We start from the raw sequence: 51,415 nt of genomic DNA on the forward strand, positions 1-51,415 counted from the left end.
AACGGCGCCGGGGCAGAACGCGGAAAGTTGGGATCGCGATGGCCGCTCAGCCCCCTCCCTGCCCTCCCCCGCAAGCGGGAGAGGGTTCACCGGCGGGCGCGGTCGCAACGGCAGGGTTTCAAACTGAGGCGTCCTTGGCTCCGCGCCGGAGCCGGTAGAGCACCTGTCGTCTGAGCGGATGGCCCACGGGCACCGCCGGGTGGTCGAAATCCCCATCTTCGTCCCGCGCCATGCCGAGCCGCTCCATCACCGCCCGCGAGCGGCCGTTGGCCGGCACGGTGATGGCGACGATCTCCGTCAGCCCCAGCGTGTCGAAGCCGAAGCGAAGGGCCTCCCGCGCCGCCTCGGTGGCGAAGCCGTGGCCCGAGAAGGCGGGATCGAACCGCCAGCCGATCTCCACCGCCGGGGTAAAGTGTTCATTGTAGGGCACATGCACGAGGCCGGTATAGCCGGCGAAGTCCGTGATCCCCGGCGCCTCCACCACCCACAGGCCGAAGCCGTGGCGGGCGAAATGGGCTTCCGCCCGGTCCGCCACCGCGTCGCTGGCGGCGCGGTCGGGCACCGGCATCAGGAATTCCATGGTGGCGGGGTTGGACTGCATGCGCCACAGGCCGTCGCGGTCTTGCGGCCGCCACGGGCGCAGCACCAGCCGCTCGGTGGTCAGGACCGGCGCCATCTATGCCCCCGCGATGCGGGCGCGCAGCCGTTCGGCGACCGCGCGGCCGGGCAGGGTCCGTCCTTCCAGCGCCGCGACGGAGCGGATGCCCAGCGCCGAGGTGAGGAAGATTTCCTCGGCCCGGCCCAAATCCTCCGGCGTCAGCGGCCGTTCGCCCGCGCCCTCGGCCAACACCGCCGCGCGCATCACGCCCGGCAGCACGCCTTCGGACAGGGGCGGGGTGACGAGATCGCCGCCGATGACCGCGAACACATTGGCGATGGAGGTCTCCGCCACGCGCTCGCGGGTGTTGAGCAGCACCCCGTCATCCGCGCCGCGCCGGGCCGCCTCCTGCCGGGCGAGGATGTTGTCGAGATAATTCAGCGACTTCACCTGCGCCAGCGGCGAGCGATCATTGCGGCGGGTGCCCTGCGCGATCACGAGGCGCGCGGGCGGTGCCGGAGCGGGCAGGGGGGCGGTGGTGATGACCAGGGTGGGATTGGGCTCCGCCGGCGGCAGCACGCCGCGCGGGCCGGTGCCCCGGCTGAGGGTGAGGCGCAGCGCGCCGTCCGTCAGGCCGTTCGCCTCGGCCGTGGCGGCCAGGGCGGCGGCAAGGTCAAGCGGCGGCAAGGCCATGCCCAGCACCCCGGCCCCGGTGGCAAGGCGGGCGAGGTGGGCGCTAAGCCGCAGCACGGCCCCTTCGCGCACCCGCAGGGTCTCGAACAGGCCGTCGCCGAGGGTGAAGCCGCGGTCGAACGGCGAGAGGCGCGCCGCGTCCTCCTCCTCCAGGCCAGTGCCGAGCCAGAGCTTCACGATGGGTCTCCCGACACGGCCCGCAGCATGGGCGAGAGCTTCACCAGGCTTTCCTCATATTCGTCCACCGGATCGGAATCAGCCACGATGCCGCCCCCCGCCTGGGCGAGCAGCGTCTCCCCGGCCCGGGTGATGGTGCGGATGACGATGGAGGAATCCATGGCCCCGTCGAAGCCGATCCAGCAGACCGAGCCGCAATAGACCCCGCGCGGCACCGGCTCCAGCTCGTGGATGATCTCCATGGCCCGGATCTTCGGCGCGCCGGTGATGGAGCCGCCGGGGAAGCAGGCGGTGAGCAGGTCCACCGGGCCAAGGCCGTCCTTCAGCCGGCCTTCCACCACCGAGACCAGGTGATGCACGCTGGCGAAGGTCTCCAGCGCGCACAGGGCCGGCACCTTCACGCTGCCCACCTGGCAGACCCGGGAGAGGTCGTTGCGCAGCAGGTCCACGATCATCAGGTTTTCCGCCCGGTCCTTCTCCGAGGCCAGCAGGGCGGCGGCGAGCCGTGCGTCTTCCATGGGGTCGGGGCTGCGGCGGCGGGTGCCCTTGATGGGCCGCGTCTCCACCCGTCCGTCCGGATCAAGGGACAGGAAGCGCTCCGGCGAGGCGCTGAGCACGGACAGGTCGGGTCCCGCGCGCAGGAAGGCGGCGAAGGGGGAGGGGGAGAGCGCGCGCAGGCGGGCGTAAAGGGCGAGGTCGGAAAGTCCCTGTGGCCGCGCCGCGCGCATCTGCTGGGTCAGGTTGGCCTGGAAGATGTCGCCGGCGCGGATGTATTCAATCACCCGCGCGATGGAGGCTTCCACCAGCGCGCGCGGCTGCTCCGGCACGAAGCGGCCGGTAAGGCTGAAGTCGGGCGCCGGCGCATGGGCGGGGGCGGTGTCGAGCCGGCGGCGGACCGCCGCGGCCCGCGCCTTCGCCCGATCCTGCGCGGCGGCGCCATGCTCCGGCCGGCCGGTGGAGACGATATAGGCGCGGCGCTCCAGCCGGTCGAAGGCGAGCACCGTGTCGTAGAGGCCGAGCACCAGTTCGGGAACCGCCGGGTTCGCCGGACGGGGGGCAGGCAGGCGCTCCAGATGGCGGCCGAGCTCATAGCCCAGATAGCCCATGGCTCCGCCGCGAAACGGCACCGGTGACGGTTCGTCCGGCACGGCGTTGGCGGCGATGGCATTTTTGGCGAGAGCTTGCGCCAGCACGTCGAACGGGTTGCCGGGCACGATCTTGCCGTCCACGCGCACGCCGTCGGCCGCGCTGGTGATGACCTGGAACGGATCGGCCCCCAGATAGGACCAGCGCGCCCGCGCGTCGCCCTCCGCGGCGCTGTCGAGGAAGGCGCAATAGGGCGCATCGGCGAAGGCGTGGAGGACGGCGAACGGGTCGCGGTACGGAATTTCAACGATAAGCACGGCAGGGCGACCGATTCGAAACGCTGGCCCCAAGATGGCGCCCCCGGCCCCCGGGGGCAATGCGCGCGATGGGCGGGACGGGGCAAGACCGCGCCAAGAGGCACCGGCGGCAGCGCGCAAAAACACCTGTGCTCCCCCCAGCAGCCTGATTGCGACCGTCGGCGGGAGCACCGGGCCAGCATGACGCAAAGCTACCCCACCGCTGCATGGCCGCCGTTCTGCGTCTGCGTGAAGCCGGCTTCCCACGCCACGGGCATGTGCTATGGCAACAATCACCGGCCGGTGCGCCTGCGGCCGGCGCCCGAACCCGTGCCCGAACGAGCCCCGCGTGTCCGCCCCGTCCGCTCCCCATCCCGTGCATCATGCCCCGGCTGTCTGGTTCCTGAAGGGCCTGAAGGCGGGCCTGTCCGTGCCCGCCATCGTGCTGTTCGCCAGCTACCTCGGCTTCGGCGCGGTGCTCCAGAGCGTGGGCTTTCCGCTGGGGGCGGGGCTTGCCTCCACCTTTCTGGTGTGGGCGCTGCCGGCGCAGTTGATCCTCGTCGGCGGCATCGCAGCGGGAACCGCTTTGCCGGCGCTGGCGCTGGCCGTGGCGCTATCCTCCATGCGGCTGCTGCCCATGGTGGTGTCGGTGGCGCCCTATATGCGCGGCCCGCGCCGCAGTCTGTTCTGGGAGCTGGTGTGCGCCCATTACGTGGCCTTGACCGTGTGGCTGGAGGGCCTGCGGATGCTGCCCCATCTGCCCGGTGAAGCGCGGCTGCCCTTCACCCTCGGGCTCGGCAACATGCTGATCTCCATCAGCATGCTTGGCACGCTGGCCGGCTTTCTCGTGGCGGGAGAACTGCCGACGCCGCTGGCGGCTGGCCTGCTGCTGCTCACGCCGCTCTCCTTCACCGTGCTGATGGTGCGCAACGCCGCCGCGCCCACCGACTGGCTGGCGCTGGCGGCGGGGTTCCTCCTGATGCCGGCGACGCTGGGGCTGGATGGCGGCCTCGACCTCATGATCGCCGGCATCGGCGGCGGCACCTTCGCTTATGGGGCTGGCCGGCTGCTGGAGCGGCGGCGCGGGCGGGCGCAGCCATGACGGGCGCAGCTATGACGGGGGCATCCCTGAGCGAGGGTGCGGCGCTGCTCATCGTGCTGCTGGTGGGGTTTCTGCCCACCGAGATCTGGCGCGCTCTGGCGGCGCTCGCCGGGCGGCGGGTGGAGGAGGGCAGCCCGGTCTTCCACTGGGTGAAGGCGGTGGCCACCGCGCTGCTGGCCGCCGTGGTGGCGCGGCTTTTGTTCGCGCCCGCCGGCGCGCTTGCCGCCGTGCCGCTGCTGCTCAGGCTCGGGGCGGTGGCGGGCGGCGTCGCGGGGTTCCTCGCCTTCCGCCGCTCGGTGTTCGTCGGCGTGCTCGTGGGTGAGATCATCCTGATCGCAGGGATCATCCTGTCCCATTGAGGCGCCGGCCGGGGACGAACCGGCCTGCGCCAAAAGAAAGGGCGCCCCGAGAGGCGCCCAAGGCGGTCATGAAGACCGAAAGAAAAAACCGGCCCGGCACAAGGGCCGGGCCGGACGGAGGATCTTGTCAGACCGAGTAGTACATCTCGAACTCGACCGGGTGCGGCGTCATTTCGAAGCGCATCACCTCGGTCATCTTCAGCTCGATGTAGGACTCGATGAAGTCCTTCTGGAACACGTCGCCCTTGAGCAGGTAGTCATGGTCGGCGGCCAGCGAATCCAGGGCCTCGCGCAGGGAACCGCAGACGGTGGGGATCTGCTTCAGCTCGGCGGGGGGCAGGTCGTACAGGTCCTTGTCCATGGCCTGGCCGGGATCGATCCGGTTCAGGATGCCGTCCATGCCGGCCATGAACAGGGCCGCGAAGGCGAGGTAGGGGTTCGCGCCCGGATCGGGGAAGCGGACCTCGACGCGCTTGGCCTTCGGGTTGTTGGTGTAGGGGATGCGGCAGGACGCCGAGCGGTTGCGGGCCGAATAGGCCAGCAGCACCGGAGCCTCATAGCCCGGGACCAGCCGCTTGTAGGAGTTGGTCAGCGGGTTGGTGAAGGCATTCAGCGACTTGGCGTGCTTGATGATGCCGCCGATGTACCACAGGCAGTAGTCGGACAGGTCCGCATACTTGTCGCCGGCGAAGAGCGGCTTGCCGTCCTTCCAGATGGACTGGTGGACATGCATGCCCGAGCCGTTGTCGCCGAAGACCGGCTTCGGCATGAAGGTCGCGGTCTTGCCGTAGATGTTGGCGACCTGGTGGATGCAGTACTTATACACCTGCAGGTGGTCGGCCATGGTCACCAGCGGGCCGAACTTGAGGCCAAGCTCGTGCTGGGCGGAGGCCACCTCGTGGTGGTGCTTCTCCACCTGGGCGCCCATCTTGGCCATGGCGGCCAGCATCTCGGAGCGCATGTCCTGCGCCGAATCGATCGGGGGCACCGGGAAGTAGCCGCCCTTGGTCTTCACCCGGTGGCCGAGGTTGCCGCCCTCATATTCGGTGTCGAAATTGGTCGGCAGCTCGACGGAATCGAGCTTGAAGCCGGTGTTGTACGGGTCCGCCTTGAAGCGCACGTCGTCGAAGATGAAGAACTCGGCCTCAGGGCCGAAATAGACCGCATCGCCGATGCCGGTGGACTTGGCATAGGCCTCGGCCTTGCGGGCGATGGAGCGGGGGTCGCGGCCGTAGGGCTGGTTGGTGGTCGGCTCCAGCACGTCGCAGACGATGGAGAGCGTGGTCTCCGCGAAGAAGGGGTCGATGCAGGTGGTAGCCGGATCCGGCATCAGCAGCATGTCGGATTCGTTGATGGCCTTCCAGCCGGCGATGGACGAGCCGTCGAAGGCGGTGCCTTCGGTCAGGAACTCATCGTCGACCATGGAGATATCGAAGGTAACGTGTTGCCACTTGCCGCGCGGATCGGTGAAGCGCAGGTCGACGTATTTCACGTCCTCGCTCTTGATCAGGTTGAGGACGTCCTTGGCCGTCTTGGTGGTCATGGGGATATTACCTTTCTGCTGGCACGCAGGTTTTTATTGGACGCGTCAAATCGCGTCGAGCCCGGATTCGCCGGTGCGGATGCGGATCGCCTCCTCGATGGACGAAACGAAGATCTTTCCGTCTCCGATCCGTCCGGTCTGGGCCGCGCGGCGAATGGCGTCGACGGCCCGGTCTACCATATCGTCGGAGAGCACGACTTCGATTTTCACCTTGGGCAGGAAATCCACCACATATTCCGCGCCGCGGTACAACTCGGTATGGCCCTTCTGCCGGCCGAAGCCCTTGGCCTCGGTGACGGTGATGCCTTGCAGTCCCACGTCCTGGAGGGCCTCTTTCACTTCATCGAGCTTGAAGGGCTTGATGATAGCCTCAATCTTCTTCATCCGGTCCGTCTCCCCTGGCCCGGCCACCGCCGCTGATCGAGCCGCCAGCTTTTAAGCAGGATGTATGCCATCCATACGCCTAAGTGCCTATGCGGACCAGTGCGCTGGGCGATGGCATCGCCGCCTGTAAAATGGGCTTAATGACTTTAAGTTAGGCGAAGTGCGTCTTCGTCTCATGGATTTGCTGAGTATCAACTGGGCAAAAGGGTGGCAGGGGCATCACGTGTACGCACTTCTCGATCCACAGGAAATGGGTGAGGCAGATCGACTCGCCGTCGAAATGGGCACGCCGTCCTTCACGCTGATGGAGCGGGCGGGTACCGCGGTGGCCGACGTGGTGGCGCGCTTTCCGCTGCCGACTCGCGTCGTCATCCTCTGCGGGCCGGGAAACAATGGCGGCGACGGCTTTGTCGCGGCACGGGTGCTGACGCAGCGGGGCTTTCGGGTCCGCGTCGCCCTGCTGGGCGAGCGCGCGCGCCTGACCGGGGATGCCAAGCGCGCCGCCGAGCGCTGGCGCGGGCCGGTGGAGGAGCCGGCAGTCCTCGATCTCACCGAGGCGGGGGTGATCGTCGACGCCCTGTTCGGCGCCGGCCTTGCCCGCGACCTCGATGGCGCAGCCAGGGCGCTGGTGATGCGCATGGCGGCGTCCGGCCGCCCGATCATCGCCGTGGACCTGCCCTCGGGCCTCGATGGCGCCACCGGCCGGGTGCGCGGCGCGGCGGCGCAGGCGCAGGAGACGGTCACCTTCTTCCGCCGCAAGCCCGGTCACCTGCTGGAGCCGGGGCGCAGCCTGTGCGGCCGGGTGCGCGTGGCGGATATCGGCATTCCCGATGCGGCGCTGGATGTGATCAAGCCCGCCACCTTCGTGAACATGCCTGAGCTGTGGCGTCCCGCCTTCCCGCTGCCGGCGGCGCTGGGCCACAAATATGATCGCGGCCATGCGGTGGTGGTGAGCGGCGGCGCCTGGACCTGCGGTGCCGCCCGGCTGTCCGCGCGCGGGGCGCTCCGGGCCGGGGCCGGGCTGGTGACGGTGGCCCTGCCGGCAGACGCCCTGCCGCTGCATGCCGCCTCCTATGCCGCCATCATGCCCCGTCTTATGGGATGCGACGGCGATCTCGCCGCGCTGCTGGCCGACCGGCGGCTCGGCACCGTGGTGCTGGGGCCGGGCCTCGGCATCGGGGCGGCGACGCGGGCGAAGATCGACCTCGCCGCGCCGGGCCGGCGCCTGGTGCTGGATGCGGACGCCCTCACCTCCTACGCCGGCGTGCCCTGGGCGCTGGCGGACGTGGCGGCGCGCAGCGCGGGCCTCATCATCACGCCCCACGAGGGGGAGTTCGCCCGCCTGTTCGCCGGCGATCGGGCGATGCTGGAGGCGCCGTCCAAGCTGGCGCGGACCCGGGCCGCCGCGGCGCGGCTGGGCGCGGTGGTGGTGCTGAAGGGGGCGGACACGGTGGTGGCGGCCCCCGACGGGCGCGCCGCCATCGCCGAAAATGCGCCGGCCTATCTTGCCACCGCCGGCGCGGGCGATGTGCTGGCCGGCATGGCGGGCGGGCTTCTGGCGCAGGCCATGCCGCCGTTTGAAGCCGCCGCCGCCGCGGTGTGGCTGCACGGGGAAGCCGCCCGCGCCGCCGGGCCGGGCCTCGTGGCCGACGACCTGCCCGAGGCGCTGCGGGAGGTCTACCGTTTGTTGTACGAGCAGTTCGGGGTGCGGTGAGCGGATGGCCCCCAGGCCATCGCTCCGCAGGTTTTCGGCCTCAGGCCGTGACCTCATAGGTCTTGGAGACCACCACTTCGCCGTCGCCGCCGCGCTGGCCGACGATGGACCAGGTGCCCGGTACGGACGCGCGGAACGCCACCCGCACGGTGGCCTTCGAGGGCACCGGCACGGTGTCGTGCCACCACGGCCGCCAGCCGTCATAGACATTGTCGAGCAGGCGCACGGGATGGCCGGCGATATAGACCGACACCGGCGCGTCGAGGCTGTTCACCAGCGTCAACACCACGCTCCGGCCCGCCTTCACCGTGCCGAGGGAGGTTGCCCCCGCGGCCGGCTTTTCCCCGATGGGCAGATCGATGCGCAGGGCATCCTTCAGGGGAACCTCGGCCGGCAGGTCGTTGGGCGGCAGCGGCGCCGGCGGACCCGCAGGCGGCGTCCCGGCGGCGCCCACCGGGGTCACCACCGCCAGCCGGATCGGGTCCTGGGTGGTCTCGATCTCGATGATGGTGGCGTCGGCGTCATCCAGCGTCGCGGCCACGTCCACCCGGCCGCCGGGGGCGATCTGGATGCGGCCTTCCTTCAGTTCGAAGGGTTCGGACACCGGCTGGCCGTCCACCGCGATGGCATAGCCCGCCGGCCCGCGGATCCTGAGGCGCAGGAACAGCGGCGTCGCGTTCACCAGCCGCAGCCGCGCGCGTCCGCTCGCCGGACCCTGGAAGGTGGGCGAGATAGCGCCGTTGACCGGGAAGATGGGCATCCCGCTCTCCGGCGGGAAGGACTGGATGAACAGCAGGTGGTCCGCCGCATAGGCCGGGGCGCCGGCCTCTTCCACCACCAGCGGGCCGGCCAGCGCGCGGCGGGCGAGGCTGGGCGACGTAGAGTGATACCAGAAGGTGCCGGCATCCGTTGGCACCAGGCTCAGGTTGGCGCTCTTGCCGGGGGCAACGGTCGCCAGAGCGGGCGAACCTGCCGGCAGGCGCACGCCCTGCCAGGTGAGCGCGACGCTTTCCTTCAGGTTGTTGGCGAGGGTGACGCCCAGCGTGGCGCCCTTCTTCACCCGCAGCACCGGGCCGGGGAGGGCGCCGTTGAACAAGGCCAGCGGCCCCGGTCCGGCCAGCTCCGGCAGGCTGGCTTCGGCGGCGGTGAGCGTCACCGGGGGGCTCGCCTGCGGAACCGCCTGGGGAACCGCCTGCGGAGCGGCCGCCGGAGATTGGGCGAGCGCCGGGACGAGGGCGCCCGCCGCGCCGGACAGGGAAAGGGCTGCAGCACCCTTGAGGACGGTGCGTCGGGAGGGAATCGGCGTCGTCACGCGGCGTCTCCTGCCAGGGTGCGTGGACCTTCATACGTGGCTGAAAAAAGGGCAAGCGGCTTTCCACCGTTGATTGTCGCGGACCCGCCCGGCGGCGTCCCGCGCAGCCGGCCCGGGCGATGCTTCGCAAAGGCTTGCGGGCCGCCCGCACGAGCGTGGCCAGGACCGTACCGACAGCGCGCGCTGCGGGCGGGAGGGCGCCATTTTCTTGCTGCATGCGCGCGCCGTCATGATATAAGCCGCGACCCGATCCATGCGTGCACAGGCGTGCGCGTGCGGTCGAACCTCTATGGTGCGCGTCCCGGATCGCGCGTCTCCGATTGGGCGTTTCCGTGATGGAGCGTTTCCGTGACGGAGTGCTTCGGGTTCTGCTGTCCGGTGTGCCTGATGGCGCACCCGGCGGCGCGCGCGCCTTGCGGACGTGGCGGATTCGCGGGCGTGGCGGAACTGGTAGACGCGCGGGATTTAGGTTCCCGTGACGCAAGTCGTGGGGGTTCGAAACCCTCCGCCCGCACCACGTTTCCGGTTCGCCGGCCGCAGCGGAGGTTCGTGCGCCGCAAGGTGCGGGACGCGCCGTGCGGCCTTTGGCGGGATGCCGGGGGATATGCGGCGCCGAAACCGGTTTTGAACGTTTTCCGCGCCATGCGCGACAGGATGTGAAGGCAAGACGATGCAGGTGACCGAGACCCAGGCCGATGGCCTCAAGCGCGCGTTCCGTGTGGTGGTGTCTGCCGCCGACCTCGGCGCCAAGGCCGATGCCAAGCTGGCCGAGCTCAAGGGCCAGGTGAAGCTCAACGGCTTCCGCCCCGGCAAGGTGCCCGTGGCGCACCTCAAGCGGGTCTACGGCAAGACCGTCATGTCCGAGGTGATCGAGCAGACGGTCAACGAGACCAACGGCAAGATCGTCGAGGAGCATGGCTTCAAGCTGGCCCTCCAGCCCAAGGTCAAGCTGCCCGAGGAAGACCCCCAGGCGCAGGGCCTGCTCGACGGCGGCAAGGACCTGGCCTACGACCTCGAGATCGAGATCCTGCCCAAGATCGAGCTGGGCAATTTCAAGGACATCTCGGTGGAGAAGCTGGTGGTGGAGGTGTCCGACGCGGAGGTCGACGAGACCATCCAGCGCATCGCCGACGCCAACCGCCCCTTCGTCACCCGCGAAGGCGGCTATGCCGAGAACGGCGACCGCGTCACCATCGACTTCACCGGCTATGTGGACGGCGAGAAGTTCCCCGGCGGCGAGGGCCAGGACATCGACGTCCTGCTCGGCTCCAACGGCTTCATCCCCGGCTTCGAGGAGCAACTCCTCGGCGTCTATGCCGGCGACAACCGCACCCTCAATGTGACCTTCCCGGAAGGTTATGCCGCCCAGGAACTGGCCGGCAAGGCCGCCACCTTCGAGGTGACGGTGAAGTCCGTGGCGGCTCCCGGCCCGCTCGCCCTGGACGACGAATTCGCCAAGACCCTTGGCCAGGACAGCCTGGAGAAGCTCAAGGACATGGTGCGCGCGCGCATCGCCAGCGAGCACACCGGCGCCGCCCGGCAGAAGGTGAAGCGCGCGCTGCTCGATGCCCTCGACGCCACCCACCAGTTCGCGGTGCCGGAAGGCCTCGTGGAGCAGGAATTCTTCGGCGTGTGGAGCCGGGTGCAGGAAGACCTTGCCGCCCAGAAGCGCAGCTTCGCCGACGAGGGCACCACCGAGGAGGAAGCCCGCGCCGACTACCGCAAGATCGCCGAGCGCCGCGTGCGCCTCGGCCTGGTGCTTGCGGAAATCGGTGAGCGCAACAATATCCAGGTTTCTGAAGACGAGGTGACGCGCGCGGTTGTGGAACGGGCCCGCCAGTTCCCCGGCCAGGAGCAGCAGGTGTGGGAATATTACCGCCGCACCCCCGAAGCCCTGGCCTCCGTACGCGCCCCCCTGTTCGAGGAGAAAGTCGTTGATTTCCTCCTGGAGCTCGCCAACGTGACCGAGAAGACGGTGACCAAGGAAGAGCTCTACAAGGAGGAAGAGGACGACGAGAAGGCGGCCTGAGGGCCAAAGGCTGCCTTCGTCCTGCGACGATATTGCGCGGCACGCCCCCCGGGGCGTGCCTTCGCCCGCGCCCCGAGGACTGATGATGCGTGATCCTGTCGATACTTATATGAATTATCTCATTCCCATGGTGGTCGAGCAGACCAACCGCGGGGAGCGCTCCTACGACATCTTTTCCCGCCTCCTGAAGGAGCGCATCATCTTCCTGACCGGCCCGGTCGAGGACGGCATGTCCACCCTCGCGGTGGCGCAGCTGCTGTTCCTGGAAGCGGACAATCCGAAGAAGGAAATCTCGATGTACATCAACTCCCCCGGGGGAGTGGTGACGTCGGGCCTCGCGATCTACGACACCATGCAGTTCATCAAGCCTGCGGTGTCCACGCTCTGCATCGGCCAGGCCGCCTCCATGGGCTCGCTGCTGCTGACCGCCGGCGAGAAGGACATGCGCTTCGCCCTGCCGAACGCCCGAATCATGGTGCACCAGCCGTCGGGCGGCTTCCAGGGCCAGGTCACGGACATCATGCTGCATGCGCAGGAGATCCTGAACCTGAAGCGTCGGCTCAATGAAATCTATGTGAAGCACACCGGCCGCTCGATGGACAAGATCGAGGACGCCCTGGAGCGCGACAACTTCATGACCGCAAAGGCAGCGCTGGACTTCGGTCTCATCGATGCCGTGATCGATCAGCGCCCCACCGACGACACCTCCAAGGCGGCGTGATCGGGGCCCACGCGACGGGGGTTCTCGAAATGCCCCTCTTGCGTGCGGTGCAAGATCGCGCTTGCATGTCGTTAAGCCGGCATCGGATGCCGCGTAACCGGCCCTCGCCCCAAAAGGCGGGGGCCGCTGCGTTCAGGGGTCTTCACATTTGGGCAGGACCCCCGGGATCATGATGCGGTGGACGGCGCGATGAAGGCGCGGCGGGTGGGGATGGTCGTTTTTCCGGCAACCTGTCACCTGGGGAATGTCGCTTCCCCGCCTTGATCGTGTCGCCTCGAGGTGATTGGTTCACATGAACAGATCACCGTTTCGGGATTGGCTAGATTTTTGCTTGGTCCAATCCCCATATGTGACGCTAGCGAGACGGGTGCGTTTAGCGTCCGGTTCGGTAGATGGTAGGAGACGAAGATGAGCAAGACCGGCGGCAGCGACAGCAAGAACACGCTTTATTGCTCGTTCTGCGGCAAGAGCCAGCACGAGGTCAGGAAGCTCATCGCCGGACCGACTGTGTTCATCTGCGACGAATGCGTCGAGTTGTGCATGGACATCATCCGGGAAGAGTCGAAGTCCTCTCTGGTGAAGTCGCGGGATGGCATCCCGACCCCGAAGGAGATCCGCAAGGTCCTCGATGACTATGTCATCGGCCAGGACCACGCGAAGAAGGTCCTGTCGGTGGCGGTGCACAATCACTACAAGCGCCTCAACCACGCCTCCAAGCACGGCGACGTGGAACTCGCGAAGTCCAACATCCTGCTGATCGGGCCCACCGGCTCCGGCAAGACGCTGCTCGCGCAGACCCTGGCGCGCATCCTCGACGTGCCCTTCACCATGGCCGACGCCACCACGCTGACCGAAGCCGGCTACGTGGGCGAGGACGTGGAGAACATCATCCTCAAGCTGCTCCAGTCGGCCGACTACAATGTCGAGCGGGCGCAGCGCGGCATCGTCTACATCGACGAGATCGACAAGATCAGTCGCAAATCCGACAATCCCTCCATCACCCGCGACGTGTCGGGCGAGGGCGTGCAGCAGGCCCTGCTGAAGATCATGGAAGGCACGGTGGCCTCGGTTCCGCCCCAGGGCGGCCGCAAGCATCCCCAGCAGGAATTCCTGCAGGTGGACACCACCAACATCCTGTTCATCTGCGGCGGCGCCTTCGCCGGCCTCGACAAGATCATTTCCTCGCGCTCCAAGGGGTCCACCTCCATCGGCTTCCAGGCCAAGGTGGCTCCGCCCGAGGATCGCCGCCCCGGCGAGGTCTTCCGCGAGGTGGAGCCCGAGGATCTGCTGAAGTACGGCCTCATTCCCGAGTTCATCGGCCGTCTGCCGGTCCTGGCGACGCTGGGTGACCTTGATGAAGAGGCCCTGAAGAAGATCCTCTCCGAGCCGAAGAACGCGCTGGTGAAGCAGTACCAGCGCCTGTTCGAGATGGAGAATGTGGACCTGACCATCCACGAGGAGGCCCTCGGCGCCATCGCCCGCAAGGCGATCGAGCGCAAGACCGGCGCCCGCGGCCTCAGGTCCATCATGGAGAGCATCCTCCTCGACACCATGTTCGACCTCCCCGGCCTTGAAGGGGTGGAAGAGGTGGTGATCTCGAGGGAGGTCGTCGAGCAGAGTGCGCGTCCGCTTTATATTTATGCGGACCGTGTCGGCGACGCCGGCGCCAGTGCGTGACGGCGTCCGCCCCACACCTCGCCCCCGGCCTCACGGCACGGGGGCAGGCCGGGGCATGGTCCGCAGGTCGGACCAGACAGGGGGGATGACGGAACGGGCTCCGGCACGGTTCCGCCCTCACCCAAACCCGGTGAACGGGTTGCCCTTGAAACGGGCAGGTTGCGTGTCCATCTACTTTTCGAAAGTTCCGGTCTCGGGGGTCGGACCTCGTGTCTCCTGCGGCTTGCGCCGCTTCAGCATTGAAAATCCACACCCGTCTCCGGCCGCGTGCACGCGCGGCAACGCCCAGTTGTGCGTTTTTCCAGCGCGTGTACTTCTTGAAAGGATTGCGTCATGACGAGCCAGAAGCCGCGCCCGCCGCTCGTTGCCGGGGTGTCCCAGACCTACCCGGTCCTGCCTCTTCGGGACATCGTGGTTTTTCCCCATATGATTGTTCCCCTGTTCGTGGGGCGCGAGAAGTCCATCCGCGCCCTCGAAGAAGTCATGCGCGGTGATACCTATATCCTCCTCGCCACCCAGGAGAATGCCTCGGACGATGATCCCGCCGCCGAGGCCATCTTCTCCGTGGGCACGCTCGCGACCGTCCTCCAGCTGCTGAAGCTGCCCGATGGCACCGTGAAGGTGCTGGTGGAGGGCGTCAGCCGCGCCCAGGTGACCCGCTACACCGAGCGCACCGATCTCTACGAGGCCGAGGCCATCACCCTCGACGACGAGAGCAGCGACCAGGTGGAAGCCGAGGCGCTCGCGCGCTCGGTGGTCACCGAGTTCGAGAATTATGTGAAGCTCAACAAGAAGGTGTCGCCCGAGGTGGTGGGCGTCGTCAGCCAGATCGACGACCACTCCAAGCTCGCCGACACGGTCGCCTCGCACCTCGCCGTGAAGATCCCGGAGAAGCAGGGCGTCCTGGAGATGCTGAAGGTCTCCGATCGCCTGGAGAAGGTGCTCGGCCTGATGGAGAGTGAAATCTCCGTCCTGCAGGTGGAAAAGCGCATCCGCACCCGCGTCAAGCGGCAGATGGAGAAGACCCAGCGCGAGTACTACCTCAACGAGCAGATGAAGGCGATCCAGAAGGAACTCGGCGACGAGGACGGCAAGGACGACCTGCAGGAGCTGGAAGACCGCATCAAGCGCACCAAGCTCACCAAGGAAGCCCGCGAAAAGGCCGCCCACGAGCTGAAGAAGCTGCGCCAGATGTCGCCCATGTCGGCGGAAGCCACCGTGGTGCGTAACTACCTGGATTGGCTGCTTTCGATCCCGTGGAGCGTGAAGAGCAAGGTCAAGAAGGACCTGCCCTTCGCCCAGCAGATCCTCGACAGCGATCACTACGGCCTCGACAAGGTCAAGGAACGCATCGTCGAATATCTCGCCGTGCAGAGCCGCGCCAACAAGCTCACCGGGCCGATCCTGTGCCTCGTCGGCCCGCCCGGCGTGGGCAAGACCTCCCTCGGCAAGTCCATCGCCAAGGCGACGGGCCGCGAGTTCGTGCGTGTCGCCCTGGGCGGCGTGCGGGATGAGGCGGAGATCCGCGGTCACCGGCGGACCTACATCGGGTCCATGCCGGGCAAGATCATCCAGTCCATGCGCAAGGCCAAGAAGTCGAACCCGCTCTTCCTCCTGGACGAGATCGACAAGATGGGCGCCGATTTCCGTGGCGACCCGTCCTCGGCCCTGCTGGAGGTGCTGGATCCGGAGCAGAACCACACGTTCGCCGATCACTATCTGGAGGTGGATTACGACCTCTCGAGCGTGATGTTCGTGACCACGGCGAACACGCTGAACATCCCGCCGGCCCTTCTGGACCGCATGGAGGTGATCCGCATCGCCGGCTATACCGAGGACGAGAAGGTGGAGATCGCGCGCAAGCACCTTCTGCCCACCTCGCTCGGCAAGCATGGCCTGACGCCGAAGGAGTTCGGCATCGACGACGCCGCGCTGCTCCAGCTGGTCCGCCGCTACACGCGGGAAGCCGGCGTGCGTAACCTTGAGCGCGAGATTTCCACCCTCGCCCGCAAGGCGGTGAAGGAGCTTGTGCTGTCGAAGAAGAAGTCGGTGAAGGTCACGGCCAAGAACCTCGAGGACTTCCTCGGCGTGCCGCGCTACCGGTACGGCGAGGTGGAAACCGAGGATCAGGTGGGCGTCGTCACCGGCCTCGCGTGGACCGAGGTGGGCGGCGAGCTGCTGACCATCGAAGGCCTCATGATGCCCGGCAAGGGCAAGATGACGGTGACCGGCAACCTGCGCGACGTGATGAAGGAATCCATCTCCGCGGCGGCGTCCTACGTCCGCTCGCGGGCGGTTGATTTCGGCATCGAGCCGCCTTTGTTCGAGCGGCGCGACATCCACGTGCACGTGCCGGAAGGCGCAACTCCGAAGGACGGCCCGTCCGCCGGCGTCGGCATGGCCACCGCCATCGTCTCGGTGATGACCGGCATCCCGGTGCGTCGCGACCTGGCCATGACGGGTGAGATCACCCTGCGTGGACGGGTGCTGCCCATCGGCGGCCTCAAGGAAAAGCTCCTTGCGGCCCTGCGCGGCGGCATCAAGACGGTGCTGATCCCCGAGGAGAACGCCAAGGACCTGGCGGATATCCCGGCCAACGTGAAGAACGCGATGGAGATCATTCCGTGCTCGCGCATGGACGAGGTGCTCGCCCATGCCCTCGTTCGCCCGCTGGTGCCGATCATCTGGGAAGAGCGCCCGGTGAACGCCCCGGTGCCGGGCGAAGAGACCTCGGGCGTGGTCGCCCACTGACGACAGATCCGGCCGGATTGCCCGCAAACCGGCCGGATTGAAGCGTTTTCCAGTGAAATGAGAGGGCGTGTTGCCGCTTCTCCCCGTCCAACCGGGAGCGCGGCGCACGCCCTCAACGTTTTCAATGGCTTAATGATTGTTCACACGCCGCCGGAGCGGTGCGCCTCCCCCCGTTTGTTCGCAGGCGCACAGTGGGAAATCGTGCATTGGTGCGGGTTTGACGCCGATCGCGCTTGCAAAAGCCTTATTTTCCGTGATGCTCGCGCCGTTCGTGAGGGCTTGGGCCTGCACGATTCGCGTTCTGACAACGGAAGGAAAGGTCAGATGACCACCAAGAACGAACTGATCGCCGCGGTGGCCGAAGAGGCGAAGCTGACGAAGACGGCTGCGGCTGCGGCTGTGGACGCCACCTTCGACATCATCGCCAAGGCGCTCCAGGAGGGCGAGGAAGTCAAGCTGATCGGTTTCGGCAGCTTCTCCGTGGTGACGCGCGCCGCGCGCGAAGGCCGTAATCCCCGCACCGGCAAGCCGGTGAAGATCAAGGCTTCCAAGGCTCCGAAGTTCACTCCCGGCAAGGGCCTGAAAGAAGCCGTCAACGGCTGATCGGCCCCGGGGTCCCAGACGCAGGGACCCCTCCAAGGCTTCCCGGACGCTCCCGGCCCGCCTCTTGCGGGCGGAGCGTCCCCGAGCCGCACGTTCCTGAGCCGCACGTTCCTGGGCGGAATTGGTGGTCGCCTCAGGTGCCTCCCGGCGGGCGGGGGAGCGCATATGGCTATCGCCTCGGGTTGGCGGGTGTTCCGGCGCGACGTACCGTTCGCGCCATCGCCGGCGATGGGGACGGTAGATCGGCCGAAGGGGTGCGCCGGTATTCCACGTGCAGCGCTGGTCCTGTTCCCGCGGCCTTGAACCCGCTCCGCCGTCGCAGTTGGCCGCTGCAGCCCTTGCCGCCGGCGCGGTTGCCCACGCAGCCCTTCCCGCCCGTTCAGCCTGCCACCCGTTCAGCCCTTGCCGCCCGCGCCGCAGGGGCTTATAGCGCCTCCACGCTCCGGCCTGGGCGGTTAGCTCAGTTGGTAGAGCATCTCGTTTACACCGAGAGGGTCGGCGGTTCGAGCCCGTCACCGCCCACCAGGCCCGCGTCTTCCCTTCATCCCGATCCGGCCATGGCCTGTGTTTTGAAGCGCGCAGCGCCGCCCGCATGCGCGGCCGGCGCCCGTCGGGAGATTCGGATGCGCGGCGTTCCGCAGGCCCATGAGCGCCCGCGCGCGTGCGTCGCGGGTGCGGCGAAAAGCTTTGCCGTGACTGGATCTTCCCGCAGGCTGTGGACAACTGCCGCGCAAAAAATGCGGGTGTTGCTTGACTTGCGCGGAGGGCTGCCGTACCACGCCGCTCTCTTCGGCGGCACGGTTCGTCCGGCGCCGGTTCGGGGGGGTGTAGCTCAGTTGGTTAGAGCGCCGGCCTGTCACGCCGGAGGTCGCGGGTTCGAGCCCCGTCACTCCCGCCAATCATCCCAATATCTTGCGACGGTTTCCCGGCAGGCTGTGACACTTTTCCAGCCGGCGCCGTGACACTTTTCGTGCCCTTTTGTTCCCTGATCTTCGCGCGCCCGGCCCTGCGCGCCTCGTCCACCTGCCTCACGGTCGCGACGTGGACGGGGTTGTAGACTTTCTGCAGGCGGGTCGAAGCCGACAGGGTGTTCGCCATCTTCGTCGACACGGATTCCGCCCTGGCGCCGCCGGCGAAGGCTTCCACCGTGCCCGACCTGCGCATGTCCGAGAGCTTGCGGTCCTCGTCCAGGCCGAAGACGGCTTCCCGCACCGCGGCAAAATCCTTTCCGAGCTTGTCCTTGGTGTAGGGGCGCGGGAGCCACGCCCGTCCGCCCTTGTCCGTGGGCAGCACATGGCGCGTCCGGAAGATCGGAGCCGCCTCGTGGATCTCGAAGCCCAGCCCGCCGAGATAGGTATCCAAAATCGCTTCAGACCATCTGCTGAGGGTCGCGGCGGCAGCGCGCCCGGTCTTCGCGCGGTCCAGCTCGAAATAGCTCCCTGAGGCGTCGGCAAGCCGCTGGGACGGGGTGAGGCTGCGCACATCGACGGGAGAGAGCTGAGAATCCCAGGCAACGGCCATGCAGGCGGCGAGGCCGCGATAGCCCATCCGCCACGCCCGCTGCACCAGGAGCTTCACCTCGCTGTCGTTCCACGTTTCTTGGCGCGGTTCGGGAGCGCTGTTGGAAAAGGCGAGAGAGGGATCCGCCTTTGGGTCGCAGAGCCCCATGGCCCCCATCTTTTTCCAGAGGGCGCGCCAGACCTTGATGACCCGGAAGGCTTCCGATTCGGAAACGCGCTCCATCACCTTGGAGCGCAGCGCCTGGATGATCTCCGGCGTCACCGTGCGCGGATCATCGCTGGCCAGCGCCGAGCCAATCCATTTCCAGGCGCGTGGCCAGTCGTCGCGGCTGGCCTGTTCTGCAGTGACCTTCTTGCCGGCGTCCTTGTTTTCCTGCGCGCGGATCGCCCGCGCCCGAAGGTACCCCTCGCCGATGCTGCCGCGAGGATATCCGGGGCTCAAAGCAGCAGGCTCCTTGCCCTTCCGCGCCCGGTCCCATTCTTCGTTGAGGCGGATCGCCTCGGCTTTGACATCGGCCGTCAGGGCGGCGCCGAAATTGCGCAGCGCGAACCCATGCTGGCGCATCGCGCGCGTGGGGCGCCACCGCCAGCGGCCATTGACGAAGACGAGATAGCGGATCTTGTCCTTACCCACGTCCCGCTCACAGGTTGGCGATACGGGCAAGCGCGCCCTCCCGAGCGTCGCGCGCGGCCGCTGGGGCGGTCAAGTGCGAGCGCTTGTCCATCCAGGCGTCGATTGCCTTCAGGTCGTACATACCTGTATCCGGGTCCGGCGCAGGGAACCCGCGCCGCTCAAGACGCGGCCGTGCCGCTTCAAACTCTGGCAGGGACAGGTGCAGGCGGCGCGCTGCCTTGTCCGGAGGGATGTCGCGGGGCTCAACCGGGAAGCGGATCGCCATGGCGGCTTTCCTCCTGCGGCTGGAGGGCGACGCCGGCGTACCGGAGGTCAGGCGATCCGACCCTGTAGGGGTTCCCGAACTTGGTGGATCGATCGAACTTCACCGAGTTCGGAGGCAGGCGCCATCCCTTGGCGCGCGAAAGCTGGATGCGGCGAGGTGCGTCAGCCACGACCCACCTCCTTCAGCGCCGCCTCGCGTGCGGCGTTCAGCTCTGCGGCAGCTTCATGAGTGCCGCCATGATCCGGGTGCGCACGCTTCATGGAGCCGCGGTATGCCGTCTCGACCATCTCGGCGGTGACGGGCCGGCCGCCGGCATTGAAGCCGAGAACATCCCGCCACGGTCGGGTGGCGGTGGGCGCGGGGAGGGCGGCGAACCCATCGAAGGCACGCTCCATCATCACGCCACCGCCGTGGCGCTCGACCTGGCGCAGTCCCTCAAGGGCAAGCGCAAGGGAGCGCATGTTCTCTTCGGCGCGCATGTAGCTGTCCGCTGCCATGACCAGCGCGCGGCCGCGCCGCTCGAAGTAGATGGCCACGCCCTGGTCTTCCGGCCGGCGCTTGCCTTCGACCGGAACGCCATCCCGGCCCACGGGGAAGTTCGTCGAGAGAACGACGGACCGCACGCCCAGCTTGCGCGCTTCGCCGAGGAGCGCGTCTCGCGCCTCGGCGAAGGTCCAGAACGGAGACTGATCCTTGCTCCAGCGCGTCCGCTTAAACCGAAACTTCCCATCGACGATGTGTGAAGCACCGGTGCGGTGCCATCCAGCGGGCCAGGAGAGGGGATAGGCGGTGGTCTCACCCATGGCCGGTCTCCTTCATGATCTCGGGGGCCCGCGGGTCGCGATACCCGTCGACCTTGCATCTCTGCCCGGGCAGGAGGATCGACGCGGAGGTGCGTGGCCGCACCTCCTTGCAGCGGGGGCAGGAGACGCCGAACTTCTCGCGACGCTGCTGGCGGTCGAATTTGACGTCATTCCAATAGTCGCCGAGGTCACCCATGAGCCGCCTCCCGTCTCTCCTTCTCGGCCTCACCCTCGGCGGTGAGCCGCCAGATGACCTCACGGCCCTCGCGCTTCATCTGGAGCCAGCCGCGCCGACGCCACTTCTGGATCGTGCGATCGGCGACGCGATCACGCGCCTCATCGCCTCCGGAGACCTCCGACACGCAGGAGAGGCCGGAATAGGTGAACGGGGTGCCGTCCAGCATCCTTGCTTCGACCGCCGCCACCACGGGGGCCTCGATCTCGGCCCGGTTTTCCTTGGGCATCAGGTGGTGCACAGTCAGCCTCCCGGCCGGGCTTCGGCCCGGGCTTTGATCACGATGTTGGTGAGGGCCCGCACGATGTCCTCGCGCGGCGCGCGGCCGAGGCGCAGGGCGGTTGAGACGGCATAGAGCTGGTCGGCGACCCTGAGCGGGTTGATGCCGATCGCCTCCCACCACCATTCCTCGCCGTTCGAGTGCTGGGCGTCCTTGTTGCCCTGATGCTTCTCGGGCGAGAGCGGCACGGTCCAGCGATCATCTGGCTTCGCGCCGCCGCCGGGGTTCACCTTCCCGAAGGCCGCGCTGGAATAGCGGATGTGGGCGGCCTCGTTCCGCCGTCGCAAGGTCGGGAGCGCGCCAGAGGCGAGGCACGGCAGGTCGCGCATCAGGTCGAGATGCCCGGCGTCCTCCTGCCGCCCGCGCTCGCGGGGCGGCTTTCGGGACGGGACGGGCCGCGCCGATTTCTGGGGGATCGGCGGCCAGCCACCTTCTGGCACGATGCGGAGCGCCATCACGCGGCCTCCCCGCGCTTGCGCAGCTCCTTCGCCGTCACCCCCAGCATGTCGGCGATCACCTGCATGATCGCGGCCTTGCTCTCGTAAAACTGCCTGGCGCCCATGGCGCGCATAGACTGGCTCTTGGCTCGGCGGATCAGGACGATGGGGCCTTCCACTTTCGCGAAGGCGAACTCATCCAGGGCCGGGACCGCGGCAGCGACGCGCAGCGCAGCGGCGCGCGACCCGGCATCAACCGCAAGCTCGTGGTAATAGCCTGCCTCGATCAGCGCCCGCTTCCGGAGATGGTCTTCCGAGGGGTAGAGGTGCGCGATGTCCTCCGGCAGGTTCATCCATGCGTCGTGGAGCCAGGCGAACTGGTGGTTATGGCTGGCACGAGACCGCGGCTGCTCCACCACCATGGCGTAGATCTCGCCGATGATGAAGAATTTGTCGGCGAGCTTGGCGAAGCGCTGTGAGACGGGGGCGAATGCCTCGCCATCCCAGTTGCACGGGATCGGGGGCGCGTGGTCGCTCATGCTGCCGCTTTCCCGCCGCCGTAGGCGCGGATCTGCTCCACCACCTCCTGCAGTTCGGCGTTGAAGTCGGAGACGGCCTTGGACAGGGCCGCGATGTAGAGTTCATCGCGCTGCGCCCGGACCACCAAGGGCGGCAGGCGGGGCCAGTAGGTGACGAGGTCGATCCATTCCCGCTCGGCAACCCACAGCGCGCCCTGGCACTGGGCTTTGTGCTCGGGCGAGAACTCGCCCTTCAGGAGCTTCTCGATCAGGAGATCGCCGCGAGTGGTCTTGATCTCCAGCATGCCATTGGTGCCGAGCAAGCTGTCCGGGCTACATCCTTTCGGCCCGTTTACGATGAAGCCGACCCGCTCGGGCTCGACATTGTATTGGAAGGCGTACCAGTCGCGCGCTTCAGACTCCATCACCTTGCCGCGCTCCATCGCAGGCGATGTGAAGGTTTCAGTCGGTTCTCCGGTGATGATTTCGGCGGCAAGGCGGCACATGTATGAGCGCCGCGTCTTGCCTTCGCCTTTTGCGAGAAGAGCACTGAACATGCTCGCAGTCGGGATGCCGAGACGAATTTTCATCCATTCGTCCGTGCCCTGGTCAATCGCATCATAAATGATCATCTGGCTCATTGTGGTGCCCCGATATGTTTCCATGTCTTACGGCGGAGAATGGAGGAGACGTTTGCCGGTGTAACGCCAAGATCTGATGCGATATCTCGACCTAGCCGCCCATCCCTGTTCTGTTCATGGACTAGAAGAACATCCCGTTCTGTGAGCTTGGAGTTCCCGTTCCGCTGCCCGATTGTCATCGTCCCATGGATGATTTTGTCGGCGTCGTTCCCGCTGGGGGTATCCCAGCGAAGATTTTCAGGCCGGTTATCATTGGGGATGCCATTGTTATGGGCGCAGACCATGCCGACAGGCGCCGGGCCGACGAATGCATCCAGGACAAGGCGATGAACCCATGCCCATAGGTGGGCGCCGCCCTTGCAAAGGCGAACATTGATGTGCCCCGACTTAGAGGTCTTCAGAGCCAACACGTGGCCGGGATAGCGCCTGCCATCGGAAAGGACCCGATCAAGGCCCCTGACGCGGCCATGGTTCGAGACTTCGTAGAGGCCCTCAAACCCCCTGATCGCGCGCCATTCTTCAATGCTCATGGCCGGCCTCAGTATCGAATGGAGATGTGCGGCACCTGGCCGCCAATGATCAGCTTGAGCACCGCCCGCGCGGTCTCGGCTTCGATGCCCCCGGCCACCAGGGCCGCGAGGGCGGCTCGGTTGATCGTGGCGCGGTGTTCCTTGTCCTGCTCCCGGCGCCTCGCCTCGGCCTCTTCGGCGGCCTTTTCCTGCTCCTGCCGGCGCCGTTCGGCTTCCACGGCATCAGCCGCGCGGCGCTCGGCATCCTCAGCCTGACGCTTCAGCTCCTGTTCGCGACGCCCGGCCGCTTCGCGCTCGCGAAGGATGGTCTCCTCGGCGCGCCGGGAATCGGCCGCGGCCTTCTCCTCAGCTTCGCGCTTGGCCTTTTCTCCCGCCTCGCGGGCAATCTGCTCTTCCCGATCCCTTTTTGCGCGCTCTTCCGCCTGGCGGCGCAGCTCGGCGAGTTCGGCCTGTTCTGCCTCATAGCGCTCGCGCGCCTCAATGCCGGCGGTCAGCGCACGAACAGCGGCATCCTTGGTCTTGGCGTAGGCGGCCTCGTATTCCTCGCACTGTGGGCCGACGGCCACGGCTTCGACTTCGGCGAGGAATTCCAGAAGCTCATCAACCGGACGCTGGAGAGGAGCGATGCTGGCGATTTGCTCCATGCGCGCAATGGCATTGGTGTGCCGCTCGACGCGGGCTTCTTCGGCGTTCTCCCAGTCGGTCAACGGCTTCCGAGCCTTCTCGGCCAATGCCTCCAACGTCTCTTTGGCGTGCTTGCGCGCCGCATCGATCTTTTTCGGGATGAGCTTCTGCTCATCGGCCAAACCCTTTCCGACGCTCTCGATGTAGGTTTTGACCTTCGTCACCTTGGCGGCGAACGATCGGATCTCGCCCCGCCCTTTCGAGGTGGACGCATCGGCATCGAATGCATCGACCTCGTCCCGGACCTTCTGCAGGTAGGGTTCCAGGGCGTTCTCAGTCGTGAAGACGGCCAGCGCGGTCTGCGGCTCGATCGTGATTAGCTCGAGTTCCATCACTTCGCCCTCTTGCGTTCGAGGGCCGTCTTCGCCTCATCGAAGCGGGACGCGGGGAGGTCGCTAAGGCGGTCAATCCGCATGAAGGTGCAGAAGCGCTTCTCATCGGCCTCGACGCTGGCGGCGAGGTCGCGCAGCGCCAAAACCTGGTCTTCCGAGACCGTCTCGACGCCTCCGGCTGCGCGGCCGTCGTCGTCCCGGTCTTCGCGCGCCCGGCTCTGGAAGTTCAGCAGCGCGCGCGCCGTGTAGCGCTGGCCGTAGCTAATCGTGCTGCCGACGGCCTGCACCGAGTTCTTGGACCCGGTGCTGTCGTGCATCAGCGTGATGGTGGTTTCTTCCTGGTGCCCTTCGGTGTGGCTCAGGACCGCAGTGATGTTCTGTTTCCCGTCGGGGGCGACGCTCAGGCGGAAGGACAGGCCGAACCCGTGGGTGCGGAGCACCGGCTGGATTGCCTCGTTGATGTCCTCCCAGCGGGCGTATTTCGTCTCCTGGATGACGACGCCGCCCTTCTCGATGCGGATCCTCCCATTCTGGTCGATGGTCGGCAGATCGGCCTGCATGTCGGGGAGGGCCGCAAGATAGGCGCGCTTGGCCTCTTCCGCCCGGATGGACCGGTAATTGTCCATCAGCCGCGCGACCTTGTCGGCGTCGATCTCCGGGTTGCTGGCGGCCTGCATGATGGCGCCGAGGATCGAGCCGGCGTCGGATTTGGCCGAAGACCGGGGCGCGGGGCGGCGGGCGGGCGCCTGCCGCGCCTGGCGCGTGGCCGGGACATTCGACTTCGGCGCCGGCACCGATACGGTGATGTCCAGATCGTCGATTTCGTCGGCATATGCGATTTCAGACATCGTGGTCTCCGATCATGTGCACCGGGATGCGCGGGACATCGCCGTGGGGATTGGTGTGGGGGTCGAGGGCGTCGGCCCGTCGGCGGCTCGCGCTCACGCGGCCGGCCGCATGGTGGGCGAGCACGCCGAGCGCGATCAGGACGGCGCCAAAGCAGGCGATGGCGATGAGCGCGCGCATGTCAGGCGGCACTGGGCCATTCGCCGCCGGCGAGGCCGGCGAGGATCGCGTCATTGATGCGATCGAAGCGCGCGCGTTCCAGCGCTTCCTCAAGGCCCATATCCATCTCCTGCTCGGTGAAGCCGGCGGAGCGCAGGAGGCGGATGACCTCGCGGCCATCGCCGAGGTCGCAGGTGGATCGGGTGAGTTCGCCCACCATGAGGTCCACGCGATCGGAGAATGTGACCATGTCGTCCTCACTCATCGCCGGACGCGCGCCGCAGCGCCGCGTCGTGGGGGAAGCCGAGCGTCCGGAACAGGTCGTACCGGGCGCGGTGCGCGGCGAAGGCCGCTGCGTGTTGGCTGGACACCGCCATGGTGGACCAGGGCCTTCGCAGCCTGCGGAGGAACTGGAGCATCAGGCGGCCTCGGCGTTCGGTGCGCCGGCCGTGGCTTCGTGAAGCGCACGGATCGTGTTGATTGCCGCAGTTTTGGAATGCGGCGGGAGCTGCGAGAGGAGGTCGACGGCCTCGACGGAGGCGGTGTCGCGGGCTTGGGGCAGGGCCCCGGCGTCGTTCTCCGTGCCGCGGAGGAGATAAAGTGCCGAGACCTTGAGAAAGTCGGCGATCATCACCAGCGTGCTGGAGGCGATCCGGTTTTTGCCGTTCTCGTATTTCTGGATCTGCTGAAACGTGATCCCGAGGTGTTCGCCGGGCGCTTCCTGGCTGACGCCGCTGCGCAGGCGGGATTGCTTCACACGAAAGCCAATCACCACATCGAGTTCGTTGGTCTTATCCTTCAATGTGGGCATCAGGCGCTCCAAGGGGCGAAGGCCGCAGCGGCGAACCCGCTGGGCATGGTGAAGAGGTCGGCGGCGACGTAGGCCGTCGTGGCGGATGCGAGCGCTGCCCCGAGGATGACGGCGCCGACGTAGGGCGAGACCGGGCACCACGGCAGCGGGATCTTCGGGATGCGCCGCTCTTCGAGGTTCACGACCTCGGCAAGGGAGGGGACAGCCGCCGGCTGCGGCGAGGGAACACCTTCGGCCGGCGGCTGTGGCGCCGCCTGGGGGCGTGCGGCGGCGCGTCTGGAATTGAAGAGGCGGGGGAAGCGGAGGATGGTCATTCGGCGGCCTCGCGCAGCATCTTGGACTGGGAGCCGGCGTTCTCATCGAAACGAGGGACGATGCGCGGGCCGTGCGCCCGGTAGATCCGGACGGCAGTGTCCTCCGCCGAGTGGTTCGCGTTGATCAGTCCATTGAGCAGCTTTTCGAGCCACAGCCGGGTCTCGTAGAGCTCCTGCTCGGTGTGCTGTTCGATCCTCATGCGGCGCTCCTGTCGGCGCGGGTGACGATGCCCAGCTGGGCACGCGTGGCCGAAAGCTCGGCGCGGGCGTCGGCGGTGATGGGGATGAGCCGGGCGAGCAGACGCGTGGGGCCCGCCTCGGGATGGGTGGGGTGCCGCCGACGCATCTCGGCAAGCGCCGCGTCCAGCCCGACGGAATGGACGAGGTCGACGAAGATCGTCGCGAAGGCGTCGCTGTAGGAGCGGCTGTGCCAGTAGACCGGAAGGCCGGTTTCGTGAGCCCGGATCGCCGCGTCGAGCGAGATGCTGTCGATGGCGCTCGGATCGGTCACCGACGCGCGGATCGCGGCTTTGACGGCAGCAGTGTCCATGATCCCCTCCCGTTGAGGAGGAGCGGCCCGGGGGCCGCCCCGGCTGGCCTCAGTAGCTGCGGCCCGGCTGGGTCATGTCGTCCACCAGGATGGCCTTGCGGCCGATGATCTGGCGCTTCCGGGGCAGGACGGGGCTCCCCGCGTAGTAGTCGGCCAGCCGGCGGGCGGCGCGGGCACCGGCCTCGGTGGTGGCGGCGTCCAGCATCTCGACCGCCTGGACCCATCCCCGGTAGCAGGAGGCCCGGCCGGGGGCGTGGGCGTCGAGAGCGAAGGCCGGGATCGGGAGGCCGTGGCGCCGGGCGGTCTGGATGGTGTCGGTGGTGGCCATGTCGGTGTCCCCTCGGTTGATAGGGACAACATAGAGACAACACGTAACATGTCAACATGAAAAGTGGCGATCAACCCAAATCATGTTGTTCGCGGCAATGCCCCTGCTACACTCCATCTCGCCCCGTGGTGGAGCGCACGAAAAAGCCCGCCGGTGAGGGCGGGCTGAGGAGGTTGTTGATGCAGCAGATTCGCCAGTGGCTATCCCAAGTTCTGGTAATGGTCGTGGCCCATATCCAGCCGAAGCGCGCGGAGCCCATCGCCCCGCCTGGAGGTGTTGCCTTCTACAAGCGCGATGTAGGCGCTGACGGGTGGTCCTATAAGTTTGGGTCGCAATCAGGCGACGGTAGAGAGGGCAACGCCTAGTTCCCGCGCCTTTCCCCTGTCCAGCGCGAACCGTATCGGCGTCTTCAGCCCCGGAACGTCAAATTCGAAAACGACTTTGTCGGGTACCACCTCGAAGCGCCCGGCATTTGCATCGAGAAACAGATTGGGGCCGTGCGTTTGGGCGCGAGCCGTCTTCACGGCAACTTCAACTTGATGCAGCGCGGCTTCAAATATGTTTGATGGAAGAGAAAGTGACGCCGGCATCCCGTCAACTGCGATGACGCGTAGAGTTACGCGCGTTCCACCGTCCGTCTGTTCCGCACCAACAATGTTAAGGCCGGTGATTTCTCGATTCGACATGTTGATCCTCACATATCAATGATGAACCGCCGGAGGCGGGCGAGGCCGAGAGGTCTCATGCGCCGTTTGCAGCAGGCGGCGTCTTGGAAATCGCGGCAACCCGCGCCTTGAACGACGCGAGTAAGGGGGCGTCAATCTCGCTCAGCGTTTGAACCGTGATGTCGCCTTGGGTCAGGCCGGTGTCTTCCGGAAAAATGAAGCGGTATCCTGGTGCGGTCTTTGATTCTATGAACTCGAATATCCGGCCCTTGCGCTCCATTTTGTAGAAAACCACAAATTTCCCCTGATAATCGCGGTATTCGATAGACTTGATCTCAGCGAACAACCCATCGTCGCGGACGAGGAATGCCAAGCGCTGCTGCACCCATCGGAAAACCTCCAGCTCGCGCTCAGTCGTGATGATGGCGTCCGCAGCGGGCGCTGGAGCGGCGGGAATGGGGTCGATAGGTGTAGGTGCCTGAGCCTGATCTGGTTTCGGCAGATCCAGCCGGTGAAGGATCTGCCTGTTGATGAACTCCCGAAATGCGGCCTGGATCACGGGCCGATATTCGTCGAGGGTCTTCTGGTTGATGTGGCCAATCCCAGCTTTCCGCAGGAGGGGCCGGGCGAACTCCTCCGGCGGATCGGCGAAGATCGTTGCGACCTGAGAGAGCACGGAATTGTAGATGTGCTTGCGCTTGGCTTCAGCGCCGATGTTTTCCGGATCGAAGACCGATTTGCTCAGGCTATGCAGCCCTTCAAGGGCGGAATCGTCGACCTTGCCCTTGGCAACGTCGCTCAAATCGAGCCGCAAGAATGGGTTCGCATCCATCATGTTAGGCTCATCGGAATCAGCGTAGAATTCCCAAACGAGCCCGTCCGTGAGGACGCCCATTTTCACGGTCTTCGCCGCGTTGAAATAGCTCCTGAGCTGCCCCCTGTCGTCTCGCAGGCTGGCAGCCCCGACAGGCTTGCTTTCAATCGCAATGACCGGCTCGTTTGCCTTGAAAATTGCGTAGTCGACGCGGTTTTTATACTTCTCTGAAAAATCACAATGATGTTCTGGGAATACCTCGTTCGGGTCCATGTGGTCATACCCCAGGATGGAAACCATCGGGATGACGAGGAACATCTTTGTTGATTCTTCATTGACGCATCGAGGTGCGGCAGAAACCGCGCGTTTGGCGAGTTCGACAATCTTGTCGCGAAAATCCCCCAATGCCCCCGCGTCCATCGAATCCTCCCACGCCCAAACTGAAGCACAACCATAGCGTGGTGTTGGGAGGGGAGTCGATGCTGCTCAGCAGGCTACTCCACGGCGCCGGACTCTTCGAATTCCTCAGGGATCTTGCCGTACCGCGCAATGATCACAGGCTCCCCCCAATCGCCTAGCCCCGGGTCCGGCGACGTGCGCGACCATGCGATGACGCCGAGCTTAATGCCGCGCGCGGCCTGAGCCTTCGCCTTGGCTTGGGATGCCGACTGGCAGGCGATAGGCTCCTCAGCGACCGGATAGCCATCGATCTCAATGAACGTCTGGATGACGTGGATGGTGAATGCCTCGCTCATGCAACCTCCATCTGGCGAACGACAGGGAATGCCTCGACCCGCAGCTCCTTGCCGCGCCCGCCGGCGCGCCGGCATGCAGGGCAGAACAGGCGCTTGGAAACCTGCCCGACCGTGTGATCTGGACGCAGCCCACGTTGCCGAAAATGCCGCTCGAACCAGACTGTCGTATGGCCGCAATCAGCGCAGGAAATGAGCATCGATGCTGTGTTGGAAAGGCAAAGCGCTACTCCGTCGCCCGGCATTCTCGCCCCCGTGTTCATGTTATGTTCCATACTGATCGAGGGGCGATCCGGAGTCGAATCGAATCTGCGCCGCTACCGTGGAACGTTGCCAACGACCTTGTGGACGGCGACCACCCGATCAAGCGGAAAGGTGAGGGTCTTGTCCTGGCCTTCGGGTGGATTGTGCTGCAGCAAGACGAGCTTGCCGCCTCGGCGGGCGACGAACTCCTTCACGAACCCATAGGGCGGCTCGTGTTCGTCCATCTTGACCTGCACCACCACGTCGTCGCCCGCGACGATCGGGCGGCTTGGGTCCACATAGACCGTCGCCCCCGGCTTGAATGCGGGAACCATTGACGTGCCATAGACATAGACGGCGTAGGCGTCCTTGACGTCCTCAAGGCCCGGTAGAATGAGGACGTCGGCCACCTTGTTGCCGTTGAGGATAAACCTTCCGTCATCGTCAGCGCCGCCGGCGGCCTGGCCAAAGACGGGGATCTTCCGCGTTGGCCAGGCCGGAACGTCGACAGGATGGGAAACTTCGGCCTTGAGCTTGGGGTCCGCTGCCGGAGCGATGCCCATCTCCGGCGTCGCGCCGCGCTCCTTCGGTTGTTCACCTGTGAGGAGCCATCCAGCCCGAACACCAAATGCGCGGCCATAGGCTTCTGCCTCATCGGCCCCAAATTCGTTCTGGCCGTTCTCGTGCGCCCGATACGTTGATGCTGCCACGCCGATGCGCTCCGCGCCTTTGGCAGCAGAGGTAAAGTTCGCGGCGATCCGTGCCCGCCGGAGGCGGTCTCCCATGCTCTCTTGCATGGGTGCGAACACATCATGTGTCGCAACATCAATCATGTTGACTAGTGCAACATAAATCATGTAGTCGTGTTGGCATGCAGACGGTCAGCGATCTCATCGAAGCTCTCGGCGGCAATGCTGCCTTCGGTCGTATCATTGGGAAGCGGCCCTCGACCGCATCCGAGATGAAGCGGCGCGGATCGATACCGGTCGAGTATTGGCCCGCTGTCACAGCCGCGGCCGGTGAAGCTGGCTTGAAGATCCAGTATGCCGACCTCGTAGCCATGCACGTTGCGCAGCCCCAGCCCGAACACCAGGGGAGCGCAGCGTGAACGAAGCTCCTTCCTTCTCCCGTATGGCGGCTGCAATCCGCGCCGGCGACGATGAAGCCGCCGAGCGCGAGTTCGATGCGCTGGTCCGCATGCTTGTGCGGGAGATCACCCCCCCGCCACTCAGCTTCGTGATCAACGAGGATGGAAGCTACTCCATCATTGAGGGAGGGCGGTGATGCATCACCCTTCCGCCCCCTTTGTGCGTGCTTTCGCGATGAGGAAGACCGTCTCGACCTTGGCAAGTGCATCCCGCACCACCGCCCCGTGCTGCTCCGGGGATGCGTTGAGGCCTTCGATCGCGCGGAAATTTTGCGCAAGGCGCTCCTCAATGGCGCTGAGCCAAGCTGTGGCGTCAGCCTCCTGGCCCGCCGCGTGCGCCAGTAACTCGGCGAGTATGGCCGCCGTCGCCAGCCCATTCCCCACGGAATTCGGGGCATTTGCAGGTGATTTTTCCATTCGTCTCTCCATCGAATCGGTGTTGCAACCTTCGATGGTGGAGCATCCGCTGCCGGCCGGGCAATCCTGCCCTGACCTGTCCGTGCCGGCAGCGGGACGCGCCACACACGTCGAGCGGAGGACTGCCTGATGTCCGAATTCGCTCCCGTCACCACCATCGAAGACCTCATGTCGCTCGACACCGTCGAGATGGTCGACGGCTATTGGGATGGCTGGCACGGCGTTCCCGAGCCCGGCAACAACCGGTCCCGCGCCTACTGGCACGGCTGGAAGAACGGCGCCGCTGATGCCGGTCACCGGGAGAAGTGCGCCCACCAGTTGGAACTCGCACGGGTGTTCGTCGCCTACCAGCGGAGGGCCGCCTGATGCTGGTTATCCGCGTCGAGCTCTGGCCTGGCGGAGACAAAGCCCGCGCGCGAACCCTTGCTGAGGCGTCGGTCACCGACATGTCCGGCCTTTCGGATGTGTCCGATTATCATGCCATGGCTCTGGAGCACGGCAGCGATGTGACCGGCCTGCCGGACCAGGCCGGCGGCTTCATGATCGCACAGCACCCGCGCCGGTCTTCGGTCTGGCTGCTCGTCGCCAAGGTGGCGTTGCGCGCCGCGATGCGCTTCACCCCTGAGCGGAGGGCCGCCCGATGAAGCGAACCCCCGAAGCCATCGCCCGCATGAAGCGCCTCATCGAGGCGGGAGCGTTGACCAGCACGATTGCTCGCGACATCGGCGTCTCGCCCGCCTCCATCATCAAATGGGCCAAGCGGGAAGGCGTCCGGCTGATGACGCGATCGGAGGCTGGCAAGTGCCGGGCGAAGGACCCTGGCGAGCGCTCGCGGCTGGCAGAACTTTCCCGCCGGGGAGGGGAGGCGCTGAAGCGCAAGTGGGGGCTGTCTTCCATCGTTCCGCACTGGGTGCCGAGCGATCTGAGCGACGACTATGCCGATTTCGCCGTGCTCTATGGCGAGGAGTGCGCCGCCTCGCGCATCCGCCAGATGAAGGCGGAGGCGCTGGCGTGCTGACCTCACCCGCCCGCCACCTTGTGGCCGATCCTCAGCCGGCGCGCATCGGCGCACGCGCTGGTCATCGCATCTGCGGTGATGGGCATGGACGGCCGCAGGTATCCTGCCTCCGCCTCGATGTAGCGGAGGAGGGGTTCCCCGCGGTCGTTGCGTTCGCGCGCGATCCCGGCGAGCAGCGTTGCGAACATCCGCGTCGTCCCGATCGACGGCATCCTCTTCTCCATGTTGGGGCGCCGGCCGGCTCCTGGTACGACTTCCATGCCGGCCGGCGCACGGGCGGCGACGCGAGGGGCGGTGCGCGCGGCCCGATCCGATTTGAGTTTGTCCACGATGGCGCCTGCCAGGGCGCCGATCGTGATGAAACTGTCGTTCCCCTGGTCGGCTTCCTCCCGACCCACTTCGGTGTGTCCGGTTCCCGCCGGGCCGCCGCTTCTATCCGCGCTCGCCGCAGCACGTCCTGCCAGATCATCTGCGGCCAGCAACATCGTTCCGTCTCCCGGTCTCTCGTGATGCTTGAAGTAAAGCAGAAGGAGAAGCCGCAGTGTCGGATAATGATACCGGGTTCTCGGTCAATCGCACCGAGCGCAAGGTGAGCATCATGAGCGCAGTCGCAAAAGCGTCCGAACATCTCCGTGAGCTTTCAAGGCCGTGCGCACCCGGAGAGGGCGTGAAGGGCGCGATCAACCGCGTCGCCAAGCTCGTCAACGACGTGGGCAGGGTGCGGGGCATCTTGAGAGACCCGATCCGCACGTCGCGGATAGAGGACATGTGGCGGAAGCAGGCCCGGCGCATTGACGCTGAGGAGATGGACGCGATCCGTGCGGCGCTGGCTCTGAAAGAAGCTGCCCAGAAAGAGAAGAACGTCCATGACGCCCAAGCAGAATACGCCGGGCTCGTCGCCCGCATATCCGCCCTCGAAGCTGCCCTTCGCCTTTTCGCCACGGACGAAGGCCGGGCTTCTCTGGCTGCGCTTCTCGAAGAGGGTCGCCCGCTGGATAGCCCCCTGGATCGAGACGGAGAAGGCCGATGATCCGTCGCCCTGAATTTCGACGTGCAGCTGCTGCCATGATTGAGCGCGCCGTCTTCACGTTCGCCGGGCTCGCCCTCGGCATCTGGTACGCCGCGCACCACAGCCCGCACTGATTTCGCGGCTTCGGCCGCTCTTCATCACCGATCCACGTCAACCGGCATTTCGCCGGGCGCCTTCGTGCGCCCTGAAGGAGGACCCATGTCCGAGATCCCGACGATGGCTTCGCCCGAAGCGGCGGAGCTGATCAAGGCGCTCACGAAGCGGCTCACACCGACCGACGCGAGGCTGAACTACCTCACGGACCTCCTTAAGCCGATGCTGGGCGTGGGCGAGCCGGAAGACCGGAATGCCTTCTATGCGGCTTCCCGCATGCTGGGCTGCACCCCGGCCTTCGCGAAGAACATCGTCGGCGCCGTCGCCCGGCGGGGCTCTGCCAAGGCGTGGCGTCAATGGAGGGCCCGCAAGCCGGCCCTGCCGGTGTTCGAGGTGCCGCCGCTGGCGCCGAACCTCGTGGGATTTGTCTATTTCTCCAGCCCCGTCTCGGCGCCGAACGTCGTGAAAATTGGAATTTCCACCAATCTCGAAAGGCGCTTGCGCGACCTGGAGGCGGAGACTGGCGAAGAGCACCGGATCGCGCGCTGGTTCGTCGGCACGACGGTGGACGAGGCCGTGGCGCAGTTCGCGGTCGCGGGCAGGCGCATCACCGGGAAGTGGTTCAAGACCGAAGAACCGGGACAGATCCCCGGCTTCCTCCCGATGGGCCTTGAGGCGATGCAGCAGGCCCTCGGCGCGGACCTCCTGAAGGGGAGGGCGGCGTGATGGCGGGTATCACCGTTGAGGCTGGCGCCCTTCTGCGCGCGCTGTCCCGCACCCTCGCAGCCGTGGATCGCCGGCCAACCGTCCCCATCCTCGCGACGGTCTACCTCGCCTCCTCTGGCTGCCAGCTGACGGTTGCCGGGGTGAACCTCAAGATGGAAATCCGCGCCCAACTGCCGGCGGTCGGGGAACTCCCGGCGACCTGCGTAAACCCGCGCGTGCTGCGGGATTTGTTGAAGGGATTGCCGACTTCTGAGCGCGTCACGCTCGAAGCCGGGGAGAGCGGCACGACGTTGCGAGTGCTGATCGGAGAGGAGCACTGGAGCCTACCCACTTTGCCGGCGGAGGATTGGCCGGCCATCTTTGCCAAGTCGGAAGGTCAGCTTGCGGAAATTCGCCTCGACGCCGGTTGGATCGGTGATGTCCTCGCGCGGATCGCCCCGTTCATGTCCACTGAGGATACCCGCTACTACCTCAACGGCGTGCTGCTGGAGGCCGAGGGCGACAAGCTCCTGGCCGTGGCTACGAACGGCGCCCAATTGGGGCGGGTCGAGCGCACTGTCCCGGAGGCGGCGACGGCGATCTCCGCCGCCGGCTTCGTCGGCCCGAAGAGCAGTTGCATCATCCCTAAAGACATGGTGCGAGCTATCCTCGCCCACATGCGCGGGCCGCTCACGGTCGCGCTCTCGTCGGCGCCGCTCGTATGCCGGGTAGAAGGCGACGGCCTGACCATTACCGGCAAGCTGATCGACGGGATCTACCCGGACTATCGCCGCATCCTCGAAGAGCCGAAGGACATTGGCTACGAGATCGACCGTCTCGCGCTCCTTTCAGCCCTGGTACGGCTGAAAGCTATATCCAGTCGCGGGGAGGACCCTATCGTGTCCATCTGCTGGCGCGAGGGGAGGGTATTTCTGGAGCGGCGGGACGCCGAGATGGGAATAGCATCCATCCCGGTGCCCGGGACCACGCTCGGGACCTGGCCGAACATCCCGCTTCACTTCGACCGCGCCCGTCTCGCAATGGCTGCGCAGCAGATCAGGGGCTCTGCATTCCGCCTCCACGGCGGCAGCAGCCCGTATTCGCAGGCCAACCTCGTCGATGTCTCGGACCCGGCGTCGACCTTCATCTTGATGCCGATGCGTGGCGAAACGGCGCTCCCTCACGAGCCGCCCGTGCCGCCGGCTGAGCCCGAAGTGAGGGCTGCCGAATGATCAAGGTGACGAAAGCGCAGCACGAAGCGCGCGCGGCCATTCGACAGCAGGGTCGCGCCTACATGCAGAACCAGAAGCGGAAAAGGCTTTTGGAGGCCACAGGCCAGCCCGTGACCATCACGTGCAGCCACCCCGCCGGCTTTTTCGGCTTCCCGATCCGGCACGTCGACCCGGCCACGCGCGCCATGATCGACGCGGCATTGGAGGGGCGGAAATGAACGCCGACATGCTTGTCAATTCGCCCGAGCTGGCCCGGCAGCACAAACAGGCGAAGGCCCGACGGGCCCGCCTGTTTGGGCGTTGCCCCGCCCAAGGCGGCCAGCTGTCCGCCCCGCCGCCGAAGCGCCCGTCATCGGAACGCAGACCGGTGCTCAGCCCTGAAGAGGCCGCAGAGCAGCGGGTGGCCCGGAGGCGGGAAGTGGACCGGATCCGCCGGGAAAAGGCGCGCGCCTTGCGCGAAGGAGCGCCGCCGATCCAGCGTGTCATTCCGCCTCTTCCGGAGGGCTATGACCCTTCACGACCGACTGTGCCTGGGATCATGCGGTTCGTCGCCGCCTACTACGGTTGCACAGCGCAAGATCTTCAGTCGCCGAGCCGCATCCACACCGTGGTGAAGCCGCGCCAGGTCGCCATGTACCTGGTCAAGACGCTGACCACGCGATCCATGTCGGAGGTCGGCCGGCGGTTTGGTGGTCGCGATCACACAACAGCTTTGCACGCCGTGCGCAAGATTGCGGCGCTGATCGGGGAAGCATCGGACCTGACCGCCGAAGTGGAAGCTCTCCGCCTCAAGCTGACCGGAGGCGACGCAGCATGAGCGCGAAAGCTGACGAGATGATCGAAGAGGCGAAGGCGATCCGCCGGCTCCATGAGCTGGCGGAGGGCGTCCGCGCCATCCGATCTGAAGCCAAATATCACGGCAAGAGGGCATTGGCTGGGGCCGCGCGCTTGGAGGATGGCGCTCGTGCGCTCCGCGAGAAAACTCAAGCGGAGGGCAGGAGATGATGAAGCCGGCCAAGACCCCCGCGCGTGTCCAACGCATCATTGATGCCGTCAGGGGGGGGGCAAACCCTTCATCTCTGCTTTCGGTTCAAGGAGAGCGGCGAGACGGAATGCCTCTATCAGCTGGAGCCGAGCGGGAAAGGCGTAGGCCCTCGGAGCGCGGCAGAGGCCATCGCGACGGGAGATCTGATTCCGGTTGGGGACGGCATGTTCGGCACCTCTCAATCGTGGAGGGCGTGACGCGATGACCGTCGTTGCATCGAACTACGCCCGCAAGGAAAATGACCTTTATCAGACTGAGCCTTGGGCGACGGAAGCGCTCCTGCGCGTGCTGCCGCCTCTTCGGGCGGGGCATATTGTTTGGGAGCCGGCGGCCGGCAACCACTTGATCGCTGATGTGGTCCGCGAGGCCAGCGTCCCGGTCGTCACCAGCGACATCGCGATCTATGACCGGCCCCATGATTTTCTCTTCGATTTCCTGTCGGGGGCGCATGACGGCCCGGATGCGACGCACATTATCACGAACCCGCCCTATGGCAGGCAGAACCGCGACGCCGAGAAATTCGCGGCGTTGGCGTTGTCGCGCTGCCGCGGCTGGGTCGCCCTTCTCCTGACCGCCAAGTTCGACTTCGGTAAGACGCGCGCGCACCTCTTTCGCGACTGCCCTAGGTTTTTCGGCAAGATCGCCCTTGTGGACCGCATCCAGTGGTTCGCTGGGGATGGATCAGGTACGGAAGACCACGCCTGGTACATCTGGGCCCCCACGGGTGAGGCTCACCCGCACGGGCGCATTTTCTACGAGGGCAACCCCGCCAAGCCGGCGCGCCAGCGGAAGGTGCGACGCCGCAAGCTGGAGGCGGCGGTATGAACGCGCACATCCTCACCGGCGGAGAGGCACAGGCCCTCAAATCTCGCGCCATAGACCTATGGTGCGACGGGACGAATCCCGCGGATATTGCAGAAGCTCTTGGTGTAGCCGAGAGCTGGGTTCTGCACGTCATCAACCGCAGCCCGTACGCTGCAGCCGCTAAGGTTGCGGCTGTAGTGTGGGGCCGGCTTTCTGGAGAGGTGGCCTCATAATGGCCCGCATCCGCACCATAAAGCCGGAGTTCCCACAATCGGAAACGATTGGGAAGCTGTCGCGCGACGCTCGGCTGCTGTTCGTCCAGCTATGGACCATCGCAGATGACGAAGGCCGCGGTCGGGGGGCGCCCCCCGTGCTCGTGGGTGCCCTATACCCATATGATGATGACGCATCATCACTTATCGAGGCGTGGCTGTCCGAGTTGGAGGGCGCGAGCCTCATTGCACGATATGAGGTCCGCGGCTCGCGCTATTTCCAGATTTCGGGGTGGCGAGATCATCAGAAGATCGACCGTCCCACGCCAAGCAGGTTCCCCCCTCCATCTGGAGAAATCGTAAAACGCACGCTTGAGGTGGATATCGAGGCCGCGATCTTCGACGGGCTATCCAGAATGGAAGAGTTCTGCGGTGGGCGCATTCTGGATGTCCAAAGGCAGGTGCGCATCGGGTCATCATACCTTGACATCGTGTGCAAGACAGATCGGAAGACATTCGTCTTGGAGATCAAGAAGGACCGCATCAGCGGTTCAGATGTTGGCCAGGTTATGCGGTACTGCGCCCTAGTCGATGGCATTGGGATATTGGTCGGCTCTGGGCTGTCACCGAGGCTGACTGTTGAAGAGTGCACCGCCGGCAATGTGGCTGTGATGACGTTCGGAGACGGCGCGCTAACAACCGTCATTGAAAATTCTGAAGTTCAAGAACGCTCGATAACGTTCTCGAGCGTCATCGAGCGTTCAGCGACGGACCTAGGACCTAGGACCATGGATCTAGGACCTAGGATCAATTCCGATGCTGACGCATCGGGCGCCGAGGCGCCTCCGTCCCCAGCTTACACCGATGCTCGGCATGAGCTGTGGGGTGAGGGGAAGCCGACATTGCTGAGCCTTGGCATCCCCGAACGGCAATGCGGGCAGCTCATCGGCCGTTGGCTGAAGGCGACGGGCGACGACTGCGCCGGCGTTCTGGGCGCGATCCAGCGAGCCCGAGAGGCGCGGCCACACGAGCCCATCCCGTGGATCACCAGAGCCCTGCCCACGAAGGCCAATCGAAATGACCGCAATCACGACAATCGACCCAACCGCCGCCCTTCTGGAACCGACCAAGCAATCTCCGCCCTGGCTGACGCGGTCGCTCGGCGCACTGGGGGAGGGGTTTCGCCCGACGATCCCGGAGGCTTTCGCTTTGACCGAGGCCCAGAGGACGACGGTGGAAACGCGGGCGGAGCGGCTGGCGCAGCACCTCGGCTCGGCTTCGGCGGCTGAAATCGGGAAGTGCATCGCCATCCTGCAAGCCCAGTTCCGGGAGCGTGAGGTTGACGATGGGAGCGCGGCGGCTCGTGCCGAGGGTTACCTGATGGCGCTGGAAGGCGTCCCGCTGTTCGCGCTCCGGGAAGCCGTGCGCCGGGTAATGCGAGCTGATGCCGGTCTGAACACGGCGTTCATGCCCAAGGCGCCGGAGATGCGGGCGCTGGTGAATGAGATCGCCCAGCCGGCTCGCTTCCACCTGGTGCAGCTCCGGCGGTTGATCGAGGCGAAGGTGGAGCGCGCCCCGAACGAGCGGGACCGGGAACGGGTGCGGGAGATGGCCGCCAATCTTGCTGCGGCGCTGGCGCCCCGCGAAGGCGAGCGTGTCCGCCGCCGGCATCCCCCGAACCCTTCCGGTGTCGACCATTCGGAGCCGTACTTCTTCAACGTAAAGGGCGAATAAGCATGGATACGACCACCACCGAGCGCACCAGCGTGACCGACCTCCGCAAGCAGCTTCAGGCCGCCTTGACCGAGAAGGCAGGGCTTGAAGCGTCTCGCCTCCGCTGGAAAGCCGACGCGGAGAAGTGGAAAGCCGAAGCCGAGCGCTGGAAGGCAGAAGCGATGGGCAAGATCACGGACGAGTGGCGCACGATCCACGAAGCCGGGGCTAAGCCTATCGAGGGCTGACAGCCAGCCAGATCAACACAGCACGTCACCAGCGGCAATTTCGACGGAAGGGGCTACATCGTCATGTCGAGAAACAAAAAGCGCCGTGGGCGGCCCTCTAATCCGAATGTGCAGCGCTACCCGAACGGCCGCACCAGGCCAGAAACATGGAAGCCGAAGGGAGAGACTGAGGTGCAGACCATGGCGACCGTTCTCGACTATCGTAGGCGTGCGCTTCCCGGCGCCGGAGACAAAGACCTGCGCTCCGCCGCCGCCGGCTATGAGCTGGGCCGGCTGCTGCTGCGGAATGTGGTGGACGGGCGCGCCCACCGGGCCGGGTGCGACTACGCTGCACTCGTGGACAGCTATCAGCGCATCAAGGGCTACCCGAGCCCGTTCCCGAGGGGGATGGATATCGGCGCGGTGCGGGGGCAGGGGCTATACGAGGAAGCAAGCGCGGATGTGGTCCGGCGCATTTCCAACGACTATATGCGGGTAACGACAGCTCTATCCGACGCGGGGACTGCGGCGATGCGGGAGGTGCGGGAGGTTTGCATATTCGACCGGGAGCCCGTGTCTGTGGATAATCTGATGCGGGGGCTGGGTGCGCTCGCCGATTTCTTCCGCATCCCTGCGGGCCATGTTGACGACGCCCGCAAATCAGTCTAGTGAAAAACATGATGCCGCCGCGCGCCTGAATGGCCGTGGCGGTTTCGATTCTGGGTGTAGCTCAGCTTGGTAGAGCACTCGCTTTGGGAGCGAGGGGCCTTTGGTTCAAATCCAGCCTCCTAGACCAGTTTCGCGCTTCGGCGCACACGAATGCGGACCGACCAACAGGCCTCTGGGCGCAAAGGCGGCGAGCATGGCGCTAAAGGCAAGCATCTGGCCCGCGCCGGCTGAGAGGCCGGCAAGCAGTTTCGAGAGAGCAAGCCCGCCCGCGCCTTGTGTGCCCCGGTAGGAAACGGCCTCCGTTCGAAGGGGAAAGCAACGATTGCCCAGCGGTGCGTAGGCGTTCGGCGAGCCGGCGCTTTGGCATTCGCTCTAGGGGCGGCACAACGCGGGGGTCGCGCCTCGCCCGCAAGGTAGCTCGGGTCGCGCCGGGCTTCTCTCGAAAGCAGACCTCCGCCCCGTCATCCTGCCGGCCACGGCGGGAGGGCGTTGGCAATGGCGCGCAATGCCAGCCGGACAGTGACGCTTTCAGCCTCTGGGACCCCATCTGATCGATACCGAGCGATTGTCGCAAGGCTTTTGCCGAGGGCGTCGGCCACTTCACGGTTCTTGAGCTTGGCGTGAGATTGCCAGGCTTTGAAGGCCTCAGATCGCATGCCTAATTTCACTCTGTAAGATGTGGATATGATAATGGTGTAGGAGGGGTTCCCCCTCCCTGCCTTTCTTACCACTCGAACCCTTCCGCCAGCTTCCTCATCTGCTTCAGGATCGCTTCCTGAACCGGCTTGCTGCGGGACTGGAAGTCCCAGTTGGAGGCGACCATCTCGTATTCGATTGCCAGGTCGATGAGGTCTCGGGTGGTCAGGTCCGTGTGGGTCATGTCGGTCTCCTTTGCTGATGTCAGTAATGTAGCATATTGAGACTATAAGTCCATATAAAAATCTCATAATGAAGCATCTATATATTGCATCTATGCGTAAGCGCGCCAAGCAGATGATGGGTCTGTCGCGCAGGTCTCTCGCACACAGGTGAGAGATGGCGCCGACGCGAAGGGAATGTGATGAGCCCCATTATTCGTACTCTGCGCCCCCGCATCGGCGCCGCGCAGCCACGCCTCAATAGCCCGCCGAAAGAGGCTGCCGCCCACTACCAGACACCAAAGCACAGGGCCTGGGCGGCAGAGGTGATACGTAGGGCAGGTGGCCGATGCCAATGGCCGGGGTGCACGAAAGGCGCCCCCGAACATCGCCTCTTCGCAGACCATGTGGTGGAGCTGAAGGACGGCGGGGCGCCGCTCGACCCTGCCAATGGGCAGGCGCTATGCGGCGCTCACCATAGCGCGAAGACTGCGCAGGCCCGCTCCGCCCGTCTCAGTAAGCCTGCCCGGTGACGGGGCCAACCGACTGTCTCCATGGCCGCCAAGGGGTAGGGGGTGTCGATCCTCGGGAGGCAAAGGGGTCGAATACCGCTTGGGGTCTCATTTGCACAATCTGGGACCCCTGTTTGATTTTGGGGTGGGCCGCCAGGGTGCCAGCCCGCGGCGGTTGAGAAATCAAACCTCCCGTAACGCGCTGTTGTGGCGTCAGTTTTTTCGCCAATTCAAAGCAAAGGATGGGCGGACATGCCGCGAGGTGGGTTCCGGCCCGGCGCTGGCCGCCCAAGGAAGTCGGGCACGAAGGCGCCGCCGGCCAAGCAAAAGGCCGTGCCCCCGAAGACGGATTGCGCCCAGCTGCCAGCCCCCCCCGCTGGCAAGGGCACGGTGAAGCCAGGCGGTTCAATGCCGATCGGGGTTGCCGCGCAGGCTGTTCTTGAGGCAGCGGTGCATGACGAGCCCATGCAGTCGACGCGCAAGTTCGAGACGGCGTTGGAGTTCGCGCTGGCAGTCATGAACGGCGAGGTACTGGGGGCAGAAGTAGCGGACATGGTCCGCATGGCTATTGCCGCAATGCCGTTCCAGCACGCGAAGCTAGCGGAGAAGCCGGCGACCAAAGGCGAGACCAAGGCGGACAAGGCCAAGGCGGCTGCGTCCGGGAAGTTCGCGCCGCCGCCGCCGCCGGGGAGCCGGCCGAAGGTGGTCGTAGACAATGGCTGAACCCATCTGGAGCACGGCGTGCCCGGACTGGGAAGATAGGATCGTGAACCGGCAATCCCTGGTGCCGTTTGACCCCCTGTTCCCTGAACAGGCTGAAGCCGGCCTTTCCATCTTCCGTGACCTACGCATCACGGACATGGCCGGGAGGCCCACAATCGGTGAGGCGTGTCGGCCGTGGGTGTTCGACCTGCCGAAGGCGCTGTTCGGGTCGGAGGACCCAGAGAGCGGGCGCCGGTTGATCCGGGAATACCTCTTGCTGGTGAGCAAGAAGAACTGGAAGTCTGGGTCGGCAGCATCGGTGATGCTGACGGCATTGCTGCGGAACTGGCGGGATGAGGCGGAGTTTCTGATCGTCGCGCCGACCATAGAGATAGCGAACAACTCGTTCGGCCCGGCCGCGAGCATGGTTAAGGCCGACGATGAATTGTGGATGGAGAGTGACGGATTCCTGAAAATCCAACCACACTTTCGGACCATCACGAACATGAACAACGGCGCGACGCTGAAGGTGATCGCGGCGGACAGCGAGACGGTCTCAGGCAAGAAGGCGTCGGGGATCTTCATCGACGAGCTGTGGCTCTTCGGCAAGCGGAACCAGTCCGAGAATATGTTCCGCGAGGTGACCGGCGGCCTTGCCTCGCGTCCCGAGGGGTTCGTGATCTATGCCACAACGCAGTCGGATGAGCCGCCGGAAGGCGTGTTCAAGTCGAAGCTGGAGTATTTCCGGGCCGTCCGTGACGGCAAGATCGATGACCCTCGAAGCCTGGGCATCCTCTACGAGTATCCGCAATTGCTGCTCAAGCGGGAGGCCTACAAGAACCCGGCATTCTGGTATGTGACGAACCCGAATTTTGGCGCGTCGGTGGATGAGCAGTTCATCGCGGACCAATACAAGAAGGACGAGCTTTCCGGCGAGGCCAGCTTGCGAGGCTTCCTCGCGAAGCACCTGAACGTCGAGATCAACCTGGCCCTCTCCAACAAATCGTGGGAGGGCGCGGACTTCTGGGAAGAATCCGGAGAGGCGATCCCCTCGCTTGAGGAGTTCCTGGCCCGGTGCGAGGTGGTCGTTATCGGGATCGACGGCGGCGGCCTCGACGATCTTCTCGGTCTTGCCTTGCTGGGGCGCGAGAAGGGCACGGGGAAGTGGTTGGCCTGGTGCCGGGCATGGGCGCACCGGATCGTTCTCCAGCGCCGCAAGGGGGAGGCGTCGAAGCTGACGGATCTGGAGAAATCCGGATTTCTCACCATTGTCGACAGGCCGGGGCAGGATGTTTCCGACATCGGCGACATCGTCATGCAGGTGGATGGCGCGGGTCTTCTCGCCGAGAAATATGCGGTTGGCGTGGACCGGGCCGGCATCGGTGACATCGTAGACGAGCTGATCGCGCGCGGCATCATCCTCGATCGCATCATGGGCGTAACCCAGGGATGGGGCCTGAACGGGGCGATCAAGACGACGGCGCGCAAGCTGGCCGGCGGCGACCTGAAGCATGAAGGTTCCCCGCTCATGGCGTGGTGCGTGGGCAACGCCCGCGTCGAGCCCAAGGGAAACGCGATCACGATCACCAAGCAAGTCAGCGGATCGGCCAAGATCGACCCGCTCATGGCTTTGTTCAATGCGGTCTACCTGATGGCATATGACCCGCAGCCGGCCCGCAAGGCGAACCCGCGCATCATCATTCTCTGAATCCGGAAGCAGCCATGTCCATTGCCAGGGGTCTTCGCGGCCTTGCCGCAGATATCGCCATCGATGTCGTCGCGCTGGGCGGAGCTGGGAGCGTCGCCTATGGCGCGTGGCTCATCTACGCCCCCGCCGGCTTCATCTCTGGCGGGTTCCTGCTCATCATCGCCGCAGTCGCGGCGGCGCGGCGTGAAAAGCCCTGATGGGCGGATTCCTGCGCTCCCTGTTCGCATCCGCGCCTGAGCGGCGCTCGGTGGGGTTCGACGACAGCTTTGTTTCGGCCCTGCTCGGGGGCGGCGCCGCGGCCAAGTCCGGCGTGTTTGTCACGCCCGAGCAGGCCCTGAAATGCACCACGGCACTTGCCGCCACGCGAGCGCTCGCGCAGGGCATCGCGCAGCCGGCGTTCGGGCTCTATCGGCCATGGGCGGCGGACAAGCGCGGCTGGGAGCCGGTCCACGATCATCCGCTCTGGCGCATCGTCACCGGCCAGCCGAACGACTGGCAGACCTCCTACGAGTTCCGCGAAACCATGATGATTCACGCCATCCTCACCGGGAATGGCGTGGCCTACATCAACCGTGTCCGTGGGCAGGTGCGGGAACTCATCCCGATCCTGCCTGGCCATTGCTCCATCGAGCAGCGCCCGAACTATGAACTCGTCTACCGCCTCACTCTGGCGGACGGCACCATGCTGACGCTGCCGCGCAGCTCGGTCCTGCACCTGCGGGGCATGTCGTGGAACACATACGAGGGGATGGACGCGCTTCGGCTCGCCAGGGAGGCCGTGGGCCTCGCGCTGGTCACCGAGGAGACCCACGCTCGCCTCCATTCCAACGGCTCGCGGCCGGGCGGCATCCTGACCACGGAGCCCAATGCGGATCTCAGCGAGGACCAGGTCGCCCAGATCAAGGCGGCGTGGCAGGAAGCCCAAGGGGGCGTCCACAACGCCATGAAGACCGCCATTCTCACCGGCGGGCTGAAGTGGACGCAATTGTCCATGAGCGGGGTGGATGCGCAGCACCTGGAGACGCGCCGCTTCCAGATCGAGGAAATCTGCCGTGGGCTGGGGGTCTTCCCGGTCATCGTCGGTCATTCCGACAAGACGGCGACGTTCGCCTCGGTGGAGGCCTTCCTGCAGGCCCATGTGACGTTGAGTCTGACGCCGTGGGCGGAGCGGGTGGAGCAGGTCTGGTGGCGGGACCTCCTCACCGACAAGGAAAAGTCCGAGGGCTACGCCTTCGACATCGACCTGCGCTCGCTGGAGCGCGGCGATACCAAGGCCCGCACGGAATACTACGCCTCCGGCATCCAGCAGGGCTGGCTTCTGCGCAACGAGGCCCGCATCGCCGAGGGCTACAACCCTCTGCCCGGCCTGGATGAACCCTTGGCGCCGCTGAATATGGGCAACGGGTCCGCACAGACCAAGCCGCCAGCACCGGCGCCGGGACCCAAGGCGGTAAAGGCCGGCCGCGTGCTCTCCGCCTCCAACGAGGCCCGGCTCGTCGGGGCCCGCGACAATCTCAACACCGTCCTCGCCCAAGTGCAGACGGAGGATCAGACATGAGCCTGCTGGAACTGAAGGGCGCGCCGAAGCCGAAGGCGCTGGCCGCCGTTGGTCTCGAATTGCGCTTCGACAGCGCGAAGCCCGGCCTCATCACCGGCTATGGCTCGGTCTTCAACGTGCGGGACACCTATGGCGATGTGGTTGCCCCCGGCGCCTTCACGGCGAGCCTAGCCGACTGGAAGGCCAAGGGCCGCCTCCCGGCCATGCTATGGCAGCATGATTCGGAAGACCCCATCGGCCGCTGGACCGAGATGGTGGAGGATGCCCGCGGCCTGCGCTGCACCGGTGAGCTGCTGCTGTCCGTTCCCAAGGGCGCCGAGGCCTACGAGCACCTGAAGGCGCAGACCATCGGGGGCCTCTCCATCGGTTTCCGGACCATCGAGCGGACCTGGAACGACGACACCGATACGCGCACGCTCAACATCGTGGACCTATGGGAGGTCTCTCTCGTCACCTTTCCGGCCTGCGATCCCGCCCGCATCGACGGCGTGAAGAGCGCGCCTGCCACCATTCGTGAATTCGAGGAGCGGCTCCGGGAGGAGCTGGGCTTCTCGCACCGTGAGGCTCGGGTGATCGCCGAGCGCGGATTCAAAGCCAGCCTGGGACCTCGGGATGAGGGCGGCGGGCTCAATGACCTCACCGCGTCCATTCGGGCGGCGGCGAAGGCCATGAAACCTGCGGCCTGATCAGCCGCATCGCCCCCATCCAAGAGGTACCAAAATGAGCATCCACCATAAGCCCGCCGCGCTTCTGGAGCACAAGGACGACAACGCCATCGGCGAGGTGAAGCGCGCCGTGGACGAACTGATGTCGTCCCATCAGAAGTTCGTCGAGACCAACGACACCCGGCTCAAGGAAATCGAGAAGCGCGGCGTCGCCGACCCGCTCACGGTCGAGAAGCTCGCGAAGATCGAAAAGGACATCGACAAGTACGAGGGCCTGAGCGCGAAATTCGCCAAGGCCGAACTCGCCATGAAGGCGGCGCAGGATGAGGCCAAGGAGGCCAAGGACCACGCCGACGAACTGGAGAAGCGCTTGAACCGTCCGGGTGCGGGCGGCGCGGACCGTGCTGATATCCTGAAGAAGAACGTGAACACCTGGGCGCGGGCGGTCATCGACGCCAATACCAAGGGCGTCATCAACCTCTCGCCGGACCAGCAGAAGGCCCTTGATGCCGTCGCCACCGAGATGAAGTCCATGTCGGTGAGCAACGACACCACTGGCGGCTATCTCGCGCCCTCCGAGTATGTGCGCGAGATCATCAAGGGCGTGACCGAGATGAGCCCGGCGCGCTCCCTCGCCCGCATCCGCACGACCGGCGCAAAGTCGGTCATGATCCCCAAGCGCACCGGCCAGTTCGCCGCGCGCCGCGTGGGCGAGACCGAAACCCGCACCGAGACCGATGGTCTGCGCTTCGGCATGATCGAGATCACCGCGCCGGAGATGTACGCCCTCATCGACATTTCCACCCAGAACCTCGAGGACACCGTCTTCGACCTCGAAGCGGAGATTTCGGGCGAGGCGACCGAGCAGTTCGCCGTTCGGGAGGGCATGGAGTTCGTGTCCGGCACCGGCGTCGGCCAGATGGAGGGTATCCTCGTCAATGCCGACGTGGGAACCGTGAATAGCGGCCATGCCACGCTGATCACCGGCGACGGCCTCATCAACCTCAAGTACGGGGTGAAGACCGCCTATGCCCGCAATGGCACCTTCGTGCTCAACCGCACGGTGCTGGGCTCTGTCCGCAAGCTGAAGAACAGCAACGGCGACTACATCTGGCAGCCGGGCCTTGCCAATGGTCGCCCCAACACCATCGACGGCGACCCCTATATCGAAACCCCGGACATGCCCAACGAGGCCGCCGCTGCCAAGCCGGTTGCCTACGGCGATTTCCGCCGGGCCTACACCATGGTGGATCGCATCGCCATGACGCTGCTGCGCGATCCCTTCACCCAGGCGACCGAGGGCATGATCCGCTTCCACTTCCGCCGCCGCGTCGGCGGGCAGGTGGTGCTGCCGGAAGCCATCAAGACCCTGACCATCGCGGCCTGAGGCTACGCCTATCCTTGGCGGCGGGGTGGACCCGCCGCCACTTTCCTCTTGCCCATGAGGCTTACCATGTCCTCCCGCGACCTGCACAACAATGTCCACCTGAAGCCGCTCTTCACCCCGGTGGCGGCCGTCACCGACAACACCGCCCAGGTGAGCGCCATCATCGATACCGCCGGCTACGAAAGCCTGACCATGGCGCTCGTCACCGGCATCCTGTCGGATGCGGATGCCACCTTCGCGGTCCTGGTGGAGGACGGCAACGCGTCCAACCTCTCGGATGCCTCCGCCGTCGCCGACAAGTTCCTGCTCGGCACCGAGGCGCTCGCCTCCTTCACATTCGCCGACGACGGCAAGTGCCGGAAGATTGGCTACGTTGGTCCCAAGCGCTACGTGCGCGTCACCGTCACCCCGGCCAACAATGCCGGCAATCTCTTCCTCGCCGGCGTTGCCATCCTCGGCCATGCGAAGTCGGCGCCCACGTCGAACCCACCGGCCTGATCCTGGGCATCCTGACGGCGGGGGTTGACCTCCCGCTGTCATCTCCAATCGGATGAGGTGTGGAAATGTTGATCAAAGTGAAGGTGGCCCGTCCGTTCGCCTATGCCGCGGACGGCATCCATGGCGCCGATCTCTCTGTCGGTGACGAAGTCGAAATCGACGGCGCTCATATCGAAGGGCTCTGCGCCGCAGGGCTCGTTGAGCGTAAGACGGAGGCTCCGTCACTCGCCCCGACACCCGCCGAACCGGACGACGATGGCGAGGTGGATGAGCCCGTGTCGCCCAAGCGTCGGCGTCGCACGGCCCCGTCGCCCGGTGAGGTGTGATGTCCTCCATTCTCACCGTGATCACGCCAGCGGCCGGTTCTGACCTGCTGACGCTTGCCGACCTGAAGCTGGATCTCGGGATCACCGGAACGGCGGGTGACGATCAACTGTCGTCCTATATTCGGCAGGCCAGCATCATCATCGCCTCCCGTTGCCGCCGCACGCTGGCGCGCGAGACCGTGATGGAGGCCTTCCGCGTGGGCTGTCCCCGCCCGTCCATCGAGCCTGCACCGCTCCGTTTGCGCCGCTACCCGGTGGACCAGGTCAGCGTCGCCGTAACGGAGGCGGGGGTGATCTTGTCTTCAGGGTCCTGGGAGCTTGACCCCGGCGCCGGCCTCCTATGGCGCGTCGATGCCGCGGTGAACAGGACTTACTGGCCCAAGGGCAGCATCACCGTCACCTATTCCGGCGGGTACCTGTTGCCCGCAGAAGCCCCGGCTGACCTCGCCCGTGCCTGTGCGATCATCGTCAATCAGTTCCGCTTCGCCACGCCGCTCGACCCGACGCTCAAGGCGGAAACCGTGGATGGTGTCGGACGGCAGGAATTCTGGGTTGGGTCCCTGCCATCGTCTTCGGCTGGCATCCCCGCCGAAGCTCAATCGCTCATTGCGCCCTATCGCGCTTTCCCGCTGGCTTGACATGCTTCCTGCTGCCGCAATCTCCATGCTGGATCGCACGCTTGCCCGCAATGGGCACGACGTGACATTGCGCCGATACAGCGGCGCAGGAGAGGCCCGCGCGGGCGTAGATGTGACCGTGCGCGCCGCGGCCCGTGGGTATCGTCCCCAGGAGGTGAACGGTGGGATTGTGCAGGGTGGCACCACGCTTGTGGTATCACCGACGCAGATCGTGGCGGCCGGCTGGCCCGGCCCGCAGGATTGGCCTGGCCCCGGAGACTGGGTGGTTGTCGGTGGCCGTGAGCAGAGGATTTCCGCGGCGCCTGTCATCCGCATCGGCGACACGGTGGTGCGGATCGATATTGAGGTCGAAGGGTGATGGCCGTTCGCACGCGGGTCGATCCCATCGATCGTAGTTTCATCGTCGATCTATCCGAAGGTGAGGCCGGGGCCGGCCAGTCGAAGGTATTCGCTGACTTCGCCAGAGAGGCTATCGCCGAGGCATCGGAGCAAAACCGGGCCGCCACGGGCACGGATGTCCCATACGAGACCTTTGTGGATGGGCGGCGCGGGGCGCCGCTGGAGAGCGTGAAGCCGGACGGCACCATTGTCGCCGTCTTCGACCTCATGGATGATCTGTTTGAATGGATCGGCGACATGCTGGTGCAGAATTCCCCGGTCCTGACTGGTGACTACGCCAACTCCCACATCTTCTTCGCCGATGGCGTCGAGGTCTCGCCCGGCGCGGTGGTTCCGCCCGCGGCCGAATACGTGTTCCTGAACCTCCAGCCCTACGCACGAAAAATCGAGCGCGGGCTGTCTCCACAGGCCCCGGACGGGGTTTATGAAGCAGTCGCGGCCATGGCCCGCCGCCGCTTTGGGGGCGTGGCCAACATCAAGTTCTCCTTCCGGTCGTTCCAGGAGGGCGGCGTGGTTGCCTACACCGGGACCGGAACGCGGCAGGAGCGCAATCGCACCAAGGGGAAGTTCGCGGAGACGCCGCTTGCCGGCGGCGATGAGCGCAAGCGGGAGCGCGACACCCGCCGTCCTGCCATCGTCATTGCACCATTCGGAGGGCGGTGAGTATGGCATCGGCCTCTGTCATGAGTGCCGTCCAGGCGCGGCTTGATGCCTTCTGGACGCGCACCGCAATCCTCTACCCCAACGCCGATGCTCAGGTCCCTGCCGTTACGGCGCCGGTCCTCGTGGTGCAGTACCCCGTCGCGTCTGAAGATCAGATCACCATCGGGGCACCGAGCTCCAACATCTTCCGGGAAGAGGGCGCGATCCGGCTGGTCCTCCAGATCCCGCGCGGCGCTGGGCTCGACCCATATGCCGGCTGGCTCGACGAATTGCGCGGGCATTTCCGCGGCAAACAGTTCGCCGGCGTGACCACCTATGCAGCCTCCCCGCCCGTCCTCGATGACCGGAACGACGCTGGCAAATACTGGTCCTTGAGCTGTGCGGTTCCCTATCAGTTCGACATTTTCGCCTGACCCGGCGGCCCAAATCGGAGGCCTCAAATGGCTGACTTGCAGAGCACGAACCGCGTGAAGCTGTCGAAGGTGCGCGAAGCCACTTTCGGCCTGACGCCGGCATCCCCCGCGTTCAAGACGCAGCGCCAGACCTCGTCGTCGCTGGCCTTCAACCCTCAGACGACCACCTCCAGCGAGATCCGTTCCGACCGGCAGGTCACCGACCTGATCCTGGTCGGCATGCAGGCCGGCGGCGATGTGGGGCACGAGGTGTCCTTCAACGCCGTCGACGATGATCTCGAAGAGGCGATGCAGGGCACCTGGTCCAGCAACCCCAGCATCACCGTGGTGACGGCGGATACCGAGATCGGCGACGTGTCGGCCACCACCATCACTGTGGCGGCCGGGGGCGCGGCCTTTGTGGCCGGCATGCTGGCGCTCACCAGCGGCTTCGGTACGTCCGGCAACAACAAGGTGGCGCGGGTCGTGTCCTCGACGGCGACCACTGTCGTCTTTGCCGCCGCCACCTACACGGTGGAGGCCGTTGTCCCCGTGGGCGCTGCCCTGCGCGCGGTGGGCTTCGCTGGTGTGGCTGGGGACATCGTGGCCACGGCCTCTGGGGTGACCTCGACCACGCTCAATTTCACGACGCTCGGGCTTTCCCCAGGCGAGTGGGTGCGGATCGGCGGCGCCACCGTGGGCTCGCAGTTCGCGACGGCGGCCAACAGCGGGTGGGCGCGCATCGCGACCGTGGCGGCCAATGCGATCACCTTCGGGGTGCTCCCGGCGGGCTGGACGACGGATGCCGGCACCGGCAAGACCATTGAGGTCTACACCGGCGATTTCCTGGTCAACGGCAGCACGAAGCGCTCCAGCACCTTCGAGCGGCAGTATCTCGATCATGCCCCGGTGACCTACGAATACCTCACCGGAATGGTGGCGGACCAGCTCACTGTTACCGCGCAGGCGCAGGCCATCGCCACCTACACGGTGCAATATGTGGGCGCCGGCGGGCAGGCGGTGACCACCCGGGCGGCCGGCGCGACCGATGTTGTGGCACCGACGAAGGCGGTGCTCAACACCTCGTCCAATGTCGGGCGCATCGGGTTCGGCGGCGCAGCCATCACCGGCCCCAACTACGTGACCAGCGCGGCCTTCACCATCAACAACAACTTGCGGCGCCAGAACGCGGTGGGCTCGCTCGCCGCCGTGGGCGTTGGCAATGGCGAATTCTCGGTTACCGGCACGCTGGAGACCTATTTCGGCGATGCCTCGGTGCTGGGCAAGATCCTCGACAACTCGCTCACCTCCTACGACCTGCGTCTGGGCCGGGCCGATGGCAACCGGGAGCAGATCGTCTTCGACTTCCCGTCGATCAAGCTCGGCTCCGGT

Annotated in this window: 68 protein-coding genes and 4 tRNA genes (1 of these 72 cut by a window edge); 40 read left to right on the forward strand and 32 right to left on the reverse strand. The window is 65.9% G+C overall.

The features are described 5' to 3' along the window. Window positions 1-118: 118 nt before the first annotated feature. From V5F48_RS05080 to pabB, 3 genes are read right to left on the reverse strand one after another with little or no spacing between them, the layout of a single operon-like run. Complete coding sequence (locus V5F48_RS05080; RefSeq protein ID WP_394040735.1) at window positions 119-676, reverse strand: GNAT family N-acetyltransferase; 558 nt, start codon at window positions 674-676, stop codon at window positions 119-121. Next, on the reverse strand, window positions 677-1,468 hold the full coding sequence (locus tag V5F48_RS05085) for an aminotransferase class IV (protein ID WP_394040737.1): 792 nt from the start codon (window positions 1,466-1,468) through the stop codon (window positions 677-679). Beyond that, a complete protein-coding gene (gene pabB / locus V5F48_RS05090; RefSeq protein ID WP_394040739.1) occupies window positions 1,465-2,871 on the reverse strand; it encodes an aminodeoxychorismate synthase component I in 1,407 nt (468 codons plus the stop codon). Before pabB ends, V5F48_RS05085 begins: the two co-directional genes overlap by 4 nt. A gap of 328 nt (window positions 2,872-3,199) precedes the next feature. Between pabB and V5F48_RS05095 the strand changes: the two genes are divergently transcribed. Continuing rightward, entirely contained in the window at window positions 3,200-3,952 is a 753-nt protein-coding gene (locus V5F48_RS05095; protein WP_394040740.1) for an AzlC family ABC transporter permease, read from the forward strand. Further along, on the forward strand, window positions 3,949-4,311 hold the full coding sequence (locus tag V5F48_RS05100) for an AzlD domain-containing protein (RefSeq protein WP_394040741.1): 363 nt from the start codon (window positions 3,949-3,951) through the stop codon (window positions 4,309-4,311). The genes V5F48_RS05095 and V5F48_RS05100 overlap by 4 nt, the downstream gene beginning before the upstream one ends. A 127-nt stretch (window positions 4,312-4,438) precedes the next feature. Here the strand turns inward: V5F48_RS05100 and glnA are convergent, their stop codons facing one another. Both glnA and V5F48_RS05110 read right to left on the reverse strand, forming a co-directional pair. Further along, window positions 4,439-5,854 (reverse strand): type I glutamate--ammonia ligase, encoded by a 1,416-nt coding sequence (gene glnA, locus V5F48_RS05105; protein ID WP_394040743.1) that lies wholly within the window; start codon window positions 5,852-5,854, stop codon window positions 4,439-4,441. Between the two features lie 45 nt (window positions 5,855-5,899). After that, window positions 5,900-6,238 carry a P-II family nitrogen regulator gene (locus V5F48_RS05110; RefSeq protein ID WP_012115561.1) on the reverse strand — a complete coding sequence of 113 codons (339 nt, stop codon included), beginning with the start codon at window positions 6,236-6,238 and terminating at the stop codon, window positions 5,900-5,902. A 175-nt stretch (window positions 6,239-6,413) separates the two neighbouring features. Between V5F48_RS05110 and V5F48_RS05115 the strand changes: the two genes are divergently transcribed. Beyond that, window positions 6,414-7,952, forward strand: coding sequence for an NAD(P)H-hydrate dehydratase (locus V5F48_RS05115; RefSeq protein WP_394040745.1), 1,539 nt, complete (start codon window positions 6,414-6,416; stop codon window positions 7,950-7,952). 40 nt (window positions 7,953-7,992) lie between these two features. Here the strand turns inward: V5F48_RS05115 and V5F48_RS05120 are convergent, their stop codons facing one another. Further along, the gene (locus tag V5F48_RS05120) at window positions 7,993-9,264 is read right to left on the reverse strand and encodes a multicopper oxidase family protein (RefSeq protein ID WP_394040747.1); all 1,272 of its coding nucleotides are present in this window, start codon (window positions 9,262-9,264) and stop codon (window positions 7,993-7,995) included. Window positions 9,265-9,696: 432 nt separating this feature from the next. Here V5F48_RS05120 and V5F48_RS05125 point away from each other — a divergent pair. The 8 genes from V5F48_RS05125 (at window position 9,697) to V5F48_RS05160 (ending at window position 17,943) form a co-directional block, all read left to right on the forward strand. Further along, window positions 9,697-9,781, forward strand: a tRNA-Leu gene (locus V5F48_RS05125). A gap of 153 nt (window positions 9,782-9,934) precedes the next feature. Continuing rightward, window positions 9,935-11,293, forward strand: a complete 1,359-nt coding sequence (gene tig / locus V5F48_RS05130) for a trigger factor (protein WP_394040749.1) — start codon at window positions 9,935-9,937, stop codon at window positions 11,291-11,293. 85 nt (window positions 11,294-11,378) lie between these two features. Further along, the gene (locus tag V5F48_RS05135) at window positions 11,379-12,014 is read left to right on the forward strand and encodes an ATP-dependent Clp protease proteolytic subunit (protein WP_012115565.1); all 636 of its coding nucleotides are present in this window, start codon (window positions 11,379-11,381) and stop codon (window positions 12,012-12,014) included. A gap of 408 nt (window positions 12,015-12,422) precedes the next feature. Then, the gene (gene clpX / locus V5F48_RS05140) at window positions 12,423-13,691 is read left to right on the forward strand and encodes an ATP-dependent Clp protease ATP-binding subunit ClpX (RefSeq protein WP_282641611.1); all 1,269 of its coding nucleotides are present in this window, start codon (window positions 12,423-12,425) and stop codon (window positions 13,689-13,691) included. Window positions 13,692-14,024: 333 nt separating this feature from the next. Then, window positions 14,025-16,442, forward strand: a complete 2,418-nt coding sequence (gene lon / locus V5F48_RS05145; protein WP_394040752.1) for an endopeptidase La — start codon at window positions 14,025-14,027, stop codon at window positions 16,440-16,442. A gap of 324 nt (window positions 16,443-16,766) precedes the next feature. Then, window positions 16,767-17,045, forward strand: a complete 279-nt coding sequence (locus V5F48_RS05150; protein ID WP_012115568.1) for an HU family DNA-binding protein — start codon at window positions 16,767-16,769, stop codon at window positions 17,043-17,045. 449 nt (window positions 17,046-17,494) lie between these two features. Continuing rightward, window positions 17,495-17,570, forward strand: a tRNA-Val gene (locus V5F48_RS05155). A 296-nt stretch (window positions 17,571-17,866) separates the two neighbouring features. Continuing rightward, window positions 17,867-17,943, forward strand: a tRNA-Asp gene (locus V5F48_RS05160). A 1,263-nt stretch (window positions 17,944-19,206) separates the two neighbouring features. Here the strand turns inward: V5F48_RS05160 and V5F48_RS05165 are convergent. From V5F48_RS05165 to V5F48_RS05275, 23 genes are all read right to left on the reverse strand, one after another. Then, entirely contained in the window at window positions 19,207-19,464 is a 258-nt protein-coding gene (locus V5F48_RS05165; protein WP_394040754.1) for a hypothetical protein, read from the reverse strand. After that, a complete protein-coding gene (locus V5F48_RS05170) occupies window positions 19,442-19,633 on the reverse strand; it encodes a DUF4326 domain-containing protein (protein WP_394040756.1) in 192 nt (63 codons plus the stop codon). The genes V5F48_RS05165 and V5F48_RS05170 overlap by 23 nt, the downstream gene beginning before the upstream one ends. After that, window positions 19,626-20,267 carry a J domain-containing protein gene (locus V5F48_RS05175; RefSeq protein ID WP_394040758.1) on the reverse strand — a complete coding sequence of 214 codons (642 nt, stop codon included), beginning with the start codon at window positions 20,265-20,267 and terminating at the stop codon, window positions 19,626-19,628. The genes V5F48_RS05170 and V5F48_RS05175 overlap by 8 nt, the downstream gene beginning before the upstream one ends. Beyond that, window positions 20,260-20,463 (reverse strand): hypothetical protein, encoded by a 204-nt coding sequence (locus V5F48_RS05180; protein WP_394040759.1) that lies wholly within the window; start codon window positions 20,461-20,463, stop codon window positions 20,260-20,262. Before V5F48_RS05180 ends, V5F48_RS05175 begins: the two co-directional genes overlap by 8 nt. Next, on the reverse strand, window positions 20,456-20,743 hold the full coding sequence (locus V5F48_RS05185; protein ID WP_394040761.1) for a hypothetical protein: 288 nt from the start codon (window positions 20,741-20,743) through the stop codon (window positions 20,456-20,458). The genes V5F48_RS05180 and V5F48_RS05185 overlap by 8 nt, the downstream gene beginning before the upstream one ends. A 2-nt stretch (window positions 20,744-20,745) precedes the next feature. Next, window positions 20,746-21,237 carry a hypothetical protein gene (locus tag V5F48_RS05190; protein WP_394040763.1) on the reverse strand — a complete coding sequence of 164 codons (492 nt, stop codon included), beginning with the start codon at window positions 21,235-21,237 and terminating at the stop codon, window positions 20,746-20,748. Then, complete coding sequence (locus V5F48_RS05195; RefSeq protein ID WP_394040764.1) at window positions 21,237-21,758, reverse strand: hypothetical protein; 522 nt, start codon at window positions 21,756-21,758, stop codon at window positions 21,237-21,239. Before V5F48_RS05195 ends, V5F48_RS05190 begins: the two co-directional genes overlap by 1 nt. After that, entirely contained in the window at window positions 21,755-22,378 is a 624-nt protein-coding gene (locus V5F48_RS05200) for a lambda exonuclease family protein (RefSeq protein ID WP_394040766.1), read from the reverse strand. The genes V5F48_RS05195 and V5F48_RS05200 overlap by 4 nt, the downstream gene beginning before the upstream one ends. Continuing rightward, a complete protein-coding gene (locus V5F48_RS05205) occupies window positions 22,375-22,908 on the reverse strand; it encodes an NUMOD4 motif-containing HNH endonuclease (protein ID WP_394040767.1) in 534 nt (177 codons plus the stop codon). Before V5F48_RS05205 ends, V5F48_RS05200 begins: the two co-directional genes overlap by 4 nt. A gap of 8 nt (window positions 22,909-22,916) precedes the next feature. Then, window positions 22,917-23,924 (reverse strand): coiled-coil domain-containing protein, encoded by a 1,008-nt coding sequence (locus V5F48_RS05210; RefSeq protein ID WP_394040768.1) that lies wholly within the window; start codon window positions 23,922-23,924, stop codon window positions 22,917-22,919. After that, window positions 23,924-24,772, reverse strand: a complete 849-nt coding sequence (locus V5F48_RS05215; RefSeq protein ID WP_394040770.1) for an ERF family protein — start codon at window positions 24,770-24,772, stop codon at window positions 23,924-23,926. The genes V5F48_RS05210 and V5F48_RS05215 overlap by 1 nt, the downstream gene beginning before the upstream one ends. Then, window positions 24,765-24,950, reverse strand: a complete 186-nt coding sequence (locus V5F48_RS05220) for a hypothetical protein (protein ID WP_394040772.1) — start codon at window positions 24,948-24,950, stop codon at window positions 24,765-24,767. Before V5F48_RS05220 ends, V5F48_RS05215 begins: the two co-directional genes overlap by 8 nt. 1 nt (window position 24,951) lies before the next feature. Next, window positions 24,952-25,179: a hypothetical protein gene (locus tag V5F48_RS05225; RefSeq protein ID WP_394040774.1), complete on the reverse strand. Its 228-nt coding sequence runs from the start codon at window positions 25,177-25,179 to the stop codon at window positions 24,952-24,954. Window positions 25,180-25,186: 7 nt separating this feature from the next. Then, window positions 25,187-25,348: a hypothetical protein gene (locus tag V5F48_RS05230; RefSeq protein WP_394040776.1), complete on the reverse strand. Its 162-nt coding sequence runs from the start codon at window positions 25,346-25,348 to the stop codon at window positions 25,187-25,189. Beyond that, window positions 25,348-25,740 (reverse strand): helix-turn-helix domain-containing protein, encoded by a 393-nt coding sequence (locus tag V5F48_RS05235; RefSeq protein WP_394040777.1) that lies wholly within the window; start codon window positions 25,738-25,740, stop codon window positions 25,348-25,350. The genes V5F48_RS05230 and V5F48_RS05235 overlap by 1 nt, the downstream gene beginning before the upstream one ends. Beyond that, on the reverse strand, window positions 25,740-26,054 hold the full coding sequence (locus tag V5F48_RS05240) for a hypothetical protein (RefSeq protein ID WP_394040779.1): 315 nt from the start codon (window positions 26,052-26,054) through the stop codon (window positions 25,740-25,742). Before V5F48_RS05240 ends, V5F48_RS05235 begins: the two co-directional genes overlap by 1 nt. Then, window positions 26,051-26,254, reverse strand: a complete 204-nt coding sequence (locus V5F48_RS05245) for a hypothetical protein (RefSeq protein WP_394040781.1) — start codon at window positions 26,252-26,254, stop codon at window positions 26,051-26,053. The genes V5F48_RS05240 and V5F48_RS05245 overlap by 4 nt, the downstream gene beginning before the upstream one ends. Continuing rightward, the gene (locus V5F48_RS05250) at window positions 26,251-26,604 is read right to left on the reverse strand and encodes a hypothetical protein (RefSeq protein ID WP_394040782.1); all 354 of its coding nucleotides are present in this window, start codon (window positions 26,602-26,604) and stop codon (window positions 26,251-26,253) included. Before V5F48_RS05250 ends, V5F48_RS05245 begins: the two co-directional genes overlap by 4 nt. A gap of 49 nt (window positions 26,605-26,653) precedes the next feature. Next, window positions 26,654-26,932: a hypothetical protein gene (locus V5F48_RS05255; protein ID WP_394040784.1), complete on the reverse strand. Its 279-nt coding sequence runs from the start codon at window positions 26,930-26,932 to the stop codon at window positions 26,654-26,656. 335 nt (window positions 26,933-27,267) lie between these two features. Beyond that, window positions 27,268-27,618 carry a hypothetical protein gene (locus V5F48_RS05260; protein WP_394040785.1) on the reverse strand — a complete coding sequence of 117 codons (351 nt, stop codon included), beginning with the start codon at window positions 27,616-27,618 and terminating at the stop codon, window positions 27,268-27,270. 55 nt (window positions 27,619-27,673) lie between these two features. Then, entirely contained in the window at window positions 27,674-28,831 is a 1,158-nt protein-coding gene (locus V5F48_RS05265) for a type I restriction endonuclease (RefSeq protein ID WP_394040787.1), read from the reverse strand. 74 nt (window positions 28,832-28,905) lie between these two features. Then, the gene (locus V5F48_RS05270) at window positions 28,906-29,166 is read right to left on the reverse strand and encodes a hypothetical protein (RefSeq protein WP_394040789.1); all 261 of its coding nucleotides are present in this window, start codon (window positions 29,164-29,166) and stop codon (window positions 28,906-28,908) included. Window positions 29,167-29,480: 314 nt separating this feature from the next. Continuing rightward, window positions 29,481-30,191, reverse strand: coding sequence for an XRE family transcriptional regulator (locus V5F48_RS05275; protein ID WP_394040791.1), 711 nt, complete (start codon window positions 30,189-30,191; stop codon window positions 29,481-29,483). 86 nt (window positions 30,192-30,277) lie between these two features. Here V5F48_RS05275 and V5F48_RS05280 point away from each other — a divergent pair, with 86 nt between their 5' ends. Both V5F48_RS05280 and V5F48_RS05285 read left to right on the forward strand, forming a co-directional pair. Further along, window positions 30,278-30,514 carry a carph-isopro domain-containing protein gene (locus tag V5F48_RS05280; RefSeq protein ID WP_394040793.1) on the forward strand — a complete coding sequence of 79 codons (237 nt, stop codon included), beginning with the start codon at window positions 30,278-30,280 and terminating at the stop codon, window positions 30,512-30,514. Continuing rightward, window positions 30,511-30,690, forward strand: coding sequence for a hypothetical protein (locus tag V5F48_RS05285; protein ID WP_394040795.1), 180 nt, complete (start codon window positions 30,511-30,513; stop codon window positions 30,688-30,690). Before V5F48_RS05280 ends, V5F48_RS05285 begins: the two co-directional genes overlap by 4 nt. A gap of 4 nt (window positions 30,691-30,694) precedes the next feature. Here the strand turns inward: V5F48_RS05285 and V5F48_RS05290 are convergent, their stop codons facing one another. Further along, on the reverse strand, window positions 30,695-30,970 hold the full coding sequence (locus V5F48_RS05290) for a hypothetical protein (RefSeq protein WP_394040797.1): 276 nt from the start codon (window positions 30,968-30,970) through the stop codon (window positions 30,695-30,697). Between the two features lie 129 nt (window positions 30,971-31,099). Between V5F48_RS05290 and V5F48_RS05295 the strand changes: the two genes are divergently transcribed. Genes V5F48_RS05295 through V5F48_RS05305 form a run of 3 tightly spaced genes read left to right on the forward strand, consistent with a single transcriptional unit; the run spans window position 31,100 to window position 31,988 of the window. Then, window positions 31,100-31,336, forward strand: coding sequence for a hypothetical protein (locus V5F48_RS05295; RefSeq protein WP_394040799.1), 237 nt, complete (start codon window positions 31,100-31,102; stop codon window positions 31,334-31,336). Beyond that, entirely contained in the window at window positions 31,336-31,614 is a 279-nt protein-coding gene (locus V5F48_RS05300; protein WP_394040800.1) for a hypothetical protein, read from the forward strand. The genes V5F48_RS05295 and V5F48_RS05300 overlap by 1 nt, the downstream gene beginning before the upstream one ends. Then, the gene (locus tag V5F48_RS05305) at window positions 31,611-31,988 is read left to right on the forward strand and encodes a COG3415 family protein (protein ID WP_394040802.1); all 378 of its coding nucleotides are present in this window, start codon (window positions 31,611-31,613) and stop codon (window positions 31,986-31,988) included. Before V5F48_RS05300 ends, V5F48_RS05305 begins: the two co-directional genes overlap by 4 nt. 2 nt (window positions 31,989-31,990) lie before the next feature. On the opposite strand, the gene V5F48_RS05310 is transcribed toward V5F48_RS05305, so the two are convergent. Beyond that, window positions 31,991-32,473 (reverse strand): hypothetical protein, encoded by a 483-nt coding sequence (locus V5F48_RS05310; RefSeq protein ID WP_394040804.1) that lies wholly within the window; start codon window positions 32,471-32,473, stop codon window positions 31,991-31,993. A gap of 56 nt (window positions 32,474-32,529) precedes the next feature. On the opposite strand from V5F48_RS05310, the gene V5F48_RS05315 reads away from it, so the two are divergent. The 11 genes from V5F48_RS05315 to V5F48_RS05365 all read left to right on the forward strand — a co-directional run bounded on the left by V5F48_RS05315 (window position 32,530) and on the right by V5F48_RS05365 (window position 39,845). Next, window positions 32,530-33,018 carry a hypothetical protein gene (locus tag V5F48_RS05315; RefSeq protein ID WP_394040806.1) on the forward strand — a complete coding sequence of 163 codons (489 nt, stop codon included), beginning with the start codon at window positions 32,530-32,532 and terminating at the stop codon, window positions 33,016-33,018. A gap of 198 nt (window positions 33,019-33,216) precedes the next feature. Next, a complete protein-coding gene (locus tag V5F48_RS05320) occupies window positions 33,217-33,837 on the forward strand; it encodes a GIY-YIG nuclease family protein (protein WP_394040808.1) in 621 nt (206 codons plus the stop codon). Then, the gene (locus tag V5F48_RS05325; protein ID WP_394040810.1) at window positions 33,837-35,048 is read left to right on the forward strand and encodes a DNA polymerase III subunit beta; all 1,212 of its coding nucleotides are present in this window, start codon (window positions 33,837-33,839) and stop codon (window positions 35,046-35,048) included. Before V5F48_RS05320 ends, V5F48_RS05325 begins: the two co-directional genes overlap by 1 nt. After that, a complete protein-coding gene (locus tag V5F48_RS05330) occupies window positions 35,045-35,266 on the forward strand; it encodes a hypothetical protein (RefSeq protein ID WP_394040812.1) in 222 nt (73 codons plus the stop codon). Before V5F48_RS05325 ends, V5F48_RS05330 begins: the two co-directional genes overlap by 4 nt. Further along, complete coding sequence (locus tag V5F48_RS05335) at window positions 35,263-35,865, forward strand: helix-turn-helix domain-containing protein (protein ID WP_394040814.1); 603 nt, start codon at window positions 35,263-35,265, stop codon at window positions 35,863-35,865. The genes V5F48_RS05330 and V5F48_RS05335 overlap by 4 nt, the downstream gene beginning before the upstream one ends. Further along, window positions 35,862-36,053: a hypothetical protein gene (locus V5F48_RS05340; protein WP_394040816.1), complete on the forward strand. Its 192-nt coding sequence runs from the start codon at window positions 35,862-35,864 to the stop codon at window positions 36,051-36,053. Before V5F48_RS05335 ends, V5F48_RS05340 begins: the two co-directional genes overlap by 4 nt. 241 nt (window positions 36,054-36,294) lie before the next feature. After that, window positions 36,295-36,918, forward strand: coding sequence for a hypothetical protein (locus tag V5F48_RS05345; RefSeq protein WP_394040818.1), 624 nt, complete (start codon window positions 36,295-36,297; stop codon window positions 36,916-36,918). 1,268 nt (window positions 36,919-38,186) lie between these two features. Beyond that, window positions 38,187-38,843, forward strand: coding sequence for a hypothetical protein (locus V5F48_RS05350; protein WP_394040820.1), 657 nt, complete (start codon window positions 38,187-38,189; stop codon window positions 38,841-38,843). Between the two features lie 2 nt (window positions 38,844-38,845). Continuing rightward, complete coding sequence (locus V5F48_RS05355; protein ID WP_394040822.1) at window positions 38,846-39,070, forward strand: hypothetical protein; 225 nt, start codon at window positions 38,846-38,848, stop codon at window positions 39,068-39,070. A 180-nt stretch (window positions 39,071-39,250) separates the two neighbouring features. Further along, window positions 39,251-39,718, forward strand: a complete 468-nt coding sequence (locus tag V5F48_RS05360) for a hypothetical protein (RefSeq protein WP_394040824.1) — start codon at window positions 39,251-39,253, stop codon at window positions 39,716-39,718. Window positions 39,719-39,768: 50 nt separating this feature from the next. Further along, window positions 39,769-39,845, forward strand: a tRNA-Pro gene (locus V5F48_RS05365). Window positions 39,846-40,442: 597 nt separating this feature from the next. Here the strand turns inward: V5F48_RS05365 and V5F48_RS05370 are convergent. Beyond that, window positions 40,443-40,598 (reverse strand): hypothetical protein, encoded by a 156-nt coding sequence (locus V5F48_RS05370; RefSeq protein WP_394040826.1) that lies wholly within the window; start codon window positions 40,596-40,598, stop codon window positions 40,443-40,445. 897 nt (window positions 40,599-41,495) lie between these two features. Here V5F48_RS05370 and V5F48_RS05375 point away from each other — a divergent pair. The 13 genes from V5F48_RS05375 to V5F48_RS05435 all read left to right on the forward strand — a co-directional run. Continuing rightward, window positions 41,496-41,810, forward strand: coding sequence for a hypothetical protein (locus V5F48_RS05375; RefSeq protein ID WP_394040828.1), 315 nt, complete (start codon window positions 41,496-41,498; stop codon window positions 41,808-41,810). After that, a complete protein-coding gene (locus V5F48_RS05380; RefSeq protein ID WP_394040830.1) occupies window positions 41,803-43,497 on the forward strand; it encodes a terminase large subunit in 1,695 nt (564 codons plus the stop codon). Before V5F48_RS05375 ends, V5F48_RS05380 begins: the two co-directional genes overlap by 8 nt. 14 nt (window positions 43,498-43,511) lie before the next feature. Then, complete coding sequence (locus V5F48_RS05385; RefSeq protein ID WP_394040832.1) at window positions 43,512-43,694, forward strand: hypothetical protein; 183 nt, start codon at window positions 43,512-43,514, stop codon at window positions 43,692-43,694. Further along, entirely contained in the window at window positions 43,694-45,055 is a 1,362-nt protein-coding gene (locus tag V5F48_RS05390) for a phage portal protein (protein ID WP_394040834.1), read from the forward strand. Before V5F48_RS05385 ends, V5F48_RS05390 begins: the two co-directional genes overlap by 1 nt. Beyond that, window positions 45,052-45,741, forward strand: a complete 690-nt coding sequence (locus V5F48_RS05395) for an HK97 family phage prohead protease (protein ID WP_394040836.1) — start codon at window positions 45,052-45,054, stop codon at window positions 45,739-45,741. The genes V5F48_RS05390 and V5F48_RS05395 overlap by 4 nt, the downstream gene beginning before the upstream one ends. A gap of 34 nt (window positions 45,742-45,775) precedes the next feature. Continuing rightward, a complete protein-coding gene (locus tag V5F48_RS05400; protein WP_394040838.1) occupies window positions 45,776-47,107 on the forward strand; it encodes a phage major capsid protein in 1,332 nt (443 codons plus the stop codon). Window positions 47,108-47,173: 66 nt separating this feature from the next. Further along, on the forward strand, window positions 47,174-47,605 hold the full coding sequence (locus tag V5F48_RS05405) for a hypothetical protein (RefSeq protein ID WP_394257866.1): 432 nt from the start codon (window positions 47,174-47,176) through the stop codon (window positions 47,603-47,605). Window positions 47,606-47,670: 65 nt separating this feature from the next. Further along, complete coding sequence (locus V5F48_RS05410; protein WP_394257867.1) at window positions 47,671-47,931, forward strand: hypothetical protein; 261 nt, start codon at window positions 47,671-47,673, stop codon at window positions 47,929-47,931. Then, window positions 47,931-48,569 (forward strand): phage head-tail connector protein, encoded by a 639-nt coding sequence (locus V5F48_RS05415; protein ID WP_394257868.1) that lies wholly within the window; start codon window positions 47,931-47,933, stop codon window positions 48,567-48,569. Before V5F48_RS05410 ends, V5F48_RS05415 begins: the two co-directional genes overlap by 1 nt. A 25-nt stretch (window positions 48,570-48,594) precedes the next feature. Further along, complete coding sequence (locus tag V5F48_RS05420; protein WP_394257869.1) at window positions 48,595-48,927, forward strand: hypothetical protein; 333 nt, start codon at window positions 48,595-48,597, stop codon at window positions 48,925-48,927. Continuing rightward, window positions 48,927-49,631 carry a hypothetical protein gene (locus V5F48_RS05425; protein WP_394257870.1) on the forward strand — a complete coding sequence of 235 codons (705 nt, stop codon included), beginning with the start codon at window positions 48,927-48,929 and terminating at the stop codon, window positions 49,629-49,631. The genes V5F48_RS05420 and V5F48_RS05425 overlap by 1 nt, the downstream gene beginning before the upstream one ends. 20 nt (window positions 49,632-49,651) lie before the next feature. Further along, window positions 49,652-50,044, forward strand: a complete 393-nt coding sequence (locus tag V5F48_RS05430) for a phage tail terminator-like protein (RefSeq protein ID WP_394257871.1) — start codon at window positions 49,652-49,654, stop codon at window positions 50,042-50,044. A gap of 27 nt (window positions 50,045-50,071) precedes the next feature. Further along, on the forward strand, window positions 50,072-51,415 hold the 5' portion of the coding sequence (locus tag V5F48_RS05435) for a phage tail tube protein (RefSeq protein WP_394257872.1). Its footprint extends 120 nt past the window's final position; the window shows 1,344 of its 1,464 coding nt (coding positions 1-1,344); its start codon is at window positions 50,072-50,074; the stop codon falls past the right edge of the window.

Origin of the sequence: Xanthobacter autotrophicus ATCC 700552 (assembly GCF_043194565.1) — a bacterium.
In the GTDB taxonomy this organism is placed as follows: Bacteria; Pseudomonadota; Alphaproteobacteria; order Rhizobiales; family Xanthobacteraceae; genus Xanthobacter; species Xanthobacter autotrophicus_F.

What these genes read in the sequence shown, in the direction of transcription:
- V5F48_RS05080 (WP_394040735.1), bottom strand. Translation starts at nt 676, where the DNA reads ATGGCGCCGGTCCTGACCACCGAGCGGCTGGTGCTGCGCCCGTGGCGG.
- V5F48_RS05100 (WP_394040741.1), top strand. Translation starts at nt 3,949, where the DNA reads ATGACGGGCGCAGCTATGACGGGGGCATCCCTGAGCGAGGGTGCGGCG.
- glnA (WP_394040743.1), bottom strand. Translation starts at nt 5,854, where the DNA reads ATGACCACCAAGACGGCCAAGGACGTCCTCAACCTGATCAAGAGCGAG.
- V5F48_RS05110 (WP_012115561.1), bottom strand. Translation starts at nt 6,238, where the DNA reads ATGAAGAAGATTGAGGCTATCATCAAGCCCTTCAAGCTCGATGAAGTG.
- V5F48_RS05115 (WP_394040745.1), top strand. Translation starts at nt 6,414, where the DNA reads ATGGATTTGCTGAGTATCAACTGGGCAAAAGGGTGGCAGGGGCATCAC.
- tig (WP_394040749.1), top strand. Translation starts at nt 9,935, where the DNA reads ATGCAGGTGACCGAGACCCAGGCCGATGGCCTCAAGCGCGCGTTCCGT.
- V5F48_RS05135 (WP_012115565.1), top strand. Translation starts at nt 11,379, where the DNA reads ATGCGTGATCCTGTCGATACTTATATGAATTATCTCATTCCCATGGTG.
- clpX (WP_282641611.1), top strand. Translation starts at nt 12,423, where the DNA reads ATGAGCAAGACCGGCGGCAGCGACAGCAAGAACACGCTTTATTGCTCG.
- lon (WP_394040752.1), top strand. Translation starts at nt 14,025, where the DNA reads ATGACGAGCCAGAAGCCGCGCCCGCCGCTCGTTGCCGGGGTGTCCCAG.
- V5F48_RS05150 (WP_012115568.1), top strand. Translation starts at nt 16,767, where the DNA reads ATGACCACCAAGAACGAACTGATCGCCGCGGTGGCCGAAGAGGCGAAG.
- V5F48_RS05165 (WP_394040754.1), bottom strand. Translation starts at nt 19,464, where the DNA reads ATGGCGATCCGCTTCCCGGTTGAGCCCCGCGACATCCCTCCGGACAAG.
- V5F48_RS05175 (WP_394040758.1), bottom strand. Translation starts at nt 20,267, where the DNA reads ATGGGTGAGACCACCGCCTATCCCCTCTCCTGGCCCGCTGGATGGCAC.
- V5F48_RS05180 (WP_394040759.1), bottom strand. Translation starts at nt 20,463, where the DNA reads ATGGGTGACCTCGGCGACTATTGGAATGACGTCAAATTCGACCGCCAG.
- V5F48_RS05190 (WP_394040763.1), bottom strand. Translation starts at nt 21,237, where the DNA reads ATGGCGCTCCGCATCGTGCCAGAAGGTGGCTGGCCGCCGATCCCCCAG.
- V5F48_RS05195 (WP_394040764.1), bottom strand. Translation starts at nt 21,758, where the DNA reads ATGAGCGACCACGCGCCCCCGATCCCGTGCAACTGGGATGGCGAGGCA.
- V5F48_RS05200 (WP_394040766.1), bottom strand. Translation starts at nt 22,378, where the DNA reads ATGAGCCAGATGATCATTTATGATGCGATTGACCAGGGCACGGACGAA.
- V5F48_RS05205 (WP_394040767.1), bottom strand. Translation starts at nt 22,908, where the DNA reads ATGAGCATTGAAGAATGGCGCGCGATCAGGGGGTTTGAGGGCCTCTAC.
- V5F48_RS05210 (WP_394040768.1), bottom strand. Translation starts at nt 23,924, where the DNA reads ATGGAACTCGAGCTAATCACGATCGAGCCGCAGACCGCGCTGGCCGTC.
- V5F48_RS05215 (WP_394040770.1), bottom strand. Translation starts at nt 24,772, where the DNA reads ATGTCTGAAATCGCATATGCCGACGAAATCGACGATCTGGACATCACC.
- V5F48_RS05220 (WP_394040772.1), bottom strand. Translation starts at nt 24,950, where the DNA reads ATGCGCGCGCTCATCGCCATCGCCTGCTTTGGCGCCGTCCTGATCGCG.
- V5F48_RS05225 (WP_394040774.1), bottom strand. Translation starts at nt 25,179, where the DNA reads ATGGTCACATTCTCCGATCGCGTGGACCTCATGGTGGGCGAACTCACC.
- V5F48_RS05230 (WP_394040776.1), bottom strand. Translation starts at nt 25,348, where the DNA reads ATGCTCCAGTTCCTCCGCAGGCTGCGAAGGCCCTGGTCCACCATGGCG.
- V5F48_RS05235 (WP_394040777.1), bottom strand. Translation starts at nt 25,740, where the DNA reads ATGCCCACATTGAAGGATAAGACCAACGAACTCGATGTGGTGATTGGC.
- V5F48_RS05240 (WP_394040779.1), bottom strand. Translation starts at nt 26,054, where the DNA reads ATGACCATCCTCCGCTTCCCCCGCCTCTTCAATTCCAGACGCGCCGCC.
- V5F48_RS05245 (WP_394040781.1), bottom strand. Translation starts at nt 26,254, where the DNA reads ATGAGGATCGAACAGCACACCGAGCAGGAGCTCTACGAGACCCGGCTG.
- V5F48_RS05250 (WP_394040782.1), bottom strand. Translation starts at nt 26,604, where the DNA reads ATGGACACTGCTGCCGTCAAAGCCGCGATCCGCGCGTCGGTGACCGAT.
- V5F48_RS05255 (WP_394040784.1), bottom strand. Translation starts at nt 26,932, where the DNA reads ATGGCCACCACCGACACCATCCAGACCGCCCGGCGCCACGGCCTCCCG.
- V5F48_RS05260 (WP_394040785.1), bottom strand. Translation starts at nt 27,618, where the DNA reads ATGTCGAATCGAGAAATCACCGGCCTTAACATTGTTGGTGCGGAACAG.
- V5F48_RS05265 (WP_394040787.1), bottom strand. Translation starts at nt 28,831, where the DNA reads ATGGACGCGGGGGCATTGGGGGATTTTCGCGACAAGATTGTCGAACTC.
- V5F48_RS05270 (WP_394040789.1), bottom strand. Translation starts at nt 29,166, where the DNA reads ATGAGCGAGGCATTCACCATCCACGTCATCCAGACGTTCATTGAGATC.
- V5F48_RS05275 (WP_394040791.1), bottom strand. Translation starts at nt 30,191, where the DNA reads ATGGGAGACCGCCTCCGGCGGGCACGGATCGCCGCGAACTTTACCTCT.
- V5F48_RS05280 (WP_394040793.1), top strand. Translation starts at nt 30,278, where the DNA reads ATGCAGACGGTCAGCGATCTCATCGAAGCTCTCGGCGGCAATGCTGCC.
- V5F48_RS05290 (WP_394040797.1), bottom strand. Translation starts at nt 30,970, where the DNA reads ATGGAAAAATCACCTGCAAATGCCCCGAATTCCGTGGGGAATGGGCTG.
- V5F48_RS05295 (WP_394040799.1), top strand. Translation starts at nt 31,100, where the DNA reads ATGTCCGAATTCGCTCCCGTCACCACCATCGAAGACCTCATGTCGCTC.
- V5F48_RS05300 (WP_394040800.1), top strand. Translation starts at nt 31,336, where the DNA reads ATGCTGGTTATCCGCGTCGAGCTCTGGCCTGGCGGAGACAAAGCCCGC.
- V5F48_RS05305 (WP_394040802.1), top strand. Translation starts at nt 31,611, where the DNA reads ATGAAGCGAACCCCCGAAGCCATCGCCCGCATGAAGCGCCTCATCGAG.
- V5F48_RS05310 (WP_394040804.1), bottom strand. Translation starts at nt 32,473, where the DNA reads ATGTTGCTGGCCGCAGATGATCTGGCAGGACGTGCTGCGGCGAGCGCG.
- V5F48_RS05320 (WP_394040808.1), top strand. Translation starts at nt 33,217, where the DNA reads ATGTCCGAGATCCCGACGATGGCTTCGCCCGAAGCGGCGGAGCTGATC.
- V5F48_RS05325 (WP_394040810.1), top strand. Translation starts at nt 33,837, where the DNA reads ATGGCGGGTATCACCGTTGAGGCTGGCGCCCTTCTGCGCGCGCTGTCC.
- V5F48_RS05330 (WP_394040812.1), top strand. Translation starts at nt 35,045, where the DNA reads ATGATCAAGGTGACGAAAGCGCAGCACGAAGCGCGCGCGGCCATTCGA.
- V5F48_RS05335 (WP_394040814.1), top strand. Translation starts at nt 35,263, where the DNA reads ATGAACGCCGACATGCTTGTCAATTCGCCCGAGCTGGCCCGGCAGCAC.
- V5F48_RS05340 (WP_394040816.1), top strand. Translation starts at nt 35,862, where the DNA reads ATGAGCGCGAAAGCTGACGAGATGATCGAAGAGGCGAAGGCGATCCGC.
- V5F48_RS05345 (WP_394040818.1), top strand. Translation starts at nt 36,295, where the DNA reads ATGACCGTCGTTGCATCGAACTACGCCCGCAAGGAAAATGACCTTTAT.
- V5F48_RS05350 (WP_394040820.1), top strand. Translation starts at nt 38,187, where the DNA reads ATGACCGCAATCACGACAATCGACCCAACCGCCGCCCTTCTGGAACCG.
- V5F48_RS05355 (WP_394040822.1), top strand. Translation starts at nt 38,846, where the DNA reads ATGGATACGACCACCACCGAGCGCACCAGCGTGACCGACCTCCGCAAG.
- V5F48_RS05360 (WP_394040824.1), top strand. Translation starts at nt 39,251, where the DNA reads ATGGCGACCGTTCTCGACTATCGTAGGCGTGCGCTTCCCGGCGCCGGA.
- V5F48_RS05370 (WP_394040826.1), bottom strand. Translation starts at nt 40,598, where the DNA reads ATGACCCACACGGACCTGACCACCCGAGACCTCATCGACCTGGCAATC.
- V5F48_RS05375 (WP_394040828.1), top strand. Translation starts at nt 41,496, where the DNA reads ATGCCGATCGGGGTTGCCGCGCAGGCTGTTCTTGAGGCAGCGGTGCAT.
- V5F48_RS05380 (WP_394040830.1), top strand. Translation starts at nt 41,803, where the DNA reads ATGGCTGAACCCATCTGGAGCACGGCGTGCCCGGACTGGGAAGATAGG.
- V5F48_RS05385 (WP_394040832.1), top strand. Translation starts at nt 43,512, where the DNA reads ATGTCCATTGCCAGGGGTCTTCGCGGCCTTGCCGCAGATATCGCCATC.
- V5F48_RS05390 (WP_394040834.1), top strand. Translation starts at nt 43,694, where the DNA reads ATGGGCGGATTCCTGCGCTCCCTGTTCGCATCCGCGCCTGAGCGGCGC.
- V5F48_RS05395 (WP_394040836.1), top strand. Translation starts at nt 45,052, where the DNA reads ATGAGCCTGCTGGAACTGAAGGGCGCGCCGAAGCCGAAGGCGCTGGCC.
- V5F48_RS05400 (WP_394040838.1), top strand. Translation starts at nt 45,776, where the DNA reads ATGAGCATCCACCATAAGCCCGCCGCGCTTCTGGAGCACAAGGACGAC.
- V5F48_RS05405 (WP_394257866.1), top strand. Translation starts at nt 47,174, where the DNA reads ATGTCCTCCCGCGACCTGCACAACAATGTCCACCTGAAGCCGCTCTTC.
- V5F48_RS05410 (WP_394257867.1), top strand. Translation starts at nt 47,671, where the DNA reads ATGTTGATCAAAGTGAAGGTGGCCCGTCCGTTCGCCTATGCCGCGGAC.
- V5F48_RS05415 (WP_394257868.1), top strand. Translation starts at nt 47,931, where the DNA reads ATGTCCTCCATTCTCACCGTGATCACGCCAGCGGCCGGTTCTGACCTG.
- V5F48_RS05420 (WP_394257869.1), top strand. Translation starts at nt 48,595, where the DNA reads ATGCTGGATCGCACGCTTGCCCGCAATGGGCACGACGTGACATTGCGC.
- V5F48_RS05425 (WP_394257870.1), top strand. Translation starts at nt 48,927, where the DNA reads ATGGCCGTTCGCACGCGGGTCGATCCCATCGATCGTAGTTTCATCGTC.
- V5F48_RS05430 (WP_394257871.1), top strand. Translation starts at nt 49,652, where the DNA reads ATGAGTGCCGTCCAGGCGCGGCTTGATGCCTTCTGGACGCGCACCGCA.